This window comes from Bifidobacterium sp. FKU (assembly GCF_026016385.1).
GTDB classification, from domain to species: Bacteria; Actinomycetota; Actinomycetes; order Actinomycetales; family Bifidobacteriaceae; genus Bifidobacterium; species Bifidobacterium infantis.
On sequence record NZ_CP092888.1, the window covers coordinates 2537164 to 2594834 of the forward strand.

Here is a 57671-nt window from a genome sequence, read left to right on the forward strand (position 1 = left end):
ATGCGGTTTTCGGAGCCCGGCTATTCAGGCACCAACCCCTTGAAACGGAGATAGACCTCCCCGCGAAGCCAAATCAGCCCCTTGAAACGGAGATACCGCCTAGCAACACTTATAGGCTGACGACGACGCCCTCCCATGGTGCAAGCTCACGGCCGGCAAGAGCGGCCACAGCGTGCGGGGCATCATACGTGCTGATTACCACGTTCGACTCGGTGATTCCGGCGGCGGCCAGTTCGGCGGTTTCGCGCGGTAGATCAACGGTTCGGCCGGACATGTTGACCACGACCAGCAGCTTCTCATCGCCGAGGGTGCGGGTGAAGGCATACACATGCGCGTCATCCGCATCGAGCAGATGCCAGTCGCCGGCCGCCACGACAGGCATGTCGTGGCGCAGCGCGATGAGCCGCTTGTAGAAGGAGTACACCGAATCCGGATCATCGAATTCGCCGGCGGCGTTGATCTCGGCATGATTCGGATTCACGGAAATCCATGGCTCCTTAGCGGCATCCGGCGCAGTGAAACCGGCATAGACAGAGCCGTCCCATTGCATCGGGGTACGCGAATTATCACGACCGCGCGCGGCGATACCCGCCAACATCGATTCGGGCGACTGCACTTTGGCTTCCTCAACCCTTTGACGGTAAGCGTTCAGGGACTCGAGGTCACGGTACTGGTCTAGGCGCGTGAAGTGGGCGTCGGTCATGCCCAATTCTTCACCCTGATATATGTACGGGGTGCCGCGATGCATGTGCAGCATCAGGCCAAGTGCCTTGGCCGAACGCACACGAGATTCCTCCGAGGAGTCATCACCCCAACGAGAAACGACGCGAGGCTGGTCGTGGTTACCAGTAAACAGGCTTGCCCAGCCTGCATTCTTCACGGCCGCTTGATAACCGGCCATAATGCTCTTGAGCTTCGGCAGGTCAAGTGGCAGTGGCTTCCATTTGACGCCTTCGCAGTCAAAATCAACGTGCTCGAATAGGAAGAGCATGTCCAGCTCGCCGTTGGCGGGGTCGGTGATGTATTCGTTGCGCTGTGCGGTAACGCCGGGAGCCTCTCCCACGGTGAGGAAGCCCTCACGGCCTTCGAACACTTCACGGCGCATTTCGGCCAGGAATTCGTCTTGGCGAGGGCCGTCCGCGCAGAACGGATTCGGGTTGGAATAGCCTTCCTCACCCACGGGCAGATCGTCCAGCTCGGAACCGTACTCGCCGGGCAGCTTGCCAGACAGGTCCGTGCGCTTGGAAATCAGCGTAATCACATCCATGCGGAAGCCGTCAACGCCGCGGTCAAGCCACCAGTTCATCATGTCGTATACCGCGCGGCGCACAGCCGGATTTTCCCAGTTGAGGTCCGGCTGCTTCTTCGAGAACTGATGCAGGTAGTATTCGCCACGCTCAGGGCAATACTCCCATGCAGAACCGCCAAAGTAGGAGCCCCACTGGTTGGGCTCGGCACCGGGCTCGCCGGCAGTGGTGCCGGGACGGGCGGGACGCCACCAATACCAGTCGGCGTGCTCATCATCCTTGTTTTTGGACGCTTCAAACCAGGCGTGTTCATCGGAAGTGTGATTGACAACAAGATCCATCACGATCTTGAGCCCGCGCTTGTGGGCCTCGGCCAGCAGCTCATCCATGTCGTCGAGTGTGCCGAACAGAGGATCAATGTCCTGATAGTCGGAAATATCGTAGCCATTGTCGTCTTGCGGAGACTTGTATACCGGGGATAGCCACAGCACATCCACGCCGAGGTCGGCCAGATAGTCGAGCCGTGACGTAATGCCCTTGAGATCGCCGAGGCCGTCGCCGTTGGTGTCTTGGAAGGAACGCGGGTAAATCTGGTAAACGACCGCATTGGACCACCACGGATTTGGGGTGGCACCGTTGGTGCGGATGGAATCTGGAATTACTGTGCGTTGTGAAGTGGTCATCGTTGGCTCCTCCATTATTTATGGTCTACATTGCCTGTTGCTCATAGTCTAAAAAGCGCTGAATTACATTTCCATTGGGGAACTGCGTTGGTGTGCCGGAAACAAAAACTGCAAAGAGCCGGAAGGCACTGCTACGGCTCAATTCTCATAAGCTGCACATGCTATTTAGCAACATATGGGCCCTTTCGCTGTTTGTGGTGGGCGACTGTGCCGTGGGGTGATGTTGGTCGGGTAGGTTGGAGGCATGGATGCCTCTCACCTGTTCACCGCCGCGCTTCGGCTGCGGTCGCCTTGGAGGGTCGGGTCTGCGGACTTCCGTGACGCCGACGGCGACGGGCGGGAGCCGCACATCACGATCGGCTTCGAGCCCGGCAGAGGGTTCATGCTCCTGTTCGAGGCGTGGGTGTGGCTATATCGCCTGTGCTCGTGGATGATGCACTCGAGGCTCGAACCTATGAAGGGGCTCGCCCGCTTGTTCCGCCGCCACTTCGCCACCATAATCTACCTGACCTGCGGCAGCTCACATATTAACGGTTCTTCTGATTGCGACGCGCAAGAGCAACTTCGGGCGCGCTTGGATTGCCTGCTTGAACCCACTGGTGCGGGGATAGATGATTTAGTTGACACGCCTGCGGGAATCTGGTGGGGATTTCGCTGGCACACCGGATTTCAAGCAAACCCCGCCTCGGGAACCGCTCCGGACTTCGGCGTTGGCCCGGTTCGTATGTCAATCGATTGCCGTCTGAACCGGGACAGAATCCGCTGTCCCGGTTCGCGATTTTTGTCCTTTTTTACAAACAGGGACAAGCCAATCTCCGCAGTTCATATGCTCCGTAATACAAAATCGGCGGAATAGAGCCGATCCCGGAATCAACATGTTGTCCCGGTTTTCACATAAAACGATTGACATTCATACCGGGACAATGAAAATTGTCCCGGTTCGTGAAAATCGCCCGAAACCGCGAACCGGGACAGCGGATTCTGTCCCGGTTCGCGCGTCAAACGGTTGATATGTGGACCGGGACAAGCCAGCGGCACGGCGACACAGCAGATGCGCTCAATTGCACCGTAAGCCGTACGGTTTCGTCACTTTTTCATTCGCACAACGAGCAAAACCACATGACCTTTGTGCGCCACCGCCACATCAACCGACCGTCGCCTTTATTGTGGCGGTTTCCAGTATGGCAACAGGACAGAAAAGCCTCCTCCGGTGAGAGCCGGAGGAGGCTTGGGTGGAAGCGGACCTTTACTTCACAGAGTCCTGCAATTCAGGACTGGCCTACGGCCAGACCCAACATGACCTCGCGAGTACGCGACCTATCCGGCCGCCCGGGCCGGGAAACAGCCCACGGGGCTGTTTCCTTAATCGGCTCGTCTCGCTCGACGCGGTGAAGTAAAGCAGCGCCTGCGCTGTTTTACTTCACCGCTCCCCTCATCACACCACCGACGACCCACTTTTGGGCGAAGATGTAGACGATGAGGATCGGGGCCATGGCCATCAGGTAGCTGGAGAAGGCCATCGGGTAGTTGGTGGCGAACTGCGAGCTGAAGACGTACTGGGCGAGCGGGATGGTCTGGTTCGACTGGTCGGTCAGAATGATCAACGGCAGGAGGAAGTCGTTCCAGGCCCACAGCGCGGTCAGAATGGCGATGGTGGCGTTAATCGGGCTCATCAGCGGGAAGATGATGGTCCAGAAAATGCGCCACGTGGATGCGCCATCGATTCGGGCCGCCTCTTCCAGCGAAACCGGAATCGAACGGATGAAGCCAGTGGCGATGAACAGGTTCGTGCCCAGGCCGAGCACCGTGTACAGGATGATCAGGCCGACCTGGTTGTCCAGGTGCAGGGAGCCCATCTGCTTCGCAATCGGCAGCATGACGACCGGGAACGGCACGAACATGGCGGCGATGAAGAAGTAGTACAGGAAGCGGAAGAAGCGCTTATCCATGTTGCGGGCCACAGCGTAGGCCACGAAGGTGTTGGTCAGCAAGGTGAGCACCACGGCGGCCACCGTGATGATCGCGGAGTTGAGCGCGGCCTTCGGGTAGTTGACCTTGGCGGAGGCGTCGGCGAAGTTGTGCCACTGCCACGAGGTGGGCAGGGCGAAGGTGCCGGCTTCGGCCGGAGTCTTCAGCGCGGTGACGATGGTGAAGTAGAGCGGGATCAGAATGGTCAGGCTCAGCACGGCCACGGCGGCGGTCAGCCACCAGTTGATCTTGTGGTCCCTGCGGAACTTGGCGGGCTTGCCGGACTTGGACGGGGTAACTGTTGCAGTAGTCATTTCTTATCCTCCCCTAAATCAGATCTGTTCCTGGCTGCGGGAGATGCGCAGCTGTACGAAGGCGATGATCGCCAGCACGATGAAGAAGAGCACGGCGTTTGCGGTCTGGTAGGCGTACTCGCCACCGGTCAGGCCACCCTTCCAGATGAGGTAGGTGACGGTTTCGGTGGAGGAGTTCGGACCGCCCTCGGTCAAGGCGACGACCTGATCGAAGGTGCCGAGCGCGTTCTTCATGGACAGCACGAGGTTGATGGTGAAGAACGGTCCGATCAGCGGGAATGTGATCTTCCAGAACTTCTGCCAGGCGTTGACGCCGTCGATGGCGGCGGCCTCGTAGATTTCGTCGTCGATGGTCTGCAGGCCGGCGAGGTAGATGAGTACCGAGTAGGCGATGCCCTGCCAGACGGCGAGGAAGACGATTGGGATCCAGCTGAGTTGCTCATTGGTCAACAGCGAGGTGGACAGCCACTTGATGCCCAGCGCCTTGCCGAGCTCGGGCAGCGGGTTCATGAAGATGTACTTGAACACGTAGCCGATGACCAGCACGGAGAGGGTGTAGGGGATGAAGAAGACGGCTCGGAAGCCATTCTTGAAGGCGATCTTCGAGTTCAGCAGCACCGACAGGAACAGGGCGATCACATTAATCAGCACCGTGATGAGAATGGCGATGAGGAACGTGAACAGGTAGGCGTGGCCCACGCGGTTGTCTTGGAAGAGGGCGATGTAGTTCTTCAGGCCGATGAACTTGTAATCGCCGTAGCCCTGCGAGTTGGTGAAGGAATACTTTACGCCGTCAAGAAATGGCAGGTACAGGAAGAAGGCGAAAATGATAGCCGCCGGAACCACCATCCAGTAGTAGGCGGGGTCCACCTTGCGGGTGGAGAAGGCGGAGACCTTCTTCTTGGCCGGTTTCTTGGCAGCGGTCTTGGTTGCGGTTGCGTGTGACATGATGTTCTCCTCTCCTACCGATCACTCGAAGGTCCTGGCTTGGACCTTGTCCCATTCGGTCTGCATCTGGTTCAGAAAGCGGCCGGTGTTGCCGGAGGTCACCATGGTCTGCAGGTAGCCGCCGATATTGATGGACGAAGGAATGTAGTGATCGCAGAAGTCGGCCACTCGGTTTTCCTCGAAGAACGGGCGCACGGTTTCCAGCGCCTCATTGCCGAAGTGGGTGTCCTTGAGCGGGGTGATGGCGGACTGCGCATCGGCGTAGGCGTCGAGCTGATCCTTCTGCATGAGGAATTCGACGAGTTTCATCGATTCTTCGGGGTACTTGGTGTTTGCGCCGATGGTCAGCATCACATCGTCGCCTGCGGTGAGGATCTGTTCGCTGGCGTCATCGGTGGCCGGCATCTGGGCGAAACCAAGTTCAATGTCCGGGTTGATGAGCAGGATCTGTGGAATGGCGTAGGTACCGAGCGGAATGATTGCGGCCTTGCCTTGGGCGAAGTTCTGCGTGCCCTGCTGGTAGGTGACGCCAGTATCGGCAGTGGAGTAGGTGAAGAGTTCGGATTCCTTCTCGACTGCGGTTTTCCACAGTTCCTGGAATGTGGTCTTGCCTTGCTTGAGCTCGGTGTACTTCGACTCGGGAACCAGCGTACCGGTCAGCGAGGCGAGCGGGGCCTGGGTGGTCCAGGCGTCGGCCACTGTGCCCTGCAACGGATTGATGCCGGCGTCCTTGAAGGTGTTGAGCATGTCGGTGAACTCGGCCCACGTGGTCGGCGGGTTCTCCGGGTCGAGACCTACCTTGCGGAACAGCGCCTTGTTGTAGATGTAACCGGAGGCGTTGCCGGCAAAGGGCAGACCATACAGGCGCTTCTTGGAGGAATCGGTGGTCTGCACCAGGTTTTTGGCGATCTGCACCATGCCGGGGTTGAGGGTGTCCACGATGGGCTCGTCGGTGAAGTCGTAGAAAACACCGGATGCGGCGAAGTTGCCGAAGCTGATGTCGCCGTTGAAGGTGATTACGTCCGGCACGCGGTTCTTGACGAAGCGGGTGCGTAGATCGGTCTGGGCGTTGGCGGAGTTGTTGATGTTGACCTTGATGGTCGGGTTCTGCTTTTCGAAGTCGGCGACCATGGATTTGAACTGGTCTGCAGCCTCGGACTTGAACTGGAAGAAATCCAGCGTAACGGTACCTGCGGTGCTCGATCCGCAGCCTGCCAGGCCGAAGCCGACGGCGATAGCGCACACCACAGCAGCAGTGCGCACGGCCAGACGCTTCAGTCTAGGCGTTGAATGTGGGGAATCGGACAGCATATTGTTGACTCCTTTATCTCTTTCCTTCCGGCTTCAGCGCCGGCGGCTCTTCCACTTTCAAAAGTAACGATTGCGCCATTTCATTCCCAGCGCCAGCGAGCCCGCTTGCACAAGAAACAAAAAGCGCGGTATTTTGTGATTAACGCAATAAATAATGCAAAGGGGCTTAAGCATGTCTGACGCCAATGCGATTCCGCAATGGTTTTCCGGATCCGAGCATACGCATCGCGTGGCGGCAGCCATCGCCCAATATGGGCCGATTGCGCGCACCACATTGGCACAGATGCTGGGATTGAGCCAGGGTGCGCTCTCCCGCATTACCAGCGATTTGATTTATGCCGGAGTCATCGAAGAACTGCCGTCTGTGGCCGGAACTACAGGCAAGCTGCCTGAACGGTTTACTCCCAAGGAGAGCTCGGATCGTCGCGGCCGGCCGCAGACCGCATTGGTATTATGCTCGAACGCACGCACCTTCGTAGGCGTCAAAGTGCACGGCACATCCATTGTGTCGGCCGCCGTGAACGCGCATGGCGAGGTGGTTTCCGGCCGGCATGAGATACCAATTGGTGCTGATCAGTCGGCAGAATATGTGACATCGTCGATAGCCACGCTGGTTCGTGAATGCTCTGATGATGTCGCCGCCACCGGCCTGCCCGCTCCCACTGCCGTGGGCGTAGCGGTCGGAGGTCACGTGATCGATGATTCCATCGTCACGTTCGCCCCATTCCTGCACTGGGAGGGCACCACAGATTTAGGCGCAATGGTGTACGAGGCCACCGGATTGCCATGCGGCGTATTCAACGATATCGATTCGCTGCTGGTGGATGCCTCCTGGTTCGGGCCGGGAGTGGGCGTGGATACGTTCGCCGTAGTGACCATTGGCGTGGGCGTGGGCTATTCGCTGGCTGTGCATGGCGAACCGGTCAGTTACCCGGACAAGAGTTTTGGCCTAGTGGGGCATGTGCTCATCGACCCGGAGGGCCCGCGCTGCACCAGTGGGCATATCGGGTGTTCGCAATGCCTGACTGACGATTCGATTGCGGAACAGTATTCGGCGATCATCGGCCGCGCAGCGACCTTCGATGATTTTGCGCACGATGCCAGAGCCCATGTGCCGCAAGCCTCTCAGCTAGTGCACCGCACTTGCTTCCGATTGGGATCGCTGGTGGCCACCGTGGCGAACATCGCTATGCCGGGGCATGTAATGATCGCCGGCGAATCGGCATTTTTGGCCAAGCTCGGCACCGATTCGCTGCGCGACGGCATTCGTTTCTACCGTCACAGCCAGACCCAGCCGGTCAAGTTCACGATTATGGATCACGACTGGCAGCTCTGGGCCAAAGCCGCTGCCAGTCGCGTGATTGTGAAGCATATTGGGTAGGCCGTTCTTGGCTCCCCTCTCTGAGGGGAACCAAGAACGTTGCTTCGCCACAGTCACTCCGCCACGACCAGCAATTACGGACTTGCCTATCGGCAAGGCTCAATCCCACCTTCGCTCAGCTGTCGCTTCGCTCAGGCCGTGGCTACTGACAGCCTACTAGGCTGTCAGCTTAACGCCACAGCCTTGAGCAATACTGCCTGCTGAGGGTGGAGGGACGGGGGACGGATGCCGTAGCGCTGCAGGGCTTCGCCGGTCAGGACTACGCCTTCCTCGTTCCACCAGCCGAGAGTGCTCTGGCCGTTGGTCAGACCGGTCAAATCCAAGCTCGGGTCAAGCGGGCTGACACGGTAGGTGCGCTCGGGGTCAAGTCCGGGCAGATGCACGGGCGCGGCCGGATAGGTCTGGCTGGTGGTCAGCTGGGTGAAGCGGTAGATGGCGGCGTCGCGGTTCGGCATCACCATGCCATCCAAGCGCACGGCCGGATCGTTGGAGTCGGCGTGCACGCAGGTGTCGATGGCGAACCAGTCGCGGTGCTTCTTGAATTCGGCCACCCACACGGCCAGCTTGGCGAGCGCCTCGTCCGGCTCCTTCAACAGGTTCCATTCGATGCCCATGTGGCCGAAGAACGCCATGGCCATGCGCAGTTCCTGGCTGGTGGCGCGCTGGGTGGAGTGTGCGGGGCTGGCACCCACGTGCTCGCCCATCATCGCCGGTGGCACCAGCAGCGAGGTGTAGCGCTGGATGTCCGCGCGCTCGACCGGGTCCACGCAGTCGGAGACCCAGATACGATCGGCGTGCTCTAGGATGCCAAGATCCACGCGGCCGCCACCAGAGGAGCAGCTTTCGATCTCAAGGCCCGAATGTGCGGTCTTGAGGCCCTTGAAGATGTTGTAGATGGCAAGGGTCTGCGCGTGCACGGCCGGGCGGCCGGAGCGGCGGGAACCTGGCTCGGTGACGAGCTTGTTGTGGTCCCACTTGATGTAATCGATACCAAGCTCGCCGACAAGCTGGTCCATGCAGCCGTAGATGTAGTCGAACGCATCCGGATTGGTCAGATCGAGCACCTGCTGAGTGCGGCCCTGCAGCGGCAGTCGGCCAGCGGTGGGCGAGAGAATCCAATCGGGGTGGTTACGGGCCACATCGGAATCGGGGTTGACCATTTCCGGCTCGAACCACAAGCCGAATTCCATACCCTTGGCGTGCACGTAGTCGGCGAGCGCCTTCAGGGACTTCGGGCCATCGGGCCAGACGTCCTGCGCAATCTGCCAATCGCCGAGGCCGGAGGTGTCGTCGCGGCGGGAACCGAACCAACCGTCATCCACCACGAATCGTTCCACGCCGGAGTCGGCGGCCTTGTCGGCGAGCGCCTTCAGCGTATCGAAGTTGTGGTCGAAGTACACGGCTTCCCACGTGTTGAGGATCACCGGACGGCCGTGCGAGAACAGGCGCGGATGCAGGGAGCGCACGTAGGAGTGGAAGCGGGCGGCGATCTCATTGAGGCCATCGCCATAGGAGCCGAACAGCCACGGGGTGTCGTAGGAGTTCTGGCCTTCGCCGGGGCCGGCGAGCGTCACTTCGCCGCCGAACAGGAGTTCGCCGCCGCCGATTACGCCGGTCGTGTAGGGCAGACGTTCGGCGGACAGTACGGAGTTGCCGCTCCAGCCCACGTGCACCGAATAAGCGTCGCCATGCTCGAAGCCGAAACCGGGCACGCCGGCGGTCAGGAGCAGGGATGCGTCGAAGTCAGGGCGGCCAGCGAGCTGCGGCTTTTCGAAACGGCCGACGGTCAGCGGCTGGCGCTGCGGGCTGCGTTCACGTAGATGGTGACCGGTGGTGGTGAGGATTTCGCCGGCGGATTCGGGCAGCGGGAAGCCGAGCTCGATCTTGCCGATCTCGAGCGGGGCTCCGGCGTCTGCACCGAACAGGTTGGTTACGGTGGCCTTCTGACGGGCCAGGCCGCCGGGGAGCAGTTCGAGGTGCCATTCGACTTCCACGCCCTGCTCCTCATCGCGCGCGGTGACTATGACGCCGGGCACGCGGTCCGGGCCGGTGGCGTGGGCGTGGCCGGCCACATCGGTGTAGCTTTCGCCGGACACGGCATCGAGGGTGGCTTCCAGCACGCCGCCGGTCTCGATGTTGGTCACGGTGAACTTGGGGAAGAGCTCGATGCCTGCGCGGCGCAGCACCACACGTTGCTCGCCGATCCAGCTTTCGGCCTGGGTGGGCAGGATGGACGGCCAAGCGGTGTCGTCGAGCGCGCCGGACACGCGCTGCGGCTTGAGCGCATCGTACGCAGCGAGCAAGGTCTCAGGATTGCTCAGCGGACGACCCCAATGAATGATACGCGGCAGGTCATCGCCGGCAGCGACCAGACCGATTGCCACGTTGGCATCGGGCTCTGCAAGATAGATGGCGGTGAGCACGGTTCCGTCAGCGGCGGTACCGGTGAAGGTGGCGGTGTTCTGGGCCATAGTGTCTCCTTCGACGTATACGGAATGCATTGAACTACTGATTGTGATGGTAGAAGAAATGGAATATGTTGCCTTGGTGCCGCGTGTTGGATGGATGAAGTAAGTATTTGAGCGATTTACCGCCGATGAGCGAAGAACGCGCTGAGGAGAGCCTGGCAATCGGCTTCTGCCACACCGCCATGCACTTCAGGGGCGTGACCAATATGGGGATCGCGCGGGATATCCCAGATTGACCCGCAAGCGCCAAGCTTGGAGTCCCACGCGCCAAACACGATGGTGCCGATATGGGTTTGGATGCATGCGCCGGCGCACATCGGGCAAGGCTCAAGCGTAACAGCCAGTGTGCAATCGGAGAGATTCCAAGCGCCCAAGGCTTGGGCCGCCTGACGCATGGCGATGATTTCGGCATGTGCCAATGGATCGCCATCGGCCTCGCGTGTGTTGTATCCTCGCCCGATAATCTGGCCGTCGGCGTTCACCACCACTGCGCCAACCGGCACATCGCCGGCTGCCGCGGCCCTTTTGGCGAGCTCCAGAGCGCCGTGCATCATCTCGTCATATCCCATATGCCCCATATGAACGAGTGTATGCCTTTTTCTCATATCGTCTCATGATGTGCATAATCGGCCGCAATCTTAACGTTTTTCTTCATGGTTCCCATATACTTTTGGTGGAGAAGAGATACGAGAAGGCGGCAACATGGCGGTATTTGAGCTCATCCTATGCATCATTGCGGCGGTGGTGGTGAGCTCGTTTGCCAGTCGCTTCGTGCCCAAAGTCTCCACGCCGCTGGTCCAGATTGTGCTGGGCGTGCTGGTTACGTATCTGCCGTTTTTCCCGGATGCAAAGCTCGACCCGGAACTGTTCATGGTGCTGTTTATCGCGCCATTGCTGTATTTGGAAGCCCACGAAATCGATAAGTCGGCGTTGCTGAAAACGCTGGATCTGAGCCTATCGCTGGCTATCGGACTGGCTATCGTCACGATGGCGGCGGTCGGATTCACTTTGCATGCCGTCTGGCCGTCCATCACCTTAGCCTCAGCCTTAGCACTCGGCGCGGCACTCGGCCCGACCGATGCGGTGGCCGTCAGCTCCCTCGGTAAAGAAGCCTCGCTGACGCAGCGTCAGCGCAGCGTGCTGAAAGGCGAATCACTCTTCAATGACGCTTCCGGCATCGTCGGCTTCCAGTTCGCACTGGCCGCCGCCTTCACCGGAGAATTCGCCGTGGGGCAGGCCGCCGGCGAATTCGTGATCTCCTTCTTGGGCGGCACCTTATTTGGCCTGGTCATAGCGGCGGCGGCCAACTGGCTGTTCGAAACCGTGCGGTCCCTGGGCTGGGAGACCACCACCACACGCATTCTGATGGAGCTGTTCCTGCCCTTCCTGCTGTATCTGGGCGCGGAGGAATGTCACGTGTCCGGCATCCTGTCGGTGGTGGCCGCCGGCCTGTTCATCCGATTCGACCGTACCGGCGTGGGGCCGAATGTGGCACGGACGAATATCGTGTCCTCCTCGGTGTGGGGCGTACTGAGCTTCTCGCTCAACGGCGCGGTGTTCATTCTGCTGGGCATGCAGCTGCCGCGCGCCATGAGGGCCAGCTGGTCCGACCCGTATATCAGCAACCTGAAACTCATCGGCATCATCCTGCTGGTGACGCTTGTGGTGATCGCACTGCGGTTCTTCTGGATAGTGGCCATGCTGCGCGTGGCGCGCGACGTGCATACACGGCGACGGCGCAAGATGACCCCCGAACGTTGGCGGTCCGCGACGGTCATGACCTTCGGCGGACCCAAAGGCACCATCACCCTGTCGCTGATGTTCACCATCCCGTATTATCTCGCCGGGGGCGCGCCGTTCCCCATGCGCAACGAGTTGATCTTCATCGCATCGGGCGTCATCGTCGTGACGCTGATGCTGGCCAATTTCTTGCTGCCTTTGCTTGCACCGAACCACGGCAAGGACCCGGTCGCCGAGATGATTCCGGTGACCATCGATGTGTTACGCGCCACCGTGGAGGAACTGACCGGACGCATCACGCCAGAGAATCGCCGTGCGATTCTGATGGTAATCGACCAGTACACCAAACGCATCGGGCGATTGCAGCAGCGCATCGGCGATACCGATCCTCAGGGATTCGAGCAATTGCAGATCGAAGCGCTGCATTGGGAAAAGGAATTCGTGCGCGACCGGCTTGCCGACACCAAGGCGCATCCAGCGGCGGATACGGCCACGCAAGAGCTGAACGTCGAAGCCTGCGAGCGCATGCTTGACCAGATTATGAATACGCTGCGTCACACTTCCACTGATCCTACTTCGGGGCATGCGGTATCGCAGATTCGCGGTCGCTTACGCATGTTCCAGCGGCAGATGAGCAACTACGCCAAACGCACGGTGTCCAAGATTCGCCATACCACGCCATTGGTGAGCGAGGATCGGATTTTCGCGCGCACCCGCGAACTGCAGGTCGAGGCGATTCATCATGTTATCGGCCAGCTTATTGACGAGATGGGCCAGGATACGTACAACACCGAGCATTGTTCGGCGCTGTTGCTGGATTATCGTCGCGCGGCGGCTTCATTGCAGGCACGTCCGAATATGAGCGGCACTACGGAAACCATCACGCAGGTCGAGGACGTAAAGCGCGAGAGCTACGGCATCGAACTCGGTGTGATTCAGGACATGTACGAAGCCGGCGACATCAACCGAACCCAAGCCCGCTCCCTGAGGCGCAACATCTACGTTATGCAGGTCGATGCTGATTCCGGCATCTAGTTTCCTTGGCTCCCTTCTCTGAGGGGAGCCAAGTTGGGGATTGCTATTTCCGTGTGATTCTCTTCAGTATGTGCAGTAGTGCTTGCAGTGCTCACTTCGCCCATGGGAGAACAGTCTATGACCGAGTCAGCCACAAGCGCCCTCGATGTCCGATTGCTGCGACGGCCGCGCCAATTCCAGTGACGGCGGCTGACTACAGCACGCCAGAAGTAATGTCGTTGTCAAGTAGCCACTGGCGCAAATCGGCGAACTCCTCAAGACTCACATTGTGATCCAGACCGTGGTAGCTCTTGGTCTTCAGCCACGTATGCTCTTCCAGCCAAGCGGCGGTGGCGAACAGTTCGTATTTCGGGATTACGCCATCGTTCTTGCCGTACGTATAGAACACGGGGATATCGTAATCGGCCAGGCGAGAGTCGGCGGGGGCCGTGCCGGGCACCTGACCGGGTGTATTGAAGCCGGACAGGGAGACGACGGCCCGGTACCGCTCGGGATTGATACGCAACAAATGCACGGCGACCAGCCCACCTTGTGAAAACCCAAGCGGCACCACGTCACGGTCGGCGGGAATGTTGTCGGCCACCCATCGGTCGACTGCTGTGGCGGCGGCATACGCGTCGTAGTCACGATCATCGCCGATAGGCAGGGCATCGTGGAACCACGCGTAGTTGCCGGGGTCGGGACTGCCCTCACGGGCCGACGCGAGTGTCAGCGGCCCGCGCAATGCCACGAAATCGTTATATGGAGCGATGAGGCGCATGATGTCCGCCATGTCTTCTTCGCTGGATCCCCATCCATGCAGGCACAGGAACAGCGGATGCGTGGCATGCTGGTCGAAGCCGCCGCGCGAGGTGACGCTGTGTTCCACGGTGAGTGGCTCGCCAAAACGTCCGGGTACAGTGGTGGATTCGCGGCCGATCAGGGGCTGGCTGGCATTCGCTTCTTTGCTCATACCAATCCAATATAGAGGTCTTGCGCGCTGTACGAAAAACGATGGACCATGATTTCAATCACATTGGGTAATCCGCGCCGACTCGCCTTGGGACTTTCCAAGGGATACCGGCAATCTATCAGGCGTTACCGCTGTTTGCGGCTGCGGTGTCTGCGGCTGCGGTGATTGTCTCAAGTTCGCCGCCCCACTGCTGCTGCAGTGCGGTCATCTTGCTGGCCTCGCCGAACACCATCCAACGTTTGCCGCTCAGCAATCGCCAATCACCTTTCGTTTGCTCATTATCAGCGTATTGGCTCAGCAGTTCGGAAATCTTGCTTTCGATAGGTGCCCGGCTGATGGCTGCGGACGATTCCGATTCAAAGGACACGAAGGCCACTCTCGGATCAGTGCACATCTGTACGGTGGTGATGCCTGGCAAACCGCCCGTATCAAGCCCCTGCCATCCTTCTTTGCACGCGCCGGCAGCTTGTTCTATGCCTTGCTCCATCTGTGCGGTATCTTCGACGGGTGCCTTGTCGTTCGACTGCTGAATCAGTCCTTCCGGGAACAATACGCCCATGGCCACGCCGATAACCAAGCAAACTATGGCGCACACCAGTGCGATGATGCCGCCCGCACCCACTCCCCCGTGAGTGGCGTACCGAGGCATGGTAGCTCGCGCAGCGATGACCAGAATCAGGGTGATGCCGATAAGCACCGCCGCCGTCAACGCAATGTATCGTCCTGGCACTGCCGTCATAAAGGAAATGGCGTAAGGCGCGATTTCATGAACCGCCGAGGTGGCCGATATCACGACGGCTAGCAGTCCGCTGACAACGGCAAGTCTGCGGCACAACATCGACGTTGGGCTGCTGGCTTTTGTAGCGGCAAATCGCCGGCCGGCATTCCGCCTGGATGGGCGTCGATTCTGTGCACGACGTGAGCTGCGCGAATCGTCATACTGACCATCGCCGAAGAAATCGTAGTCCTCATCGTTGCGCGCCATCGGTGCCCCTTCCTGCCGATTACACAGCTAGTGTACCGCTATGGCTTGGGAATGGCGGTCATTCGGGGGAATGATTCAGGGCACAAAAAAGAACCCCGGCGGTTGCCCGCCGGGGAGAGAAAGGAGAGAGAAGAAGAAAGGGATTCAATTGTCGGGAACTGCTGCGGCTCCTGATCAGCTTTCCGCTGACATTTATTAGGTAACCACCCGTTTCTGTATCTAACTAGGGGTTTGTCTGGGAATAACCTGAGAGTTTTTACCCTTTTGGTTTTGACGCACAAAGTATGAGAGCGGGGGCGACATTTCCTTCTTCCCTCCACGTCATCCCATGACCATATAAAAAATGTACATACCATTTTTGCGGGTCGCAACCCTCAATAGCTGCTTGCAATGATGAGTACTGGATTATCCAACCGGGGCGCATAAAATGCGTTATTGCCGCAACCACCCGATACCAAAACGTTCCCCGGCACGCTCCCAGAATTTTGCGCCCAGCAAGGGAATGGCCATAACTCGGTTGAAGAAGTCAACCAGCGGACCCATGCAAAAAGCAGTAATCACCGTTCCGACTCCTACTATCGCGCCGCAAGAGAAACCAATGCCCACGCACAACAAATCAGTGCCGATACGACAAAAACGGAACGGCCATCCAAGCCGCTGATGCAGGCCGAGCGCACAAGCATCGTACGCGGATACTCCGAGATTACCTGTGTAGTACAACGCGGTGGCAAGGCACTGTAGGACAATGCCACTACCGATAAGAACAATACGAACCATCAGCCCCGGTTCTGGCAGACACCGATTCAACAAGAATATACAACCCTCAGTGACGAACCCGCTAAGAAAAATCGTAACAGGGGTGGCTAGACCGATATTCTGTCTAGCCACTAATGCTACGACTGCGATGATTCCCAGATTGATCAAGGTGTACATCATTCCATACCGAGCCCCGACTACCTTAGTAACACCCAGCACGAACGTGGTAAACGGATCAGTACCAAACGCTGATTTCGTGAACATCGCAATACTGGCCGCGGTCAGAAGCACACCCACACACGACATGACGAACCGACGAGGCAGACGCTGCTGTGGAGCAGGCATGTCACGTACTTGTGCCGAGGCTTTTTCACCCATATCTCATTCGTTCCCACAGTGCCGTGTCAGATACCTTGCCAAGCTGGCTTATGAGCGTACGCGTACCGATAGTAATCTTTGTGGCGCAGCCGGAATGCGGCGTCCTCGTCCACAATGATCGTCGCATGCGGATGCATTTGTAACGCTGACGCAGGACAGAACGCACTTACGCCTCCCTCCACTGTCTCTGCCACGGCCTCCGCTTTGCCCGCGCCGAATGCCAACAGCACCAAATGACGCGCACGCATAATCGTTCCGATTCCCTGCGTGATGCAGTGTGTCGGCACTTTGGTTACATCGTCGTCGAAGAATCGCGCATTATCTATACGCGTCTGTTCCGCTAAGGTTTTGATACGTGTGCCAGATGCCAGAGATGATCCTGGCTCGTTGAAGCCCACATGCCCATCCGCGCCAATCCCAAGAATCTGTATATCAACACCGCCTGCCGCCGCGATTGCACGGTCATATGCCACGCCCGCCGCCATACGCGTCCCGTCTGACAAAGGTGCACCTGCCAGAGTGTCACCCGGTACATGTACATTCTCTGAATTCAGCCCTAGAGGTTCAACCACCGTGCGTTGGATTACTGAGTGATAAGACTCTGGATGGGACAGGGGCAAACCTATATACTCATCCAACGCGAATCCGCGTACCTGAGATATGTCAATTGACTTTTCCACCACCAGATTCGCCAAATGGCGATATGCCACTAGCGGGCTTGACCCCGTTGCCAACCCCAGTACTGCGTCCAATTTCACGCTGACCAAATCGGCCACGCACTGTGCGTAAATTTCACCAGCCTCATCCTCATCACGAACAATGATTACTTCCATAACAACTCCTTTTTTCATTTCAAAATATTGGTTACCGATTCGCATCTCGGTAAGAAATCACCGCAGAAGCGATGGAGACAACGATCCCCCCTAGAAAGACCGTCAACGCTTAAAACGAAGCGTCACAATCTGATAAGGCCTAAGCTCTAGTTCGATGTCAGAAGCTGTGGCGTCGACGTTCACCAGTGCAGGACGGACAGCATCGCATTCCTCCTCCAGCAGACCGACCTCACGCACTTCGCTCCACTCGAAGTCCATGTGGAGTCGCGCCTTACTACGTCCTCCCAAGGATTCATACAGTCGAACGACAACATCTCCCGACTCGTCTTCGGCGAGTTTCACCGCTTCGACAATCACGCCACTACCATCCAAGCTAATCAATGGAAGCACTTCGTGATCTCCGCACACCGGCAGAGACGGAACGTTAAGCCTGTATCCCTGACGAATTGCCTCAGATATCGTGGAACCGACACTGAACGAAACGGTTAACACATGATCCCCAACATCTGTCTGCGGATCCGGGTAATGCGTAGAACGCAGCAACGAAACACGAATCTGGGTACCTATACCACCATCAGACAGACGAATCTGCCGAATATCATGCCCATAGCTGCCATCGTTGGCAACGGTGATGCCAAAGCCGAATTCGCCGACGTGGACCCAACGTTGGGCAGAAGTCTCGAACCGGGCCTCATCCCAAGTAGTGTTTTCTGTAATCGGCCGAGTTAGATGGCCATACTGAATTTCCGAATCGGCGGTGGACGAACGCACATTGGATGGGAAGGCAAGCTTGAGCAACCTGTTACTCTCTTTCCACTCGACGGCGGTACGCACGACCAATGAACTCACATCAGGATCAAGCCAAATACGTTGTGTATACGAAGAATTACCAATGATTCCTTTCACGATAAGGACATTGTCTTCCAAATCAATAGTCCTCACTACCGCAGGTGCAAGGGGACTTTCCAGATAGCTACGATCAATGTCCCACGCATCCCATTGAGCAGGAAAATCAACGAACAGCTGCAATACGTTTGCCGGCGAGGCTGGGTCAATCGATTCGCGCCCAGTGACATTGTCCACAGCGGATACAATCCGTCCACGATCATCCACCACATACCGAACACGCCCATTGGAAAACACGAACCCCTCATCAGTTTTTTCTGGCACTACTGATGCGCATGCTCCAGAAGCCTTGATGGACCCAGCAGGCACGCCAAGTTGTTCGAATGGACCGGCGTTGGCATAAAACTGATGGGTTCCCTCACCAACAAGGGAGCGAATAGCCTCATCAATGATTGTGCGAGTCTCCTCACTAATACGCTCATGCATCTGGGCAGACTGCTCATGTACCCAAGCGATTGAGGATCCCGGAAGCACATCATGGAACTGCAGAAGAAGCAGCTGTTGCCATAACTCTTCGATTTGCCGATACGGATACTCATACCGAGTACGGACAGAAGCAGTAGTGGCCCACATCTCAGCAGCGCGTAACAACGACTCGTTTCGCCGATTCCCCATTTTCATATGTTTTTGAGTCGTATATGTACCACGGTGCAGCTCTAGATACAGTTCCCCCTCCCATACCGGTGGTTCCTCGAGTTCTGACTCAGCTTGTTCGAAGAATTCGATCGGAGTCGACATCGTGATTTTCGGGCTACCTGCAAGATTGCTTTGCAAGCGAATGGCCTCCAGCATCTCACGAGTGGGCCCGCCTCCCCCATCACCCCAGCCGAACAGCATAAGACTGGAACGTCCCTTGCCTTTTTCGGAGTAATGTCTCTCCCCAATTGCGATTTCTTCCGGTGTCATTTCGGCGCTATATGTATCGGAAGGAGGGAAATGAGTGAATACTTCAGTACCGTCAATGCCTCTCCAAAGGAAAGTATTATGAGGGAACCTGTTGGTATCATTCCACGAGATCTTCTGGGTAAGGAAATACCGATTACCCGCGAGGCGCACAATCTGTGGCAACGTCGCTGAATATCCAAAACTGTCCGGCAACCAAGCAACTGGCTGTAACTCACCAAATTCATGGCGGAAGAACTTCGTTCCGTATAAGAACTGACGGGTCAGTGACTCGCCTGATGGAAGATTCGCATCACATTCGACCCACATTCCTCCGATTGGAATGAACGTTCCCTTTGCGATCATCTCCTTGACGCGGGCGAACAAATCGGGATACTTCTGTTTTAGCCACTGATACTGCTGCGCCGATGAAGCCGCAAATACAAACTTGTCTCCACGATGCTGCAGATCCACAACATTGCTGAATGTGCGCGCAACCTTGCGTTTCGTTTCACGGAACGGCCATAACCATGCCGTATCAATATGGGCCTGTCCCACGGCGTGCACAATGTGGGCGCGATCAGATGCAGGATCAGACAGCACAGGGGCTAAACATGCGCGCGCATCAACCGCGGTACCGGCTATGTTCGACGGATCCAATGTCTCCATCGACCGTTCAAGCGCCATCATGATATCCGCATGCCGGGTGCGGTCTCCGTCAAGCTCACGCGCCAGCCCGGAAAGAACTTTAAGCTCCTGGATGAGGTGCCAAACTTCAATATCTCGTAGTCGCAGCTCGAGTGTCGATAGCCTGTACAGTTCCGGCATATTCTTGGAATCTCGACTGCCCAGCGTAGTGGGCGCAAAGCTTCCGGCATCCTGATTGATATCGGGATTGGCTGCAGCTTCGATGTAGTAACGGAAACCATGTCCCGGCTTCGGCACTGGAACCCAGCTATTCATTGGTTCGACTGCTTTTACAATCCGCCCCTCGCTATCATAGACCAGTCCTTCAGCCTGAAAACCAATCGCAGTGGAACTGTTTTCAGTCAATCGAACCACTAACTCGGGCTCACATTGCTCAGCCTTGGACCATGTTTGGGGAACCTCTCCATCAACGCGCAACCACCATGTATCCCAAGGAGATCCCCATTGGTCACCTACATGGAATACTTGGTATTCCGCTTCCCGCGCCACACTGAATGGCACAGGCTCATCATGCACCGCCCACGCGGCAATCTCAACTGCTGCTGAATCACGGTACAGTGCCTTGGCTAATTGCTCGGAGAGTGCTCGTTCAACACGGTGGAACACTTTTTCATCATTGGATGCCATCGTCGTCTCCTCTGGCTCTTTAGCTCATCTCATTGATGATTACGCGGCAAATCATTTTTCACAGACGCTGTGCGGAACCACAGAATATGTCTAAAATCTCTGATTGTCCTCATCACCCCTTGGTGCCGCCTGCCATAGAATAAGTACCGCCAACGAAACGAGTAGATAGGGTGTACAGAACCACAGGAGGCAGAGAATACAAGACCGCGAATGCAGCTAGTTGGCCGTACTGAATGCTGCCATGCTGACCGAAGAAGTTGTAAATTGCAACGGAGGCCGGCAACTTTTCAGGATCCATAAGAAGAATGTACGGAGTGAAGAAATCTCCCCATGCTCCCATGAATACAAACACTGCAACGACCACCAAACCGGGACGCATCAATGGAACAACTATCTGCCAAATAGTACGCATCTTAGAAGCGCCATCGACCCATGCTGCCTCTTCCACATCAATCGGCACTCCGTCCATATAGCCTTTGACCAGCCATACCGCCATTGGCAGCGAAGTTGCCGACAAAAAGAGTATGACACCAATCGTCGAATCCAGCAGATTCAGTGACACGAATAGCGAATAAACCGGCACCATAATGGCGGTGATCGGCAAACATGTACCGAACAGAATGATATACATGAATGGACAGTTGAAACGTGATTCATACCGCGAGATCGGATATGCGACAAGCACGGCACAAACCAAAACGATGACCGTAACGGCGATAGAGATAATCAGACTATTCCCCAACGGCCGCAACGACATATCCGGAGTCAGCACCGCACGATAGTTTTCCAAGGAAAATATCTTAGGTATCCTTGTCGTGAATGTCGCCTGATCATCGAATGAGGCGAAGAACACCCATACCAGCGGCAGCAGGAACGCAGCAGCAACGATCGTCATGCCAATCCATGACATAGCCGCAGCTACACCAGTTCGCGGGGTACTTGGGATATTGAGACGACGACGTCCGAACGGATGTGAAGCGTTGGTCATCATTACTCCTTATTCGTCTTCAATGCACGGATATATACCACGCCGAAAATGGCCCCGACGAGCAACATGACCACGGAGATGGCAGTGCCATACCCGATGTCGCCGAAACGGAATGCGGTTTCGTAGGTATACAGCGCCAGCGTCATGCTTTTGTTACCTGGCCCACCGGCTGTCATCACATAAATCAATGTGAAGCAGGCAAGAGTCTGCAACGTTATAAGCATCAAGTTGGTGACAACCGTTTGCTTGATAATCGGTAGTTTTATTAAGAAGAAATCCTGAACCGCGTTAGCTCCGTCCAGTGCAGAAGCCTCGGAAAGTGACAAATCGACATCGCCTAGCGCCGCCTGATAGTTCATCATCGAGAACGCCGTGCCTCGCCACACATTGGCCAAAATAATAGCGAACATCGGGAAGTAATACAGCCAGTCAGTCACGCTGCCGCCGAACGCCTGAACGATCTGGTTAAGCGTGCCATCTTTGTTGAAAAACGCGTAACAAACAAAACTAGCAGCGGTTTCAGGAAGCATCCACGCAGCAATTACCGTGGTACTCACAAATGAACATGCAGCTTTGGGCATACGGGTCAGCAGCAAGGCGAGCGCAATTCCCAATGTGTTTTGCGCAACGATAGCGCTCATCAGCACGAATACAAATGTGAGCCAAAGCGATTTGGGAAATTCAGCATCAGTAAACAAATGGTTGTAATTGTCCAAACCCACGAATTGCGGATTGACGGCTGCCGCTCCCGTCAGAGAAGTGTTAGTGAGCGAACCATACAGGGACCAGAGGATAGGCCCCAACATGAACACGCAGAGCAGGATAATGCACGGCAGTGTTGTCCAATATTGTCTAGCAAATTTTTTCATCGTGCCGACCTTGTAAAAACCAATATGATATGGGTGCCGGTGACAGTCCTTATGGGAGGAACGCCACCGGCAGAACGGTGCGAGCCGAGAGATAATGTCATTCCTTGATGACGTTATCCTCGCCAACGATCTCGGCTACTGCCTGGTCATAGGTTTGCGCTGCCTGATCGGCGGAGGCTTTCCCAGTAATCACACTTTCCGTAGCCTTTTGCACTTCATTGGAGACCTTGGAGTACACGCTCAAGCCGGGACGATAATGCGTGTACTGCACAAGGTTAGTCGCATCTTTCACATAAGGATTCTCAGGCTGATTTTCAGGATCCGAAGTGACATCGGAACGCGGGTTTATGTCCAACGTGTAGTTGGTGTAGTACTCCATCGAGTTCTTAGCACTCGTAGCCTCTTGCACGAACTCGAACGCAAGTTTCGGGTTCTTGCTCTTGCTACCCACACCAATGGCCCATCCACCAGACATGGAAACGAATCCAGGATCTCCCCCGTTCTCGGTCGGGAACGCAGCCACCGCCATGGTCTTGTCGTACCCATCCCATTCGTAGGAGCCACCTTTTGCCCAGGAACTGGGATACCAGCTGCCTTCCACAGTAGCTGCCATCTTGCCGTTCGGGAACCAATCACTTTGCATTTTCTTGGAAAGGTTAGTATCAAGCGCGTCTGACACAGAAGGTGCATATCCCTTCTCATACAGCGTCTTAGTGAACTCCAACGAATCTTTGAACCCCTGGGAACCAATCACCCACTTCTTTTTAGCACTGTCATACAATGCGTTATCACCTAGCTTCGTGCCAAACAACAGCTGGTAGAAGCCCTGCATAACAGTTCCTTCCCCCTGGGTAGTGCCCGCATATATATTGAAAGGAGTGATGCTTGCATCGTATGCTTTGACCTTCACTGCCATGTCAAGAATATCGTCCCAGCTCTTGGGCTGCCAAGGCACTTCAACTCCAGCTTTCTGGAGGATGTCTTTGTTGTACCAAATGGCGCGGGTATCGGTAGATAGCGGGACTCCATAGATCTTGCCGTCATAGGTAACGGATTTTTTTGTCGAATCAATGAATTTGTCCCAATCATTCCATTGATCCACATAGCTTCCGATGTCCATCAGATATCCGGCCTCTACATCAGCGCCCATCTGAGACGTATCTTCATAAATCACATCGGGAGCAGTCGAAGCCGAGCGGAATGCTAACGCGACTTTAGTGTTATAGTCTTCCTCGCTACCAGCAACGACTTGCAGCTGAATATTCGCATCAGGATATTTTTTCTCCATGTCTTTTTTGACCTGCTTGAATAGGCGGTCCGAATCCGGAGCCGAGGATGTGCTCCAGTACATTACCTTGATGCTGTTATCGCTACTGGATGAACCGGCACCACAGCCACTGAAGACAAGTGAAGCAGCCGCCGTTGCGGCTAGTACCCCCATAAGCTTTCCATACGATTTCCTGGACATGTTGGCTCTCCTTCGATTAACGGGAATAGGTATAGCCGAATGAATCCAATAAGCAATCACCTCATTGCGACTTTCTCATTGGAATCAATCATAGTTTATCATATATTTCAATTATTTGTCATCTGAATAGATGTTCATTAATCAAGCTCAGTAAAAGTCGCTCATTATCAGGACCAAAACTACTCCTACGATGCAAGAAACCCAAATGTGTCCGTATTCTAATCACGAGAGATCAGGGAGAGTTGACAAAAGTCGGGCTCTCCCTGAACCAGAAAGGAGTTAAGACGCATCTTTGCTCGAGTTTGCGCGACTTTGTAAGCGCGATGCAGATTAAATTCCGAAACAGATTTTCATGTCTCAGAATATTATGACGTCATCGTCATCGAGAGAGCGCAGCGGCGACGCCCGGAATACGTGTCTTGTATCCCTCAAGCAGCTGGCGTGCAATCGGCACGGAACCCACCAATGGATGCTCTGCAAATGCCAGCAGCGCCTCTTTGTTCGATCCGGTCAAACCAGCGGCGATAGCATGACGCTCAACCGATTTGACACTCTGCATCAAACCAATCTGATGAAGATCCGGCTGCGCATATAGCGACAGCGGATGCATACCGTTAGCGTCGACCATGGTTGGCACCTCAACTACAGCGCCGTCGGGCAGATCGACAACAGTACCTCTATTGCGCACGTTGAGAATCATGATCTGGCGGTCATTGCGGCTGATGGCCATCATAACGCCGAGCGCGACGCCAGCATAGCCCAGCTGCGCGGGGTCAAGATCCAAATCTCGCTCAGTGGCAGGCGCCCCTTGAACTCCGCCAAGCGCTTCTGCCATGTAACTGGCATCACGCTCTTTCACTGTGCGCCACCACAGAGTGGCAACATCGTCGCCTTTCTGCGCGACATGTGCGGCATCATGGTAGAACTTGGTCTGCGTAGTCTTGAGAAAATCTCCACGAGTCTGCGGCGATTCCAAAATCCTGCGCACAGCATCTTTGTTGTCATAATAGTAATAAAGATACTCGTTCGGCAATGCGCCTAGTTCACGAATCCAGTCTTTGTCGAAGATGTGGGCCTCTTCCATCTTGTTAAGGCGTTCATCATCCGCGAGAAGATCAGGAAGCAAATCTTTCCCATCCACTACCACGCGGCGCATCCAGCCCAAGTGATTCAGGCCAACGTAATCCATCTGAGCGCGCCGATAATCAGCGCCCAAAACACCGGCCACACGACGACCAAGACCAGACGGCGTATCGCAGATACCGACCACACGATCACCGAGAACAGTCTGCATCGCTTCAGTGATAATACCAGCCGGATTGGTAAAGTTCACGAAGTAGGCGTCCGGTGCTAGTCTCTTCACCTTTTCGGCGATATGGACCATCACCGGAACCGTACGTATCGCGTAGGCAATCCCACCAGGTCCTGTAGTCTCTTGCCCAAGTACATTAAGATCAAGCGCAACATGTTCGTCGCAACAGCGGCCGTCCAACCCGCCCTCACGTATGGCGGCAAAAATGAAATCAGCGCCTTCGATGACGGGTTCCAATTTCGTAGAGACCGTGAGCTTGGGCACATCCTCAAATCCCTCGGCAAGCTCCCGGAGGATAGCTTCAATAACCAATAGACGAGATTGATCGATATCGTACAATGCGACCTCGGTAATCCTCGGCTCCCCATGGTCGCGAAGCAACGCCTCCCAGACGAATGGAGTACGGAATCCGCCTCCACCCAAAATAGCCAGTTTCATGCGATTATCACCTTTCTGCCGGCAAGCCGGCTCTTGTCAATCACATCCTCCGGAGCCCCGGATGTTGTGATCATTGTGTCGACCTGGTCTAGGCCACACAACTGCATGCCCCCTGTTCCGGGCATTTTCTTCTCGCTGGCGAGAAGAACAACTTTTCCCGATGCGACGATTAGCGCTCGCTTGATGGGCGTTTCGACTGCCATATCGTCTACCACTGAATTACGTCGCACGCCCGTACAGCTCAAGAACATGATGTCAGAACTGATCTGTTGTGCGGCCTGTTCAGTTAGAGGTCCGACCAATGACTGATTGTTACGTCGAAGTACGCCTCCAATGAGTACCACATCGATGGCCTCATCTTCACGCACCACATCCAGCACCGCGAGATTTGACGTAACGATTGTCAGAGGTCGTCCAAGCAATTCTCGCGCGATCAACGGCGTAGTCGAGCCTACGTCCAGAACGACGATGTCCCGGTCGTTGACCAATTTTGCCGCCTCTTTAGCCATACGCTTTCGAAGGCCGAAATCTGAGCGCTGGTCCGAATCAGACAAAGGATCCTCTACTATGCCAGAATCGGTCGTGTTCTCTCGGCTGCCTAAGGTGAGCATGGCACCACCATATTTGCGAGACAACAACCCTTCATTTTGCAGGATTGACAAATCCCTGCGAATAGTGGATTCGCTCACGCCCAGTTGCTCTGCAAGATCTGCGACTTTCCTGCCGCCGTCAGCAAGTGTGTTAAGAATCTGCTTGTGACGTTGCGCCATTAACAAAGTCATGTGTTCTCCATCGTTGTGGGAATAGTCTTTAAAGTCGAGCATATATTTTCATGCCGTTCATGCACAAGATTTGGTCCGGAGAGGTAGCAATATGCTCTTCTCATACAGTCATTCACGATTATGTGTAGACTGCCTTGTCGCCCAGTCCTTGAGAAACATCCACCGTCGGACGAATCGCTCGCCTTGCTCATATTCTAGTTGATCGATTAGTTCTGAAATCCTTTGTGAGCTCGGCGCACTTATAGCACCGCCAGGCTGCTGCACACAGCACGCTGCGACGGCCGTCGCCAAAAGCAAGCTCTGTTCCAGGGTCCACCCCCAAGCCATCCCGACCATAACCGCTGCGCTAAAGGTATCTCCAGCCCCAGTCGGGTCAACGGCTTGAACTGGAAGCGCAGGAACTTTAAGCCGGTTACCCCCCTCAGCAGCAGTAACGCCTTCACTGCCCAAAGTGACAATCGCCATGTGCGTGTATTGCATGAGTATGTCCAATGCTTTCTCGACAGATTGGCTACCGGTATAGGCGGTTGCTTCCATCTCATTCATCAGAACCACATCGACCTGGCGCAACCGCTCCAGTAAATGCTTGTCCCATTCCCCAGCGGAATCCCAACCCAGCCCGGCAAACAATATGGCGCCCTTTTCCCGGAGCTTTAAAGCCCAGTCAGGAATGGTACTGGCGGAGCCGAGATCAACAAATACCGTGCCTGCCGCTGTATCGTCGTCATGCCATTTAGCGTCAGGAAGAGCCTCTTGATAAGTCACAAATGCACGGTCCTCACCATCCGTAATTGATACAGTGATTGGATTACTCGCGCCGGCACAGAATACGCAATGAGACAAATCAAGATTGGGCTCTTTCTTAAGTTTTTCCACCGCAAGCATCCCAATTGGGTCATCCCCAAATGGCGCCAACAAACTTGTTCTTGCTCCCAATCGAGCTGCAGCAACGGCTCGGTTCGCAGCACCACCGGGAGAAATGATCAAATCCTTGGCAAACTCCTCTGTTCCAGGCGCCGGGATTCGGCATCCTGAAAATACAAGATCAGCGAATACATCGCCGGAAACCAGCACATCCACCTTGCCGCACATAACCCCTCCTTCATCGTCGTTGATTGCCGAATGAGCAACTGTGACTGAGTTTAACTGATTTTGCTCATTTGCGCAAATCGATAATTCAAAAATGCAAGCTAATTACATTGCAGAAAGGCAAGAACCACGAAAACTCATGCACGAATGAGTGTTTACGGCTATGACAGGCGCTGTATTCACATATGGGAGCCAAGCCTTCAGACCTGTTTCCGGTGCGAGCGCTAGACTTGGGGGCAGTATCCCGTTATGCCGCAAGGAGTGTATATGCTGCTGTCCGATCGCGATATTCTCGCCGCACAGTCCGCAGGTCATATCTCACTTGATCCGTGGACCCCCGAAATGGTGCAGCCCGCTTCCATCGACGTGCGATTGGATCGGTACTTCCGTTTGTTCAATAACCACGCCTACACATATGTCGATCCGGCGGAAAACCAAGGCGCACTTACCGAACAGTTCGAGGTGGCTCCCGACGAACCGTGGATTTTGCACCCCGGCGAGTTCGCACTGGGTTCCACGTGGGAATACGTCAAGTTGGACCCGTCCATTGCCGCCCGCTTGGAAGGCAAGAGCTCACTGGGTCGATTGGGTATTCTGACCCATTCGACTGCGGGCTTCATTGACCCCGGTTTCGAGGGGCATATTACGCTTGAGCTGTCTAATGTGTCGACGCTGCCGGTCAAACTATGGCCTGGCATGAAGATCGGCCAGATGTGCTTCTTCCAGCTGAGCTCGCCCGCTGAGCACCCTTATGGCTCCAAGGGCACCGGCTCGCATTATCAGGGCCAGCGGGGTCCGACGCCGAGCCGTTCCTACGAGAATTTCTACCGCGCGCACATCGACGACTGAGCGTTGCGACGTACCATTCGGCCGGCGATGCCGGCCATTTGCTTAATCCCAAGGAGATGTCATGACCAACAGCGATGGTGGGTTCCAGTTCGACTTCCAGCAGCACGAAAAGCCGGTCAGGCCAACGGTTCCTCCGATTCCCGGGCAAGAGACGGCAGCATATAGCACGGAACCCACGGCACAGGCCACACCGGCTCTGCAGTTCCCGCAGTCTGTGCAGTCTGTGCAGTCTGTGCAGCCGACGCAGTTTGCACAGCCCACACAGCCCGCACAGCCGACGCAGCCCATCGATCAGGCCATGACGCAACCGTTCTCGCCGCAATTCCCGGCTGCGGTTGCCGCACAAGCACCACAGCCGGCGGCAGCCACACAGCCAGCAGTATCCGAAACACCAATCGCCGCTGCGCCCGGCCAGCAGCAATACGTTTGGGATCAGGCGACGCAAAGCTTCCGCCCGGTGGAACCGACAGCGCCGGTGACACCAGCAGCACCAGCGGCACCGGCGACATCGCCTGTTTCGGCAGCTTCAAACGCCGCGACACAAGCGTTCCAGCCCAATCAGGCCGAGCAGCCTGCGGTAGATGCCGAGGCAACACAGGTGTTCCAACCTGATTCAGCTGCGGCCACACAGGCATATGGCGCATCATCCACCGTATCCGGTGAGACCGTTGCCATGCCTGCAACGCAAGTAGCGTCTGCCGATGATGCCGCAGCCACACAGGTGTTCCAACCGGCCGCCCTGGCCGCTTCGGCACAGGCTCAGCCTGCTGTGATGCCTCCCTCCATTCCGTTGGCTCAGGTCTCCGATGAGGACGATTCCGATGGCGCCGAGCCTCGTCACGGCGGTAGCGGCAAAAAGAACACCCTCAAAATCGTCGGCATTGCCGTAGCGGTAGTCGCCGTGATAGCGCTGGTTGTCGCCGGCCTGCTCTGGTGGCATTCCAACAGCAGTAAGGCGAGCCAAGCCGTGGCATTGGCCGAGTGCAAGGTAGCGGCCAAGCAGTACACGAATGCGCAGAAGAAGCTCACCACCGCCATATCCAATGGCCAAACCAGCGCGCAAACATCCACCAGCGATGTGGCCGATGCCAATACGCTCACCACGCTGAATCAGGCGTTGCAAGACGCCGGCAACCCGGCTGACACCGCCAAGTGCGATTCCAGCCTCAACGCCACTGAGTTGAAGTCTCACATTAAAGAGCTGCAGAATGATGCCAGCGACATGGCTGACAAGACGGATGCCATCAACAATGCGATCAAGGCCGTTAACACTTCAAAGGCGACGGCCGATACCGACACACTGAAATCGAACCTGAGCTCGGCTATTTCGCAGGCGCAAGGCACGCTAGATAATTCCGCGGGCAGTGTGGCCGATGAAAACACCCGCACCGCGCTGCAAAACACCATCACCGAGGCCAATACGGTGATGAACGGGACCAGTCCGTCCGAATCCGACGTCAACAATGCGATTTCTAAACTGCAGAAGGCCGAGTCCGACGTCACCGCCTCGATGCAGGCCAAGCAGCAGGCAGATGCCGCCAAGCAGGCCCAGGAGAAGGCCAAGCAGCAAGCCCGGCAGGAGGCGCAACAACAGGCCCAGAAGAAGCCCGGCGACAACGGGACCGACAACGACAACGGCAACGGGACCGACACCAACTCCCAACACACCGGCAACTAAAATCCACGCACGCCCCACATACGGCACCGCCCATGGAGGCGGAATGGCCCGAAGCGCCGCTCTGATAGGCGACTATAGGAAACGGCGATAACCACAGGGCGTTGCGTCAACGATGCGACGGATAGATTGATTCCAACATGAAACGGATCGTCCCGCACGGACACATCCTGATTTTCAGAGAAGGGAACATCATGTCCGACATCGCATACGACTGGCTCACTTTGGGTGCGGCCGCCGTCCTATTCGCCATCCTGTCATTCCTCAAACGCAAGAAGAACGCGGGATTCACCACACGGGTGCTGCTGGCAACGGCATTCGGCGTCGTTCTCGGCATCGCATGCAAAGGCCATACCGGGTACGTCGGCGCGGTGGGTTCCATCTGGTCCAGCGTGATCACCGCGCTGGTGGTGCCGCTGCTCGTGTTCAGCATCATCTCCAGCATCACCAACCTCGGAGAATCCATCCGATTGAAGAACATCGGCGTGAAGACCGTGTTCTTCCTGCTGCTCAACACCACCACCGCCTCACTGCTCACGCTGCTTCTGGCGCAAGCGTTCCAGTTGGGGCGCGGCTTCCACTACACCTTGTCCGGCGACTACACGCCACACGACGTTCCCGCGGTCCTCGACACCATCGTGAACCTGTTCCCGCGAAACCTCGCGGACAACTGGGTCAACAACCAGGTGGTGCCCATCGTGCTGTTCGCCATCCTGACCGCACTCGCCTACAACGCCGCCGCCTCCACGGACAAAGGCCGTTCCGCGGTCGCGCCGTTCAAGACCTTCATCGACGCGGGCAACGTGGTCTTCTCCAAAGCAACCCAAATCGTGGTCGGATACACCCCGTATGCGGTGCTCGCCCTCATCGCCGAAGCGGTGAGCGGCAGTGATGCGGCCACCCTGCTGCCGCTGGTGCTCGCCTTGGCCGTCGCCTACATCGCAATCGCCCTGCAGCTGTTCCTGGTGCAGCCGCTTGTGCTCGCGACCGTGACGAGACTGAACCCGATCCGATTCTTCAAGGCGTTCTTCCCCGCCGGAGTGGTCGCGTTCACGTCGGAGAGCAGCATCGGCACGATTCCCGTCACCGTTCGCCAGCTACGCAGCGCCGGCGTTCCGGGCGACATCGCCTCGTTCGTGGCCGGACTGGGCGCCAATCTCGGCATGCCCGGATGCGCCGGCGTGTGGCCGATGCTGCTGGCGGTGTTCGCCGTCCACGCTCAGGGACTGAACTACTCTCCCGCACAGTATCTGTTCCTCGTGGTGCTCACGCTCCTGGTCTCGATCGGAACCGTGGGCGTGCCCGGCACCGCCACCATCACCGCGACCTCGTTGTTCGCCGCCGCCGGCCTGCCGATTCCATTCATCGCCATCAGCCAGCCGATCAGCCAGATCGTGGATATGGGCCGCACCGCATTGAACGTCGCCGGCGCCGCCAACACCGCGGTGATCGTCGCGCAGACCGAACATCAACTGGATGCCGACCTGTATTACGGGCGTAAGGAGTATTCCGACGAACTCGACGTCGACGGGTCCGACGCCGGTCCGGCCCCCACGCCGACGACGGCACCGGCAGTGCCCCCGCGCCTGCCGAATGCGGTGCTTCTCGCCAGCGGAGGCGACGCCTGCTGCGGCATCAGACCCGGCAAGTGATTAGTATTCAAGATTTGTCGTGCCTCCTGTTCTGTGCCCTGCATGAACAGGCACAGAACAGGAGGCATGGTTTTTCATATTCACGGCATTGGCCGTACTTCCGTCCATTCGTGTACAAGATTTCGATGATGAACGACGATATGTCAACATCACAAGAACATCGCGGGGACGTCAGGATGAGCGAGACATCCCCGCGAAAATCAGGAGAGCTTACGTGATAGAGACAGAGCCACCCCTGCGATGGCAAGAGTCACGCCTACGGCAACGATAATATCCGTCGAGATGCCGGTCGCACTCAGTTGCTTCGGTTGGCCTTGCACTTTGTGATTGGTAACCTTGTCACGGTTGCCATTCTGATCGGTGGAATCTGGCGTCGGAACCGGCACGGTGGCATCAAGCGCCGCCTTCAATGCCTGCGACCACGCTGATACTTGGTCCGCTGTGTAGATCTTGCCGGTCAAACCATCGATGGCGGCATCACGTGCCATACGGAGTGCAGTTTTTGCATCCGATTCCGCCGTATCGGCACCAATGATCTCACTGGATTTATCAATCTGCTGTTGCAACACGGAGATGTCAATCCCTAATAATCCAGCTTCCAATGTCGGATCATATGTGTTGGAGAAACCTTCTCCGTAGTCACCACCAAGGACTGCTTTATTTGTCTCGTATAGGTTAGCGGCCTTCCCCACCATATCCCGCGCCTTATCCGCGGATGCGGCGTTGTCGTCAATCACCTGACGCAACGACATGCGATCAAGGTAATGGTTCGCTGCAGTCTTTGCCGTATCCAACGCCATGCCCTCGCTCTCCGCAATGGCGGTCTTGGTCCACAGCAAGTTGGACGGTACAATCCGACGCAGGTCTTCATCATAGTTGCGACCGTCTCGGTCGAGCGCGTAAACGAACATGCCGCCAAGATTATGCTCACGCACATATGACGCCACTTGATAGAAATGGCTTTCTTCATACGGCTCGGTGGCATCATACCAGCGATTGTTCATGTCCCCTTCTTCGGGGAACGTCAGGCCCGGCACAAACTCGTTGCCGATATAAGGCTGATAATCGGCGGCGGCCCTAGCGGTGCGATCGGAGGAAGAACCGTACTGCTGGTATGCCACGTAGTCAAAGCATTCCGCCACATTCTTGAACGGATTGAGATAAGATCCATTCGTGTCATAAAGGAACATCGTGGTATCCGGCTTGGCGGATTTGGGACCGATGTGTTTGGACAGTGCACGAATCACATTGTCGGAGATCTTCACATCGGCATCATTCGGGTGCGCCTCCATGTCGATATCCAGACCATCCAAGCCAACGGAGATCATGTATTTATCGATTACTTGCTTAGCATAGGCATCATAATCAGCTTCGGTCGCCTCGCTCTCGGTTTTGTTCTGCTCTTTCATGAAAGTACGAAAACCATTGACCGCCACGCCGGTGTAATCAATGCCCCGAACCAGCTTGATGCCACGCGAATGCAAGTACGGTGCATAATCAGATTTGAGCTTATCGTAGAACGGTTGCGCCTGTTCTTCCTGTCCCGATGGAACATAGCTGAATATATTGACCACGTCGACGCCGTACGGAATATCGTACATCGAAATCCAGTTATCGTCTGGAAGGTCGGTGTTGACACCCTTCATCGTGACATCACGCCACGCGCGGTAGTACACCATGAAATGGCGACCGGTCGATTGTATGGTTTCCTGTGTCGGAGAAACGGCGTCCGCATTCGCTACCGGTGCAAACGCGCATGTTGCGGCCATCGCTGCCGCTACGATGCCTGCGGTCATAGACGCCACATAACGCGGCATCATCTGTTTGATGAAAGTCATAGTTCCGCTTTCCTTACTGTTATGGTTTTAATCTTCCTCATCAATCGAGGAAAAGGCGACGCCCCGATGGCAGATCGGACCATCTTTGGCACCATTGCCGGTCGGAACTAAATCGCTTTAGTATAAGGATAGGCGCTGATCAAGACACTCTGAAACATCGGCATGTACATCTCCACGAATCCAAGCACAAGACCGCCAGAATACCCTACGAACGACCTCCCGAACAAGAACGGCATTGTCTATTTCAGTAAATCCAGCGAACCGCTACGCTATATTTAGCCAACCAAAACAACGGTGGGCCGGACTCACGCCCGACCCACCGTTGTTTGATTGCCCGACAATCAGGCCAATACGATGATCACCGCCTTGCCATCGCGCGCAACACAATCTTACGTAGCTCGGAGGCAATCAGCACGATTGCGGCCAGGCAGATGCACTCCACCCACGCCATCGGGCTCAGCGCCACGGTGCCGAACGGACCATTGAGGAACGGCACGTAAATCACCACGAGCTGCAGCGCCACGGACAAACCAATCGCACCCCATAGCCACTTGTTGGAGAACAGACCCACGAATGCGGACTGCAGATGTGAACGGGATGCCAGCGCGTTGAACAGCTGGGCGAACACCAGAATCGTGAAGCCCATCGTACGGGCCTCGGTCATCTGCGCCTCATGGCCGATGGCCTCCACCGAACGATCGGTGAACAATCCGCCGGACAGATGCATGTCCATACCAATCAGCGTAACCACCGCCATAATGATGCCGACGAAGATGATGTCGCCCCACATCGAAGCATCGATCACACGATCCGTCATCTTGCGGGGTTTGCGGCCCATCACATCATCGGTCTGAGGATCGACGCCCATGGCCAACGCCGGAGCGGCATCGGTCAGCAGGTTGATCCACAGCAGCTGAGTGGCAAGCAACGGCACCGTGACGCCCACGGTCTCCGGCTGGCGGATGCCGAGGAAGCCGGCAAACACCACGCCAAGAAACACGGTGAACACTTCGCCCACATTGGAGCTCAGCAGGTAGCGCAGGAACTTGCGGATGTTGTCGAAGATCACGCGGCCCTCACGCACGGCGGCCACGATGGTGGAGAAGTTATCATCCGCCAGAATCATCTTGGCGCTCTGCTTGGTCACCTCGGTGCCGGTGATGCCCATGGCCACGCCGATATCCGCGGACTTGACGGCCGGCGCGTCGTTCACGCCGTCACCGGTCATGGCCACGATATTGCCTTGGCGCTGCAAGGATTCGACGATCTTGAGCTTGTGCTCGGGGGCCACGCGCGCGTACACGGACACTTCGGACGTGGCCTTGTCGAGTGCGGCCTCATCGGGCAGCTGGTCGAGCTGGTCGCCGGTCAGGGCCTTGCCGTCCTTGGCGATGATGCCAAGGTCGGAGGCGATGCGGGCGGCGGTCAGCGGGTGGTCGCCGGTGATCATCACCGTGCGGATGCCGGCACGATGGGCCTCGGTCACGGAGTCGCGCACCTCAGTACGCGGCGGATCGATAATGCCGACCATGCCATTCCAGATGAGATCGGTTTCGATGGCTTCGGCCTGATCGGCGATGTCGGACACCTGGCCTGCAGCGTTGACGCTTACACCGGGCACATCAGCCAAAGAACTGGTTTCCAGCGGACGGCAGGCCTCGCCAAGCGTACGGTAGGCCTCGGAGGAGAGACGTTCGACGGTGGCGAGAATCGACTGGCGATCGCCTTCGGTGAGCTTACGGACCTGACCACCCACGCGGATGCGCGTGCAGTAGCTCAACAGCACGTCGGGCGCGCCCTTGGCGAACACGGTGAGCTTATCTGAATCGGTGCTGTCCTTGGCGATGATGGACATGCGCTTGCGTTCGGAGGTGAACGGAATCTCGCCAACGCGCATGTAGCGCTTGATCTTGCGATCGGCCTTGACCTTGCGGGCGGCCACGATAAGCGAGACTTCGGTGGGGTCGCCCACAATCTCCCAGTGGCCGTTCTCCTCACGCAGTTCACCGTCATTCGCAAGCGTGCCGGCCACAAGCGTGGCGACGACCTCATCGGCCATGATCCGGGCCTGCTCGGACTCGGGATCGACGCCGCCGGCCAGTACCATACGCCCTTCCGGCGCGTAACCGGTGCCGGTGATCTGCACTTCGCCGGACGGGGTGACCACACGTTCCACGGTCATCTCGTTGCGGGTCAGCGTGCCGGTCTTATCCGAGCAGATCACGGAAGCGGAGCCCAGGGTTTCCACCGAATGCAGCTTCTTGACGATCGCGTTGTGGGCCGCCATGCGCTGCACGCCAAGCGCCAGCACCACGGTCAGAATGGCGGCCAAACCTTCCGGCACGGCGGCCACGGCAAGCGAAACGGCCAGCAGCAAGGAATCAATCACGTCATGGACGTCGTTGAAGCCTTCCAGCACGGCGAGCGCCACCAGCACCACGACGGCGATGACGCACACCGCAATGCCGAGGATCTTGGAGACGTAATCCATCTCCTTCTGCAACGGGGTTTTCTCGTCCTCTGTGGCGGAGAGCATGTCGGCGATCTTGCCGACCTGCGTATTCATACCGGTGCCGGTCACGATTGCGCGGCCGGTGCCTTGCGTCACGGAAGTGCCGTTGAAGATCATGTTGGCGCGGTCGCCCAGCGCCTTGGCCTCGGTGAGTGTGTCCGGCTTCTTGCCAACCGGCACGGATTCGCCGGTCAGTGAAGCCTCGGCGATGCGCAGGCTGGCCGCGTTGACCAGTCGGCCATCAGCGGAGACCGAATCGCCTTCCGCAAGGACGATGATGTCGCCGGGAACCACGTCGGCGGTGTTGATGCGCATGACCTTGCCATCGCGCAGCACCGAGGTCTGCGGGGCCGTCATTTGTGCGAGCGCTTCGACGGCCGCCTCGGCCTTGGCTTCTTGCATGTAGCCGAGCACAGCATTGACAATCAGGATCAAGATGATCACGATGGCGTCGAACGGAAGCGCCTCGCCGCCTTCCGCGCCGGGCTGCGCATTGGCTTTTTCGATGAACCAAGCGATCACCGAGATAATAGTGGCCGCGATCAGCAGGTAGACCAGCGGATCTTGGAATTGGGCCAGGAATTTCTTCCATTTCGGTACGGGCGGGGCGCTGGCGAGCTCGTTCGGGCCGAATTTGGCCAGTCGACGCTTGGCTTCTTCCTCGCTCAGGCCCTGGGATGGGTCGACGTTCAGGGCTTTGGCCACGTCGTCGGCGCTGGTCAGACTTGGATCCGTATCCCCCAATAGCGCTTCCTGTGCGCGCACTTCTTCCGATTCCACGACCCCGTTCGTTGCGGTCGCGGACTTTGCGGATTGATCGTTACGATCATCCATGGTGTTCTCCTTGGTATCGCCGCGGAGTAGTCAGCCTCGCGCCGGCACCGGGTTGTCTCTCCCGGGCGGCGCAGGACTGCGCGGTTATGGGCATCGACGCAATTGCAGCCGATGCGTACGATGCCATTATTCCATAACCCGGCGGCACACTGGTCAAGCCATGACGGGCGAGCTGGGCGCGGACATCGTCGAGCGGTACAACGACTCGCCCATCGCTGCGGCCGCGCTGCCCGCCCTGACCTCGGTGCGTCCGCCGTACGCGCGTATCGTCACCGAGGTCTTGCGTCTCATCGAAATCGGGCCCGGGAATCCCACGCACATCTCGTTGCCACCGGAACTCGTCGTGCGCGCCTCGAGCTCGAATCGGCTTATCTGACGGCGAGGGTGCCCACTTGCGCGCCGACGGCCACCGTACCGGAACCGGTAAGATCCAAAGCGGCGATGGTGGCCGGGTTGGTGAACACCACGATGACGTCGGTGGCTTTGCCAGCGGCCTTGACCGCATCGAGATCGACCTTCTCGATGGGATCGCCGGCTGAGACCGTCTGCCCGGCACTCACCAGCATCGTGAAAGGCGCGCCCTTGAGTTGCACGGTATCGACGCCGATATGCACCAACACCTCGACACCGCCCGGAGTGGTGATGCCCACGGCGTGTTTGGCGTCGGCCACGGTGGTCACCGTTCCGGAAACAGGGGCGACGACCAGCCCGGAGGACGGCACCACGCCGAACCCATCGCCCAGAATCTTGGCGGCGAACGTGTCGTCGGGCACTTTCTCGATGGACTCCCAGACACCATCGCATGGGGCGAGAACCGACATCGCTGCGGGGGCGGGCGCCACCTCATCGCTGTTGTGGAACAAACCGGAGAACAATCCCATAATGACTCCTTGAAAACCAATGATGGACGATAACGGACGACTGCGTGACGCCGATCATGTCGACGTCACGCAGCCCAGTCATCATGCCATGCGCCAGACTGCCAAGCGCTAGGCTTTATGCAGCTCTTCCATGGCATCGGCCACAGCCTGCACCTGCGTGCCGACCACAACCTGGACATTCCTGTCGTCGATGACCTTCACGCCGGGCACCAGCTTGCGGATGGCGTCCACATCCACCTTGGCGGTGTCCTTGACGCCCAGACGCAGACGGGTCACGCAGTTCTCAATGTCGACGATATTGGCCTTGCCACCAAGCAGCGCGTAGAGCTTCGCGGCCAGCGCGGCGTACTTGTCGCGGGAGACCGCGGCGGCCGGGGCGGCGCCGGTGTCGAGAATGCCCGCCACGGCGGCGGCGCCCTCATCGTCAACGCCATCGCCACGGCCCGGGGTCTTGAGGTCGAACTTCTTGATCATGAACGTGAACACGAAGTAGTAGATGACCGCAAAGACCAGGCCCTGCACGATAAGCATCCACGGCATATGCGCCTGCGGCACACGCAGCGAGAGGAACCAATCGATGAAGCCGGCGGAGAAGTTGAAGCCGGCGATCCACTGGAAGGATGCGGCGATGAACACCGACAGGGCGGTGAGCAGCGCGTGCACCACGTACAGCGGGAAGGCGGCGAACATGAAGGAGAACTCCAGGGGCTCGGTCACACCGGTGAGGAAGGCGGCCAGACCACCGGCGAGCATCAGGGAGCCGACGGTACGACGGTTCTCCGGCTTGGCGCAGCGGTAGATGGCAAACGCGCCCGCAGGCAAGCCGAACATCATGATCGGGAAGAAGCCGGCCTGGTACATGCCGGTGACGTACTCGCCCCACGGCTGGAATCCGCCGGTGGCCAGCACGGCCTTGGTGGTGCCGTTGAGACCGCCCACACCGTTCCAGAACTTGGTGATGTCATCAATGCCGGCAAGGTTGAACCAGAACACGTTGTTGAGGGCGTGGTGCAGACCCGTGGGGATGAGCAGACGGTTGAAGAAGGCGTAGATGCCGGCGCCGACCGCGCCCATGCCCATCAGGGACTCGCCGAAGGCGACCAGACCGTTGTAGACCAGCGGCCACACGAACAGCAGCACCAGGGAAATGACCGACATCAGCGCGGCGGTCAGGATCGGCACGCAGCGACGGCCGGAGAAGAAGGCCAGGAAGTCGGGCAACTTGGTCTTGCTGAAACGGTTGTACAGCGCACCGGACACGCAGCCGACCATGATGCCGAAGAACACGTTCTTGTTGCCGATGGCGCCAGGAGCAAAGGCGGCCGGCGGGTTCTCGGCGTCGAAGCCCAGGAACATGGAGGCCGAGCCCATGATCGTGGTGATGGTCATGAAACCGACCAGACCGGACAGGGCCGAGGCGCCGTCCTTGTCACGGGCCATGCCGACGGCCACGCCAACGGCGAACAGCAAGCCCAGATTGTCGAGGATCGCCGAACCCGTCTTGCACAGATAGGCGGCGATGACGTTGCCGCCACCCCAACCGCTCGGATCGATCCAATAGCCGATGCCCAGGAAGAGCGCCGCGGCGGGCAGGCAGGCGACGGGCAGCATCAGCGCGCGGCCTAGTCGCTGAATATAGGCTTTCATTTCTTTCTCCCTTCATGCGGGTTTTCCAGCGGTGGAGTACTTCTCTGTGCCCTGCTCCGCCGTCACGCGCCGACCCTCCATTGGACCGGCCGATATCCGGCGGGGCGAGTACCGCTTTCAACGGATAATAGTACGCCACAGACGTCATGCGCCGCAACTCAGCACACTGAAATCAAGGCTCGGAGAACCGTGCGCGGATTTCGGAAACCTAATCGAACATGCAAAGCGTCTGAGCCGCGGAATGCCGCCATTTTCGGTCATGTTCGTTTGTGTGGAAACAGTTCGGATGGGTGCACGGTTCTTACTGAGAATCGTCCTCTGCACCCATCGCGGCGGCCATGGCGGCGTCTCGGGAACCCTTGGTGACCCGCAGGCCCACGGTGACGCCGACCAACACCACCGTGCAGGCGATCCACAGCATCCGCCCGTCGAAGCCGCCGATTACCCAGCCGCCGATCAGCGGTGCCAATGCGATCGACACCGACCACACCACGTTATAGACGCCCTGGTACGTGCCGCGGGCGGTGGCGGGCGCCATGGCGGCGACCGTGGTGGTGGCGATGGGGAACGTGCCCAGCTCGCCCAGCGTCCACAGCACTACGGCAAGCGCGAACCCGCCCCATGAATGGGCCACGGCCTGCACCGCATAGCCGATGGCGGTCACCGCAAGGCCCATCACGAGCACACGCGAATTGCCCATGCGCGCGAACAGTTTCATGGCGGGAATCTGCAGCAGACACAGCATGCCGCCGTTGATGGTCAACAGCACCGAATAGTCGCCCAACCCCAGACCAAGGTCCGTCATGGCAATGGGCAGGCCGGAGGTGCTTTGGAAGTACACCAGGAAGTAGCCGAACATCAGCAGGGAGAAGCCGAGGAACGGCATATCGGCAAGCACTCGACGCCAGTTGCGCGCCATGGAACCCTCGGGGCGGGCCGCCGGCGCCGAAGTCGTCAGATGCCTCACTTCGCGGAAGAACACGATCAGCAATATCGTGACGGCGATCATCACCGCCGCCTCGACGTAGAACATCAGCGAATAGGAGATCTTGATCAGCTGATTGGCCACAATCGGGCCGATCGCATACCCGAAATTGATGGCCCATGATTGCAGCACATAGGCGCGCTGTTGCCTCTTGGGAGGCACCACGTCGGCGATGTATGCGGCGATGGCCGGACTGGGCAGCGAGGCGAACGCACCGTATACGAACAGGGCCGCGCCCAACGCCACGGGATCGGCGAGGACGGAGACGACCAGAAGAGCGGCGGCCGCGCCGATTTCACCGATGATGATCATCGACTGGCGGCCGAACCGGTCGGACAGCGCGCCGCCGAACAGGCAGCCGATGATTGCGCCGAAACCGTACATGGCCACGACCGCGCCCACAACGCCTTCGTCGAGGTGCAGCGCGGAGACCAGGTAGATCGACAGGAACGACGTCACGAAGCGGCCCATCCACAGAATCAGAATCGCCAACCACAATCCCCAATACAGCGGGGATAGTCCGAATATCATGCGTTGCGTCTTCACTCCCAATACCTTACCGGCTTCCGATGGCGGAATGGCCGTGTCTTGGCGCGGGGTGCTGGGACAATGGCACCTATGGCTAACAAAAAAGGACCGACCAAGGGGTCGGGTGGCAAGCATCGCAACAAACTGAAGGGTTACGGCCCCACTCCGAAGGCCGAGGACCGCGTCTACCACAAGGCATACAAGGCCAAGAAGGCGGCGGAACGCCGGCAGATGGCCGACCCGCGTCTGGCGGCTCGCCGCCGAGTGGACAAGTTCGCTTCGGCGGACACCTCGGATCTGGTGTACGGCCGCAATTCCGTGCTGGAGGCACTGCGTGTGGGCGTGCCATCCTCCACGCTGTACATCATGTCGCGCATCGAGCATGACGACCGCACCCGCGAAATCGTGAAAATCGCTGGTATGAACGGCCTGCACATGCTGGAGGCCGACCGTCTGGAGATGGATCGTATCGCCCGCTCCGGCAACCATCAGGGCGTGATTCTGAAGGTCGATCCGTTCCAGTACTCCTCGTTGAACGAACTGGCCGATCGCGCGGAGAAGAAGGCCAAGGCTATGGAGGCCGCGAATTCGTCGGCCGCCCGCATCGCCGCCCGCCCGCTGTTTATTGCATTGGACGGCGTGACCGATCCGCAGAACCTGGGTGCCGTGATTCGTTCGGCGGCCGCGTTCGGTGCCAATGGTGTGATTCTGCCGGAACGCCGTTCCGCTTCGGTGAACGCCGCCGCCTGGAAGGTGTCTGCCGGTGCGGCCGCGCATATGCCGGTGGCGCGCGTGGTGAACCTGACTAAGGCACTTGAGGGCTTGAAGGAGCGTGGATACTACGTTGTCGGCCTTGACGGTGGCGGCGATAAGCTCGTCGGCGAGACCGGCTTTGAATCCGATCCGCTCGTTGTAGTGCTCGGTTCGGAAGGCAGCGGTTTGGGCCGACTGGTGCGCGAAACCTGCGACGCGATTGCCGGCATCCCGATCAGCTCGTCTGTTGAGTCGCTGAACGCTTCAGTAGCGGCGGGTATCAGCCTGTACGCGGTGTCCAACGCACGGCGCAAGGCTGCGGCGGAGTGATTGTCGCTTGAGGCCGTAATAGGTTGTACATACACGGAAGCCCCTCGATTTGAGGGGCTTCTTTGTGTGATGGGCTCACCGACAGACAGTCCATTGGATTGTCCGCTTAATGACTCCACACTGCCGCATCCGGATCGTCATCGGGGTTGTAGCCGTCGTCGTCCGGGTCACTGTAGGTGGATTCGTCGTCAATGACGCCGGAATCGGCCTCTTCATTAAGTTCGGCGAGTGCCTTGGAATCAAGGTTGTAGCTCGGCAGAACGTTTTCGATATAGCTGGTCACAGCCTCGCCCATCGGCACGTCGTGGCCGGCCTTCTCCGCCAAGAACCAGCGATGGTCGAGCACTTCGTGGAAGAACTGGGCGGGCTCGATCTGGGAACGATATTCACGCGGAATCATACGCACGGTCGGCTCGAACACCTCGCGCATCCAATCGGTGGCCACGATCTCCAGCTCCTCGCCCTCACGCCACGTGGAGGCACGGTAGGCATCAAGATCGTTGAGCAGACGACGGGCCTGGTTCTCCTGCACGTCAAGGCCGGTGAGACGCAGCAGTTTGCGGTTGGCGTATCCGGCGTCCACCACGCGCGGACGGACCAGCACACGCTTGCCGTCCTCGGCGGTCTTCATCTCCAACTCGTCCACATCAAAGCCCAGATCGTTGAGCTTGTTGACACGCTGCTCGATCTTCCACATTTCGTCCGGGTTGAACTTGTCGGTGTCGGTCAGGGCGCTCCACAACGAGTGGTAGCGTTCGACCAGCCGGTTGCCCACCTCGATCTCATCCACGTCGCCGGGCAGCAGCTTGCCGGACGCCAAATCCATAAGTTCGCCGATGATGTTGGTGCGGGCCAAGTCGATATCGTATTCGCGCTGGCCATCGGTGAGCTGGACTTGCAGGTCACCGGTTTCGGCGTCCACCAGGAAGGCGGAGAAAGCGTCGGCGTCGCGCAGGAACAGGACGTTCGACAGCGACACATCGCCCCAGTAGAAGCCGGCCAGGTGCAGGCGAACCAGCAGCACGGCGAGGGCGTCAATCAGTCGTTCGGCGGTGTCCGGACGCAGGTTGCGGGCGAACAACGCACGGTACGGCAGCGAGAACTTCAAGTGCCGGGTGACCAGAATCGCCTCCAGCGGCTCCCCTTCACGGGTGTGACGACCGGTGACCACGGCGATCGGGGTGACGGTGGGCAGTTCGAGCTTCTGCAGCCGGCGCAGAATCTCATACTCTCGTTCGGCCACCTGGCGCGTGATCTCCTTCATGGCATACACCTCGTCGCCCACGTGCACGAATCGCACGACGTGGCGGGAGATGCCTCGCGGCAGGTTGGCCAGCAAGTCCTCAGGCCAGGTGGCCAAGGGCTTGTGCCAGGGCAGCGTGAACATCTTCGGGTTCGAGCTGGCGGCGGTGATCTTCAATGCTTGCGGCTCAGCTGAACTGGCATGTTCGTCTTCGGCTTTGACAGACGTGGCCTTCAGCGCGCGCGGATCCATCTGGGGCAAATCGTTCAACTCCATGTGTTCGATTTTACGTGTCGTTCGCGATGTGTGCTCCTTGGCCACGACTTCGGCGCGTTATGTTTACGGGAAAACACTGTTTGGTCTCTCCCTCAGACCGTCTAGAAGGCAAAAGAAAAGCCCCGCAGCTATGCAGGGCTTTTCCAACGAGGCCATAAGAGAGGAAGAGAATAACCTCGTTTAATGGTTGACGAAGCGATTAGACCTCGCCAAGTATCTACTAGTTCAGACGCAGCTCAGTCGACGGAGCGAACAGGTGCATCTTGGCCGGGTCGATCTTGATCTTGACGGTCGCGCCAACCTTCGGCAGCGCACGCGGATTCACACGAATCGTGGTGAGCTTGTTCTGGTCGGACATGACCTGGGAAGCCTCAGCGGCGGATCCATCGGTGACGATGGTACCGTAGATGTAGCCATCGGAGCCCAGATCCTCGACGTTCACAACCTTCAGGGAGAAGGCGTTCGGGTCATCGACCGGGGCCAGACCAGCGTCCTCAGGACGGAAGCCGACCACGATCTGGCCGTTGTCTTCGGCGGTGAGCTTGTTGACGGCCTCGGCCGGCAGGTCGACGGTGTCCTCACCGATCTTCGCCTTGCCGTTGACCACCGGGTGAGTATTCAGGTTCATCGACGGGGAGCCGATGAAGCCGGCGACGAACACGTTGGCCGGACGATCGTACAGTTCGGTCGGGGCGCCGACCTGCTGCAGGATGCCGAGCTTGATGACGGCGATGCGATCGCCCATCGTCAGGGCCTCGGTCTGATCGTGGGTCACGTACAGGGTGGTGACACCCAGCTGGCGCTGCAGAGCAGCAATCTGGGTACGGGTCTGGACACGGAGCTTGGCGTCCAAGTTGGACAGCGGCTCATCCATGAGGAAGACCTTCGGCTCACGGACGATTGCACGACCCATGGCCACACGCTGACGCTGTCCACCGGACAGAGCCTTCGGCTTGCGGTCGAGGTACTCGGTCAGGTCGAGGATCTCAGCGGCCTTCTCGACGCGCTTGCGGATCTCGTCCTTCGGAGTGCCGGCGATCTTCAGGGCGAAGCCCATGTTGTCGGCAACGGTCATGTGCGGGTACAGAGCGTAGTTCTGGAACACCATTGCGATGTCGCGGTCCTTCGGCTGCATCGTGGTGACATCCTTGCCACCGATGAGGATGCGGCCCTTGTTGACCTCTTCCAGGCCGGCGAGCATACGAAGGGTCGTAGACTTACCACAGCCAGAAGGGCCGACGAGGACGAGGAACTCGCCATCCTTGATATCAAGATTCAGGTCATCCACGGAGGGCTTATCGTTGCCCGGGTAGATACGAGTGACGTGGTCGAAAACGACTTCTGCCATAGTTACTAATCCTTTCAGAGGCAGGTACGTGCCTCACGATCCGTTGTAAAGGGATTCGTTCTTTACTGTGCTTCCGCCCTCGTCACCGACGTACAACTTTGCTTTCGGAAACTGCAAGCTTCAGCGTTTACTTTTTTCCGGTTCAGTGAAGGTTCTCTTCGTTGAGCCGAGAACTACTATACACGGGCCGTGGGCCAAGGCAAGTGGCGTGTCTGAATGTAGGTAACATTATGGGCGTTTCTGGGGGTGTTGTGTGGTTCGGCCCATGACACGCCTGTTTCTCGAACGTGCGAACCGGTACACCCGACGTAGAGCAGGCCTGCTCTTCCCGGACTGATGGATTCCATCAGTCGCCGACTAATGCGACACAGACTCGAAGGTGACGCCGTTGCGGGCGGCTTTGCGCTCGGCCTTGCGCTCCTCGGCGTCTTCGATACGCTGTATGCGCAGCTGGCGCCAGTCCTCGCGCATGTCGCGGAAACGGTCGGCCAGCGTTACGTCATCGTTCTCGGCATCGTCATCAGTACTGCTGCCATCGGCCTTACCGAACGTGCCATCGGCCACCTTGGTGATGCCCAGCTTGAGCAGTCCGAGCAACTCACGCAACGTTTCCGGTACTGGCTCATCGCCCTCATCGGCGGACTTGGTCAGGCCCTCGATGCGGCGACGAAGCGCATCGGCGTCCTCGGGATCGATCTTGAGCCCGGCGATCAGCGACTGGCGCATGGTCTCGTAATCGAGGTTGGCAAAGAAATTCAGCTGTTGCAGCGTCATGAAGCCCTTGAGCTCGGGGAATCGGTGGACGATGTATTCCTCGCGGTCGTCGGCGGCGCGGGTCCAGTCGCGGGTGAGCTGCGGATCCCAGCTGGCGGTAATCGACCCCTCGCGCATGCGGTAGTGGTACAGCGCCTTGGGCAGACGGACCACGCGCGTGGCCTCGCCGATCACGTTGCAGATACGGGAGAGATCCTCGATTTTGCGACCCACCGGGAAGGAGAATCCGGTGCCCTGATAGGTGGAGGCGGGTGCCAGGAAGGCCCAGAAATAGCCGTCGATCTCAGCCTTGACTTGCTTTTTGATGGCCTCGACCGGGGTCAGAACCTGCACCTCGGTGAAGTCGTTGTGGCGATAGTTGGACAGCAGCGGCTTGTTGTTCTCGGAGATGGTGTCGAACTGGAACATCACCAGATCGGCATCGTATTCACGCATGGCATTCAGGCAGTCTTCCACCAGCGTGGGCGCCACAGTGTCATCCGAATCCGCAAAGTAGATGTATGAGCCGGTCGCCTGGGCGATGCCGGCGTTGCGTGCGTCGGACAGGCCGCCGTTGGGCTTGTGAATCACCCGCACGCGCGGGTCGCGGGTGGCCCAAGCGTCGCACATGGCCGGGCAGTCGTCAGGCGAGCCATCATCCACCAGCAGAATCTCGAGGTTGCGATAGGTCTGCGCAACCACAGACTTCACGCATTCATCAAGGAATTTCTCGACCTTATATACCGGGATGATGATGCTGACCAACGGCTCCTGTTCCATGCCTCCAGCGTAGCGCCGTCGTGCGAACGCGGCGGCGCTACGGGTTCGCGGACCGCGAAACCCTTAGAAGTCCCAGTCGTCGTCATCGGTTTCTTCGGCTTTGCCCATCACGTAGGAGGAGCCGGAACCGGAGAAGAAGTCATGGTTCTCGTCGGCATTCGGGCTCAGGGAGGCCAGAATCGCGGGGTTCACATCGCAAATCTCAGCCGGGAACAAAGCCGGGTAGCCGAGGTTCATCAGCGCCTTGTTACCGTTGTACCGCAGGAACTTCTCGACGTCATCGGTCAGGCCCACGCGGTCGTACAGCGACTGGGTGTACTCCACCTCGTTGTCGTACAGCTCGTTGAGCAGGTCGTACGTGTAGTCCTGCAGATCCAGACGCTCGGCATCGCTCAGCTGGGCGATGCCCTTCTGGTACTTGTAGCCGATGTAGTAGCCGTGCACGGCCTCATCGCGGATGATCAGGCGGATCACGTCGGCGGTGTTCGTCAGCTTGGCGTGCGCGGAGAAGTACATCGGCAGATAGAAGCCGGAGTAGAAGAGGAAGGATTCGAGCAGGGTGGAGGCCACCTTGCGCTTGTACGGGTTGTCGCCCTCGTAGTAGTCGAGCACGATTTCCGCCTTCTTCTGCAGGAACTCGTTGTTCTCGCTCCAGTCGAATGCGGCATCGATCTGTTCGGTGGAGCACAGGGTGGAGAAGATGGACGAGTAGCTTTTGGCGTGCACGGATTCCATGAAGGCGATGTTGGTGTACACGGCCTCCTCGTGCGGGGTGAGCGCGTCCGGAATCAGGGAGACGGCGCCGACCGTGCCCTGGATGGTGTCAAGCAGGGTCAGGCCGGTGAAGACGCGCATGGTGAGCGTGTGCTCGTCCTCGGTCATCTTCTGCCAGCTGGGGATGTCGTTGGAGACGGGAACTTTTTCGGGCAGCCAGAAGTTGCCGGTCAGGCGGTCCCAGACCTCAAGGTCTTTCTCATCTTCGAGGCGGTTCCAGTTGATTGCGGAGACGCGGTCGATGAGTTTCAGCGGTTTGCGCGGAATGGAAATCGGTGCCATGAGTGTTCCTTATTACTCGTTGTCGTTATCGTTATCGTCGTTGGACTTGTTTTCGAACTCCTCCGGCGCGGTCAGCCGGAGCAGTGCTCTATAGATGGTTCGTGACATTGTGGGTTCCTTAGAGTGGCCTCTGGTCGTTCGATGTGTGCGGAGACCGCCGTCTGAGGCCGAAGGCGTACGAAGGTACGTCGAGTGCCGAAGAAAGGCGGTATACGCTCCATCGAACGATCAGAGCATGCAGCTGACGCAGCCTTGGACTTCAGTGCCTTCCAGGGCTTGCTGGCGGATGCGGATGTAGTAGAGGGTCTTGATGCCCTTGCGCCAGGCGTAGATCTGAGCCTTGTTGAGGTCGCGGGTGGTGGCGGTGTCCGGGAAGAACAGCGTGAGCGACAATCCCTGATCAACATGCTGCGTGGCCTCGGCGTACGTGTCGACGATGGCCTTCCAGCCAATCTCGTAGGCGTCCTTGTAGTACTCGAGGTTGTCGTTGGTCATGTAGGCGGCCGGGTAGTACACGCGCCCGATCTTGCCTTCCTTACGAATCTCGATCTTGGAGGCAATCGGGTGAATCGAGCTCGTGGAATGGTTGATGTATGAGATCGAGCCTGTGGGCGGCACGGCCTGCAGGTTCTGGTTGTAGATGCCATCCTTCAGAATCGCGTCGCGCAGGGCCTCCCAATCGGCCGCAGTCGGAATCGCGATGCCGTACTTGGCGAACAGTTCGCGGATCTTGGCGGTGCGCGGTTCCAGCGAACGGCGGCCATCGGTGTACTTGTCGAAGTAGTTGCCCTGACCGGCCGGCTTGGCGTAATCGGATGTGGCGAAGCTCTTGAAGGCCTGCCCGTGTTCCACGGCGAGCGCGTGCGAGGCACGGTAGGCGTGGTAGGCCACGGTCATGAAGTACATGTCGGTGAAGTCGAGGCCCTCTTCAGAACCGTAGTGGATGCCTTCGCGGGCCAGGAAGCCATGCAGGTTCATCTGGCCGAGGCCGATGGCGTGGCCCTCCTCATTAGCGCGGCGAATCGAAGGCACCGCGTTGATGCTGGTGTGCTCGGCCACCGAGGTGAGTGCGCGGATCGCGGTCTCCACCGTGTGGGCCAAGCCACCATCCATCGCCTTGGCGATGTTGAGCGAACCCAGATTGCAGGAGATGTCGCGGCCGACATGCGCATACGTGAGGTCCTCGTTGTATGCGCTCGGCTCCTGAACCTGCAGGATTTCCGAGCACAGGTTGGACATGGTCACGCGGCCCTCAATCGGATTCGCGCGGTTGACCGTGTCCTCGAACACAATGTACGGGTAGCCGGATTCGAACTGCAGTTCGGCGATGGTGGTGAAGAACTTACGGGCGTCGATGTAGGTCTTCTTGATGCGATCGTCGGCCACCATCTCGTCATAATGCTCGGTAACGGAGATGTCGGCGAACGGCTTGCCGTACACGCGCTCCACGTCGTACGGGCTGAACAGCGCCATCTGGGCCTTCTGTTTGGCCAGTTCGAACGTGATGTCCGGAATCACTACGCCAAGAGCCAGCGACTTGATGCGGATCTTCTCGTCCGCGTTCTCTCGCTTGGTATCCAGGAAGCGCAGGATATCAGGGTGGTGGGCGTTGAGGTACACCGCGCCCGCGCCCTGACGTGCGCCGAGCTGGTTGGCATAGGAGAAGGAGTCCTCCAGCAGCTTCATGACCGGAATCACGCCGCTGGACTGGTTCTCGATGTGCTTGATCGGGGCGCCGAGCTCACGCAGGTTGCTCAGCAGCAGGGCCACGCCGCCGCCGCGCTTGGAGAGCTGGAGGGCCGCGTTGATGCCGCGCGAAATCGACTCCATGTTGTCTTCGATGCGCACCAGGAAGCAGCTGACCGGTTCGCCACGCTGGGCCTTGCCGAGGTTCAGGAAGGTCGGGGTGGCGGGCTGGAAGCGGCCGGCAAGCATTTCGTCGGCGTATTCGATGGCCTGCTGCTCATTGCCGGCGGCGAGTTCCAAGGCCACTGCCGCACAACGCTGCGGGAAGTCTTCAAGGTAGAGACGGCCGTCGAATGTTTTGAGGGCGTAGGACGTGTAGAACTTGAAAGCGCCGAGGAAAGTGCCGAACTCAAAGCCGGCGGATTCCACGTGCTCGTAGAAGCGATCGAGGAATTCAGCGGAGTACTGGGCGAAGACGTCGGGGTTGTAGTACTGGTTGCTGATGAGGTAGTCGAGGCGTTCGGCGGTGGAGGCGAACTGCTTGCTGTTGGTGGCCACGTGCCCTGTCACGTATTCGCGTTCGGCGGCCTTGTCTTTGTCGAACTGGATCTTGCCGTCGGCGTCATAGAGGTTGAGCATCGCGTTGAGCGCGTGGTAATCGTGCGCCGGGTCGTACTGTTCCGCTGCGGTGTCGGCAGTATTGTCGAGCGGCAGGCCGGTGGCGGTGAGGTCAGTCATTGGAAATCCTTGGAATATGGCAGAAGTGTGTTTACTCAGACAGTTGCCCCCCAGTCAACTTCGTTGACAGCTCCCCTCGGAGAGGGGAGCCAATGCCTCGAGGGGGTCAAGATTTACTGTTCGGTGAAGAAGCGGACGAGGCCGTTTCGCACGGCGGCAGTGTCTTCCGGGGTGCCCATGAGTTCATAGCGGTAAAGGTATGGAACGTGGCATTTGGCCGAGATGATATCTCCGGCGGCGCAGTACGCCTCGCCGAAATTGGTGTTGCCTGAGGCGATGACGCCGCGAATCCACTCGCGGTTGGCTGGATCGTTGAGGAAGCGTTTGACCTGAATCGGCACTGCTTTCTTGACCACGCCGCCGCCATAGGTGGGCACCATGATGACGTACGGTTCGCGGACGTTTAGCGCCGGGTCGGCGGCCCGCAACGGGATGCGGTAGACGTTGATGCCTTCGTCCTGCAAACGGCATCCGGCCACGAACCGTGCGGTGTTTTCGGAGGCCGACGAGAAGTAGACCAATGCGCCGATCGTCTTGCCTTCGGCCGCGAACTCGGCCTGGCTCACGCGGACACCGTGGCGGCGGCGCGGTTGTCGGCGGCCACCTGCTGGGCGACTTCGCGAATCAGGTCGGGGCGGTAGCCGGTCCAGGAGTTGTCCGGCGTGATGACCACCGGAGCCTGCTGGAAACCGGCGGCCTGCAGCTGCTCAAGGGTGGAGGGGTTCTGCGTCAGGTCCACGGTTTCAAACGGCACACCCAGCTTGGTGAGCTGGCGCTTGGTGGCATCGCACTGCGGGCAATGCGGCTTGGTGAACACGGTGACGGTCATGGCGACTCCCCTTAATGTGGTTCTGATGGACAGTGAAGCGAAGGCCATATTACAGCGATGTGATTTGAAATCAAGGCACTATATGTAGTGGCGTGTACCATGCAACAAACCTAGATATAGTGATTTCGTTGATATTCCGCCATTCCTAAGCAGCCCCGAAAATCGGCGTGCAGCGACCCGCCCAATCACATGTGGCATTGTTCACATTTGCGCTTCAACCGCCATACTCGCGTTTCGAGGGGCTGATTTGGCCTTTTCCGGAGATCTATCTCCGTTTCGAGGGGCTGGTACTCAAGTAAGCGCATCCCCAAAATGGCGGAATGACGGTGGGGCGAAGCCGTTTATACCCGTGTTCTAGCGGGCCACCAGCCCCTCGAAACGGGAGTAAACCTCTACGGAAGGCCAAATCAGCCCCTCGAAGCGGAGAACGGATACCTCGGCACCCCGTGTGGAGCCAGAAGGCCCGGCCGGATGTCCAAACGAGCATCCGGCCGGGCCTTAAAAGTAGTTGTTCAGTTATCAGAATCGATGCGGCGCGATACTACTCCGCGTCTTTACGGCTCCAACAGATCTTCGATGCGGCAGCCAAGCGTGCGGGCTAAAGCGAGCACGGTGGAGACGGCAGCTTTGCCGAGGTCTTTGCGGCGCTGCTCGTACATTTGGATGGAGCGTAGGGCAACGCCGGAGTGACGGGACAGTTCGGATTGGCTGAGTCCGGCGCGAACGCGGACTGTGTGCAGCCGGGAGTCGCCCTCGGTGCGATTATGGGCGGCCCGCTCGTCGTACACGTCGACGAATCGGCTTTCGTCGGCTTCGTGCAGAGTCGGGTACAGTCGCACGATATCGTCGAACGACAGCACATCGAGAATGTCCGAGAACCGCACTCCCCTGGCCCATTGGCAGTATGCGAGTACCCATCCGGCCCAGTATTCGGGTGTTGAGCCGGCGCGCAGTGCGGCTGACGGCATATCGAAAATGCGCGCCCAACCGGTTTGCCGCATGATTTCGGCCACCAGCTCCTCGCCGGACATGCCACACACGTATTTGGGCGTGCCTCGCCCGAAAAGCGCGGCCGCCTCGGAGGTGGCGAAGAAGTCCATGAATAGGCCGACCGGCAACCCGCAATCGTTCAGCGCATAATCGAAGGCGCCGGCCAAGTTGGCCATGGCGTCCGGCAAGTATGTCTCATCATAGGCGGGGATCATCGTTGGTCACTTTCTCGCGGATGATGTCGCGCATGAACAGGCCGTCGAGATCGGCTTCTGCACTTTTGCGGCGGTAGGCTTCGCGAGCTGTGCGGTCGCGCTCGTTACGCAATCCGTGGTAGGTCGAAGCGCGGGCGATTTCGCAGCCTTGGAACCGCAGTGCCGCGAATGCCTGAGGACTGGCGAGTACGATCTGCTTGCCGAGCTCACCCAACCGCATCGCCTCGGCGAGTTGGTCGAGAGAAATCGCGTTATTGACAAAAGCGCGGGCGAACGAAAAATACGAATCGTCGGCACGATATCCGACGATGACGTCAGCCTGACTGGCATCCGGCAGAAACACTTGTTTCAGATATTCGATGCCTTGCGCGGCGACGGCGGTGGTCGGCTGGAAACGACGGTTTTCGACCAGCATGGCCAGCCAGTTCAGGATGGTGTAGGGCGGCTGGGACAGGTCCAGGAAGAGGAGCCCGTCCGTGGTCAACGTGTACCGATTCGCGAAACCGTCATCCATTCCCGCGCACGCCCATTCCTTGGCCAGCTCGACGCTGCGCGTGCAATAGAATCCGCGGCCATAATCGTTGTTCGGCTTGACCAGCCCGTATTCAGGATGCTTGATGACATGCGAAGAGCCATGCCACAGTTCGATCGATGCGGTCTCCATTGGCCGGCTCCTTCTCTCTCCTTACATATTCTTGATTATATCACTGTGGTGATAGTCATAAGGGAAATACGAGATGAAAAATACCGTTGTATACGTTCGTACACAATGTGAAATGTATACGAACGTATACAACACTGATGTCCGGAGTCATGCTCCGCAGTGGCGCAGCGGACGCGCCACTACAATCGGAATATGGGACTGAAGACGTGGAAGAAGTGGACGGACTGGCCGCTGATGGTGCTGTCCGTGGTGTTTCTGGTGGTGTATTCGTGGGAAATTCTCTCCCGCACGCATATCGCGCTGTGTGAAACCGTCATCAACGTGATCTGGGTGGTGTTCGTCGTCGATTATGTGGTCTCGCTGTGGTTGGCCGACGATCGCTGGCGGTGGTTCAAGCACAACCTGTTCACGCTGCTGACCATCGCGCTGCCGATGCTCCGGCCCTTGCGACTGTTGCGTTTGCTGACCGTGCTGCACGTGCTGAACCGCACCTCCGGCATGGCGGTGCGCGGGCGCATCACCGTATACGCGGTCGGCGCGGTGGGAATGCTCATGTACGTGGGCGCGCTGGCCGTGTATTCCGTGGAGCGCGGGGCGTCCGGATCCACGATCACCGACTTCGGCACGGCGTTGTGGTGGGCGTTCGTGACCGTGACCACCGTGGGATATGGCGACTTCTCGCCGGTCACCTTCCAAGGCAAGATCATTGCGGTGGTGCTGATGTTCACCGGCATCGCGTTGATCGGTATTGTGACGGCCACGCTGGCTTCGTGGATCGTGGATCAGGTCAATCTGGAGACGGATCGGCGCGAGGACGCTCGGGAGAAGGAAGTGGCCAAGGAAGCCGCGCAAGAGGCTATTGCAACATCAGCCAATCCCGAAATCGACCTATTGCGCGAGGAAGTGCGTGAGCTGACCGCTACGGTAGCCGGTCTGCGCACCGAACTTGAGCGACGTTGATTGGCGAAGCGGGACAAACAACGATTCTGCCAAGAAGGTCCGCGTCAGTTGTTGTCACCGCGGATTGCGGCAGAATCATTGTCGCCACGGCTGTTTTCTTCAGTCGGCTCAACCCAACTTTTGATAATTTTTATTTTTTTGATATTTTTGATAATCTTTATTTTAGGTTGATTCAGCGAGGAGGCGGTCCACATGAAGGCAAAGGAAAACCCATTCAAGCCAACGGCAGGAGGGGAACCGCCCCACTCCATACCGATGTAGTTGAAGGCGCTCATCACGGCACCCGCGCCGCCCTGCTTGACGCTCATCTCGAAGGGCTTCAGGTAGATCTCGCGAATCGACTGCTCGTTGGCCCAGGTGGCGAGCTCGCTCAGTCGGTTGGTCTCCTGGTCGTTCAGCGCGAAGTGCTTCATGAAGGCGTACACGCCCTTGGCCTGAGCGCCAGACCTGCTGGGAGGCCATCACGCCGAACAGGTAGCCGTCTTCGGAGAAGTATTCGAAGGTACGACCGGCGAAGTCGCGGCATTCGAATCTGATATCGTTATCGATTCGATCAGCGGCTCACGATACTGCCCTTGCATCGCTGTGCCACTGTTGAATGTGCCCGGCTGGCTCACCTTTGGGTCACCGCCGACACATCCTTGATGCCGATGGTTATAGAGTCGCAAATTCACGACTGGCGCACCTGCCCACGCACCTATCCTGTCATTTCGAGCGCATAATTTGCTACCACATCCGGTCAGGGCAATCGACCTTAATGGCGTAAACGGCACTTCTCAATACGTAAACGGCACTTATTCTTGGCTCCCCTCTCAGAGAGGGGAGCCAAGAAATATCAAGCTCGGCCTCCCAGGAGAGAGCCAGAATAATGCACCAGCAAGGCATTAGGATGGAGGGCATGAGCGATTTGAACGCGTTGAATCTTGAGCCCGGCGAAGTGGTTGGTGGGTACACGCTGATCTCCCGGCTCGGCTCAGGAGCTATGGGGTCGGTGTGGCGTGTCCGCGACGGCGGTGGCACCACCTATGCGATGAAGATTCTGCGCGATTCGCTGGCCGACGAGTCGGTGGCAGGCTCCGGCTCTGCGTCCGCGGCCCTGCACGACCCCGACCTCAAGCCCGATGTCACGCCGCGCGAACGTCTGCGGCGCGAGGCCATGGCCTTGAAGAAGGTCAATCATCCAGGCGTATGCGGCATCGTGGATATGGAACTCGACGATACGTTGGCGTTCATCGTCACTGAACTCATCGAGGGCAAGAATCTTAAGGATGATGTGGCCGCCAATGGCCGGTATGTGGGCGACGATCTGGAACGCTTGGCCCGCAAGCTCATCGAAGCCACCAAAGCCGTACATGCGGCCGACATCGTCCATCGCGACATCAAACCCACCAATGTGATGGTCTCAGCAGCCGGCCCGGTGCTGGTCGACTTCGGTATCGCGATGGGCGAAGGAGAAAGCCATGTGACCCGTACCGGCCTAGTGATGGGCACTCCGGGATTCATAGCCCCCGAAATCATCGACGGCGCCGAGTCCGATGAGGCGACCGATTGGTGGTCAGTGGCTTCCGTACTTGCCTTCGCCGCAACCGGCGCACCGGTATTCGGCACCAAGCCGATGATGGCGGTACTTGAGCGCGAGGCCTCGGGCAACGCGAATCTTTCCGGATTGCCGGCCGGCACATTGGCTGCCTTCCGTTCTGCACTGGACCCGGATCGCAGGGATCGTTGCACGCCGGATCAATTGCTGAATGCCATCGCCTTGGATGCGTTGAATCCCAACGCTTGGCAGGGCGAGCAGGCGGGACCGTTCGCCGCGGGAGCCGTGGCTGGACAACCGGCTGCGATCGTTGCCGAAGCCGCGGAGGCGATGCCCCCTTTTGGCGCGGCCGGCGGCGTTGACCGCAATAATCCCCGAACCATCTGGCGCGCGGCCGAGGAAGCCGCTGAGGCTCCCACCATGGCCGTGTTCTCCGGCAATAAGGGCGATAACGGCGATGGCGAAACCGCCGTATTCTCGCCGGCTGGCGCCGCTACCGCCACGCTGCCCTTAGCCGATATGCCGCCACGTCCGCCGGCCGGTGCGGAGCAGGCCACGCAACTGTTGCCCGACGCTGCTGCCGATTTCACCGACGACGCCGGCACACAGGTACTCACCGGCGCGACCACACCGATGCCGGACCAAACCACACCAATGGCCGGCGCCACCACACCAATGACCAACACCGATTCGACTCCGGCCCCGACCACGCCGCTGGCCGAGCGCACCACCGTACTCCCCACGCCGCAGCCGTCATCATTCCCCCCGTCCGGCACCGCCCAGAGCAGCTGGGATCCCGCAAGCAACCAGCCCACAGCGGTGGACCCCGCCATTCGCCCGGCATTGCAGCGCATCATCGACCAAACCGCCCAAGCGGCCCCCACCGAAACCATGGTCCAAAATCCTCCCATGCCCAATCCGGTGGACGTGAAGCGAGGGGAATATCTGCAGCGCGGCACCCTGCCATTGATCCTGCTGGCGGCGCCGCTGGCGGCACTGGCGGCAAATGCTCCGCTCGTGGCCATCATCGCGGCCACTGCGTTGTTGTGGCTACTGCTCACCCTGGCCTATAACACCGAACCCCAGCTTGAGCGCGAGGGCAAACGCGGCGGCGAGCGCAAAAACTCCGATTCGTGGATTCGCGTGGCGACTTTTCCCTGGCATCTGGTCAAAGCCCTGCTGCTGGCCATTCCCCGCATACTGCTGCTAGTCATCATCTATATGGCGGGAACCGCCGTGGCCACCGCGGCTCTGGCACTGCCCGTTCACACCATCTCCTGGTATTTCACCGCGGATTGGGGTATTCCGGTGCCGTTGCTCAATGATGTGCCGTTCTCCGCTTCCGGGCTGGCGCTGGGCGGTTTCATGGCCATCGGCTGGCTGGTCACTGTGTTCGCCCCACAGTCGATGATGATTCGGCTGGGGGGCGGCGTACTGCGCGGGCTCAAACACAGTCGCCCGGCGGGCGCGCCATCCACCGAAGTGGGTGGGGCTCCACCTGCTCCAGTGGCGCCGGCGCCCAAGGGCGGCGGGCGCGGCACCGTGCTGTTCACCATATGGGCCATCATCACCGTGGCCTTGTGCGCGATGCCGATTCTGGGCATGCCGATCAACTGGATGCCGTTCGCCTAGAGCGGGGCGGAATCTCACACATCAGCCATCCGCACACATGGCCTTTGTGTATCCGATACGTTCGTTCCGTCACACTTTTACAGGGAATTCACCTCAGATCAGCTCTGGGCGCAGTCCTCCTCAGGCCCGGTCATTATGATGGGGCCCAAACATTGAAGCGATTGCAAGGGGATAGCTATGTCAGATCCGAAGCGTCAGGCCAAGCGTGCCACACGCGCTGAGCGCCGAGCGGCCGAGGAGGCCGCCCAGCAGGCACGGGCCGAGCAGGCGGCTAAGGAACGTAAGCAGCAGACCATCATCGGCTGCATTGTGGTGGCCATTATTGTGGTGCTGGTGGCCATCGCTGGATTCGCCGTATACAAGGCTATGCGGCCGTCCAACACCAGCAGCAGTAGCCAGCAAAGCAACATGACCGTGGACGAGGCCTATAGCAAGCTCAAGAAAGTCAGTACCCAGCCGGCCAACGCCGATGACAAGGCCGGCTTCGTGATCTCGAGCAAGGGGTACGGTCAGAAGGCCGAAGGGGCGCCCACCGTTTCCATCTACATGGAGCCGCTGTGCCCCGGCTGCGCCTCGGTGAACCGCCAGCTTGACCCGACGCTCGTCAAGCTGATGAACGCCGGCCAGCTCAACATCGATTTGCACTTCCTCAATTTCCAGGACAACAAGAGCTCCGACAACTACTCCAACCGCGCGTTCAACGGTGCCATCTACATTGCCGAGCATGATGACAATCCCGATCACCTCATGAGCTACCTCTCCAACATCTACGCTGAGGATTTCCAGCCGGGCGAATTGTCCAATTACGAGCCGGTAAGCAACGCCAAGCTGGAGAAGCAGGCCGTCAATGCCGGCGTGAGCGAGGATGTGGCCACCGCGGCATTCAGTGGTAAGAACGAATACGTCAAGTGGCTCACCGCCTCCAACAACTACACGATCCTACGCCCCGAACTGTTCAACAGCTCCGGCGCGTTCTCCTCCCCCACGCTCACCATCAATGGCGAATACTGGGATCTGAAGCAGCTCACGCTGGCGGACACCAGCATGGTGGACGGATTCCTCAAGTCCATCGGCTTGGACTCCGATCAGGTGGGCGTGGAAGGCCAGATGCCATCGATCGGCGCCAACAAGAAGCCGATTTCGCTGGCCGATTAATTACCGGCGCGGCTTGGCCCGAATTGACCACTCGGGAACTACCGGTATACTAGAGATTTGTTCAAAACGATTTACGCGTTAAGAACAATCGCCTCTTTAGCTCAGATGGCCAGAGCGGCCGCCTTGTAAGCGGCAGGTCGTCGGTTCGATCCCGACAAGAGGCTCGTCGCGCAGAAAAAATGGCGTATTATGTGATACGTAGGCTTTTCTACGCATATAATTCTTACCTTGGGTAAGTACTCCAGGAGCCTTCCCCC

The 57671-nt window shown here is 58.3% G+C and carries 41 protein-coding genes, 1 tRNA gene and 1 pseudogene; 11 read left to right on the forward strand and 32 right to left on the reverse strand.

Annotated elements, in window-relative coordinates; genetic code table 11:
* Positions 1 to 109 precede the first annotated feature (109 nt).
* The 4 genes from MMB48_RS11285 to MMB48_RS11300 all read right to left on the reverse strand — a co-directional run bounded on the left by MMB48_RS11285 (position 110) and on the right by MMB48_RS11300 (position 6471).
* Complete coding sequence (locus MMB48_RS11285; RefSeq protein WP_032743483.1) at positions 110 to 1930, reverse strand: glycoside hydrolase family 13 protein; 1821 nt, start codon at positions 1928 to 1930, stop codon at positions 110 to 112.
* Positions 1931 to 3345: 1415 nt separating this feature from the next.
* On the reverse strand, positions 3346 to 4212 hold the full coding sequence (locus tag MMB48_RS11290) for a carbohydrate ABC transporter permease (protein ID WP_007051830.1): 867 nt from the start codon (positions 4210 to 4212) through the stop codon (positions 3346 to 3348).
* Between the two features lie 18 nt (positions 4213 to 4230).
* A complete protein-coding gene (locus MMB48_RS11295; protein WP_007054614.1) occupies positions 4231 to 5160 on the reverse strand; it encodes a carbohydrate ABC transporter permease in 930 nt (309 codons plus the stop codon).
* A 21-nt stretch (positions 5161 to 5181) separates the two neighbouring features.
* Positions 5182 to 6471, reverse strand: coding sequence for an ABC transporter substrate-binding protein (locus MMB48_RS11300; protein ID WP_032743480.1), 1290 nt, complete (start codon positions 6469 to 6471; stop codon positions 5182 to 5184).
* Positions 6472 to 6643: 172 nt separating this feature from the next.
* Here MMB48_RS11300 and MMB48_RS11305 point away from each other — a divergent pair, with 172 nt between their 5' ends.
* The gene (locus MMB48_RS11305) at positions 6644 to 7852 is read left to right on the forward strand and encodes an ROK family transcriptional regulator (protein ID WP_032743479.1); all 1209 of its coding nucleotides are present in this window, start codon (positions 6644 to 6646) and stop codon (positions 7850 to 7852) included.
* Positions 7853 to 8016: 164 nt separating this feature from the next.
* On the opposite strand, the gene MMB48_RS11310 is transcribed toward MMB48_RS11305, so the two are convergent.
* Complete coding sequence (locus tag MMB48_RS11310) at positions 8017 to 10323, reverse strand: alpha-galactosidase (RefSeq protein ID WP_032743477.1); 2307 nt, start codon at positions 10321 to 10323, stop codon at positions 8017 to 8019.
* 116 nt (positions 10324 to 10439) lie between these two features.
* Positions 10440 to 10889, reverse strand: a complete 450-nt coding sequence (gene tadA / locus MMB48_RS11315) for a tRNA adenosine(34) deaminase TadA (protein WP_050496195.1) — start codon at positions 10887 to 10889, stop codon at positions 10440 to 10442.
* A 133-nt stretch (positions 10890 to 11022) separates the two neighbouring features.
* Here tadA and MMB48_RS11320 point away from each other — a divergent pair, with 133 nt between their 5' ends.
* On the forward strand, positions 11023 to 13095 hold the full coding sequence (locus MMB48_RS11320; protein WP_032743475.1) for a cation:proton antiporter: 2073 nt from the start codon (positions 11023 to 11025) through the stop codon (positions 13093 to 13095).
* A gap of 193 nt (positions 13096 to 13288) precedes the next feature.
* On the opposite strand, the gene MMB48_RS11325 is transcribed toward MMB48_RS11320, so the two are convergent.
* The 11 genes from MMB48_RS11325 to MMB48_RS11375 all read right to left on the reverse strand — a co-directional run bounded on the left by MMB48_RS11325 (position 13289) and on the right by MMB48_RS11375 (position 27071).
* Positions 13289 to 14047: an alpha/beta hydrolase gene (locus MMB48_RS11325; RefSeq protein ID WP_032743474.1), complete on the reverse strand. Its 759-nt coding sequence runs from the start codon at positions 14045 to 14047 to the stop codon at positions 13289 to 13291.
* Positions 14048 to 14165: 118 nt separating this feature from the next.
* A complete protein-coding gene (locus MMB48_RS11330) occupies positions 14166 to 15032 on the reverse strand; it encodes a hypothetical protein (RefSeq protein ID WP_032743473.1) in 867 nt (288 codons plus the stop codon).
* A gap of 432 nt (positions 15033 to 15464) precedes the next feature.
* Entirely contained in the window at positions 15465 to 16166 is a 702-nt protein-coding gene (locus MMB48_RS11335) for a YczE/YyaS/YitT family protein (protein ID WP_050496194.1), read from the reverse strand.
* Positions 16167 to 16192: 26 nt separating this feature from the next.
* Entirely contained in the window at positions 16193 to 16999 is an 807-nt protein-coding gene (gene nagB / locus MMB48_RS11340) for a glucosamine-6-phosphate deaminase (RefSeq protein WP_409337986.1), read from the reverse strand.
* 102 nt (positions 17000 to 17101) lie between these two features.
* Positions 17102 to 20122, reverse strand: a complete 3021-nt coding sequence (locus MMB48_RS11345; protein ID WP_032743471.1) for an alpha-mannosidase — start codon at positions 20120 to 20122, stop codon at positions 17102 to 17104.
* A 112-nt stretch (positions 20123 to 20234) separates the two neighbouring features.
* Positions 20235 to 21113, reverse strand: a complete 879-nt coding sequence (locus MMB48_RS11350) for a carbohydrate ABC transporter permease (RefSeq protein WP_208430663.1) — start codon at positions 21111 to 21113, stop codon at positions 20235 to 20237.
* Positions 21113 to 21979, reverse strand: coding sequence for a carbohydrate ABC transporter permease (locus MMB48_RS11355; RefSeq protein ID WP_032743470.1), 867 nt, complete (start codon positions 21977 to 21979; stop codon positions 21113 to 21115). Before MMB48_RS11355 ends, MMB48_RS11350 begins: the two co-directional genes overlap by 1 nt.
* 97 nt (positions 21980 to 22076) lie before the next feature.
* The gene (locus tag MMB48_RS11360; protein WP_032743469.1) at positions 22077 to 23447 is read right to left on the reverse strand and encodes an extracellular solute-binding protein; all 1371 of its coding nucleotides are present in this window, start codon (positions 23445 to 23447) and stop codon (positions 22077 to 22079) included.
* A 379-nt stretch (positions 23448 to 23826) separates the two neighbouring features.
* Complete coding sequence (locus tag MMB48_RS11365) at positions 23827 to 25197, reverse strand: 6-phospho-beta-glucosidase (protein ID WP_032743468.1); 1371 nt, start codon at positions 25195 to 25197, stop codon at positions 23827 to 23829.
* Positions 25194 to 25979 carry a DeoR/GlpR family DNA-binding transcription regulator gene (locus tag MMB48_RS11370; protein WP_230581155.1) on the reverse strand — a complete coding sequence of 262 codons (786 nt, stop codon included), beginning with the start codon at positions 25977 to 25979 and terminating at the stop codon, positions 25194 to 25196. The genes MMB48_RS11365 and MMB48_RS11370 overlap by 4 nt, the downstream gene beginning before the upstream one ends.
* A 108-nt stretch (positions 25980 to 26087) precedes the next feature.
* Entirely contained in the window at positions 26088 to 27071 is a 984-nt protein-coding gene (locus MMB48_RS11375) for a carbohydrate kinase family protein (protein ID WP_050496193.1), read from the reverse strand.
* A gap of 264 nt (positions 27072 to 27335) precedes the next feature.
* On the opposite strand from MMB48_RS11375, the gene dcd reads away from it, so the two are divergent.
* The 3 genes from dcd to MMB48_RS11390 all read left to right on the forward strand — a co-directional run bounded on the left by dcd (position 27336) and on the right by MMB48_RS11390 (position 31244).
* Positions 27336 to 27917: a dCTP deaminase gene (gene dcd / locus MMB48_RS11380; RefSeq protein ID WP_007051821.1), complete on the forward strand. Its 582-nt coding sequence runs from the start codon at positions 27336 to 27338 to the stop codon at positions 27915 to 27917.
* A 61-nt stretch (positions 27918 to 27978) separates the two neighbouring features.
* Positions 27979 to 29595: an FIVAR domain-containing protein gene (locus MMB48_RS11385; RefSeq protein WP_012578679.1), complete on the forward strand. Its 1617-nt coding sequence runs from the start codon at positions 27979 to 27981 to the stop codon at positions 29593 to 29595.
* Between the two features lie 191 nt (positions 29596 to 29786).
* Positions 29787 to 31244, forward strand: coding sequence for a dicarboxylate/amino acid:cation symporter (locus tag MMB48_RS11390; protein ID WP_012578680.1), 1458 nt, complete (start codon positions 29787 to 29789; stop codon positions 31242 to 31244).
* 200 nt (positions 31245 to 31444) lie between these two features.
* Here MMB48_RS11390 and MMB48_RS11395 read toward each other — a convergent pair whose 3' ends face one another.
* Positions 31445 to 33082, reverse strand: coding sequence for a glycosyl hydrolase (locus MMB48_RS11395; RefSeq protein ID WP_012578681.1), 1638 nt, complete (start codon positions 33080 to 33082; stop codon positions 31445 to 31447).
* A gap of 358 nt (positions 33083 to 33440) precedes the next feature.
* Positions 33441 to 36428, reverse strand: a complete 2988-nt coding sequence (locus MMB48_RS11400; RefSeq protein ID WP_032743466.1) for a cation-translocating P-type ATPase — start codon at positions 36426 to 36428, stop codon at positions 33441 to 33443.
* A gap of 160 nt (positions 36429 to 36588) precedes the next feature.
* Here MMB48_RS11400 and MMB48_RS11405 point away from each other — a divergent pair, with 160 nt between their 5' ends.
* The gene (locus MMB48_RS11405) at positions 36589 to 36804 is read left to right on the forward strand and encodes a substrate-binding domain-containing protein (protein ID WP_003827807.1); all 216 of its coding nucleotides are present in this window, start codon (positions 36589 to 36591) and stop codon (positions 36802 to 36804) included.
* Here the strand turns inward: MMB48_RS11405 and MMB48_RS11410 are convergent.
* From MMB48_RS11410 to MMB48_RS11420, 3 genes are all read right to left on the reverse strand, one after another.
* Positions 36797 to 37309, reverse strand: coding sequence for a PTS glucose transporter subunit IIA (locus MMB48_RS11410; protein WP_012578683.1), 513 nt, complete (start codon positions 37307 to 37309; stop codon positions 36797 to 36799). The genes MMB48_RS11405 and MMB48_RS11410 overlap by 8 nt on opposite strands.
* 108 nt (positions 37310 to 37417) lie before the next feature.
* Entirely contained in the window at positions 37418 to 38956 is a 1539-nt protein-coding gene (nagE, locus tag MMB48_RS11415) for an N-acetylglucosamine-specific PTS transporter subunit IIBC (RefSeq protein WP_003827809.1), read from the reverse strand.
* A gap of 301 nt (positions 38957 to 39257) precedes the next feature.
* Positions 39258 to 40472, reverse strand: a complete 1215-nt coding sequence (locus tag MMB48_RS11420) for an MDR family MFS transporter (RefSeq protein ID WP_032743488.1) — start codon at positions 40470 to 40472, stop codon at positions 39258 to 39260.
* Between the two features lie 87 nt (positions 40473 to 40559).
* Here MMB48_RS11420 and rlmB point away from each other — a divergent pair, with 87 nt between their 5' ends.
* Positions 40560 to 41552, forward strand: coding sequence for a 23S rRNA (guanosine(2251)-2'-O)-methyltransferase RlmB (rlmB, locus tag MMB48_RS11425; protein WP_032743465.1), 993 nt, complete (start codon positions 40560 to 40562; stop codon positions 41550 to 41552).
* Between the two features lie 106 nt (positions 41553 to 41658).
* On the opposite strand, the gene MMB48_RS11430 is transcribed toward rlmB, so the two are convergent.
* From MMB48_RS11430 to MMB48_RS11470, 9 genes are all read right to left on the reverse strand, one after another.
* Positions 41659 to 43071 (reverse strand): DUF4032 domain-containing protein, encoded by a 1413-nt coding sequence (locus MMB48_RS11430; RefSeq protein WP_032743464.1) that lies wholly within the window; start codon positions 43069 to 43071, stop codon positions 41659 to 41661.
* 220 nt (positions 43072 to 43291) lie between these two features.
* Entirely contained in the window at positions 43292 to 44419 is a 1128-nt protein-coding gene (locus MMB48_RS11435) for an ABC transporter ATP-binding protein (RefSeq protein WP_012578687.1), read from the reverse strand.
* A gap of 357 nt (positions 44420 to 44776) precedes the next feature.
* Positions 44777 to 45952 carry a glycosyltransferase family 2 protein gene (locus tag MMB48_RS11440; protein ID WP_032743462.1) on the reverse strand — a complete coding sequence of 392 codons (1176 nt, stop codon included), beginning with the start codon at positions 45950 to 45952 and terminating at the stop codon, positions 44777 to 44779.
* Positions 45953 to 46015: 63 nt separating this feature from the next.
* On the reverse strand, positions 46016 to 47008 hold the full coding sequence (gene nrdF, locus MMB48_RS11445; protein WP_013141506.1) for a class 1b ribonucleoside-diphosphate reductase subunit beta: 993 nt from the start codon (positions 47006 to 47008) through the stop codon (positions 46016 to 46018).
* Positions 47009 to 47236: 228 nt separating this feature from the next.
* Positions 47237 to 49432, reverse strand: coding sequence for a class 1b ribonucleoside-diphosphate reductase subunit alpha (nrdE, locus tag MMB48_RS11450; protein WP_032743460.1), 2196 nt, complete (start codon positions 49430 to 49432; stop codon positions 47237 to 47239).
* A 113-nt stretch (positions 49433 to 49545) separates the two neighbouring features.
* The gene (nrdI, locus tag MMB48_RS11455; protein ID WP_032743459.1) at positions 49546 to 49998 is read right to left on the reverse strand and encodes a class Ib ribonucleoside-diphosphate reductase assembly flavoprotein NrdI; all 453 of its coding nucleotides are present in this window, start codon (positions 49996 to 49998) and stop codon (positions 49546 to 49548) included.
* The gene (locus MMB48_RS11460; RefSeq protein WP_007051803.1) at positions 49995 to 50261 is read right to left on the reverse strand and encodes a glutaredoxin family protein; all 267 of its coding nucleotides are present in this window, start codon (positions 50259 to 50261) and stop codon (positions 49995 to 49997) included. Before MMB48_RS11460 ends, nrdI begins: the two co-directional genes overlap by 4 nt.
* 554 nt (positions 50262 to 50815) lie before the next feature.
* Positions 50816 to 51466 carry a helix-turn-helix transcriptional regulator gene (locus MMB48_RS11465; RefSeq protein ID WP_032743458.1) on the reverse strand — a complete coding sequence of 217 codons (651 nt, stop codon included), beginning with the start codon at positions 51464 to 51466 and terminating at the stop codon, positions 50816 to 50818.
* Complete coding sequence (locus MMB48_RS11470; RefSeq protein WP_032743457.1) at positions 51450 to 52130, reverse strand: DUF3990 domain-containing protein; 681 nt, start codon at positions 52128 to 52130, stop codon at positions 51450 to 51452. Before MMB48_RS11470 ends, MMB48_RS11465 begins: the two co-directional genes overlap by 17 nt.
* Before the next feature lie 192 nt (positions 52131 to 52322).
* On the opposite strand from MMB48_RS11470, the gene MMB48_RS11475 reads away from it, so the two are divergent.
* On the forward strand, positions 52323 to 53090 hold the full coding sequence (locus MMB48_RS11475) for a potassium channel family protein (RefSeq protein WP_007054642.1): 768 nt from the start codon (positions 52323 to 52325) through the stop codon (positions 53088 to 53090).
* A 221-nt stretch (positions 53091 to 53311) separates the two neighbouring features.
* On the opposite strand, the pseudogene MMB48_RS11480 reads toward MMB48_RS11475, so the two are convergent.
* Positions 53312 to 53606: pseudogene (locus tag MMB48_RS11480) on the reverse strand (glycoside hydrolase family 3 N-terminal domain-containing protein); the annotation flags it as partial.
* A gap of 373 nt (positions 53607 to 53979) precedes the next feature.
* On the opposite strand from MMB48_RS11480, the gene MMB48_RS11485 reads away from it, so the two are divergent.
* From MMB48_RS11485 to MMB48_RS11495, 3 genes are all read left to right on the forward strand, one after another.
* Positions 53980 to 56259 carry a serine/threonine-protein kinase gene (locus tag MMB48_RS11485; protein WP_032743456.1) on the forward strand — a complete coding sequence of 760 codons (2280 nt, stop codon included), beginning with the start codon at positions 53980 to 53982 and terminating at the stop codon, positions 56257 to 56259.
* Between the two features lie 177 nt (positions 56260 to 56436).
* On the forward strand, positions 56437 to 57414 hold the full coding sequence (locus tag MMB48_RS11490) for a DsbA family protein (RefSeq protein ID WP_029680047.1): 978 nt from the start codon (positions 56437 to 56439) through the stop codon (positions 57412 to 57414).
* 90 nt (positions 57415 to 57504) lie between these two features.
* Positions 57505 to 57578: transfer RNA gene (locus MMB48_RS11495), tRNA-Thr, on the forward strand.
* Positions 57579 to 57671: the final 93 nt, after the last annotated feature.

What these genes read in the sequence shown, in the direction of transcription:
- MMB48_RS11285 (WP_032743483.1), bottom strand. Translation starts at nt 1,930, where the DNA reads ATGACCACTTCACAACGCACAGTAATTCCAGATTCCATCCGCACCAAC.
- MMB48_RS11290 (WP_007051830.1), bottom strand. Translation starts at nt 4,212, where the DNA reads ATGACTACTGCAACAGTTACCCCGTCCAAGTCCGGCAAGCCCGCCAAG.
- MMB48_RS11295 (WP_007054614.1), bottom strand. Translation starts at nt 5,160, where the DNA reads ATGTCACACGCAACCGCAACCAAGACCGCTGCCAAGAAACCGGCCAAG.
- MMB48_RS11300 (WP_032743480.1), bottom strand. Translation starts at nt 6,471, where the DNA reads ATGCTGTCCGATTCCCCACATTCAACGCCTAGACTGAAGCGTCTGGCC.
- MMB48_RS11305 (WP_032743479.1), top strand. Translation starts at nt 6,644, where the DNA reads ATGTCTGACGCCAATGCGATTCCGCAATGGTTTTCCGGATCCGAGCAT.
- MMB48_RS11310 (WP_032743477.1), bottom strand. Translation starts at nt 10,323, where the DNA reads ATGGCCCAGAACACCGCCACCTTCACCGGTACCGCCGCTGACGGAACC.
- tadA (WP_050496195.1), bottom strand. Translation starts at nt 10,889, where the DNA reads ATGGGATATGACGAGATGATGCACGGCGCTCTGGAGCTCGCCAAAAGG.
- MMB48_RS11320 (WP_032743475.1), top strand. Translation starts at nt 11,023, where the DNA reads ATGGCGGTATTTGAGCTCATCCTATGCATCATTGCGGCGGTGGTGGTG.
- MMB48_RS11325 (WP_032743474.1), bottom strand. Translation starts at nt 14,047, where the DNA reads ATGAGCAAAGAAGCGAATGCCAGCCAGCCCCTGATCGGCCGCGAATCC.
- MMB48_RS11330 (WP_032743473.1), bottom strand. Translation starts at nt 15,032, where the DNA reads ATGGCGCGCAACGATGAGGACTACGATTTCTTCGGCGATGGTCAGTAT.
- MMB48_RS11335 (WP_050496194.1), bottom strand. Translation starts at nt 16,166, where the DNA reads ATGGGTGAAAAAGCCTCGGCACAAGTACGTGACATGCCTGCTCCACAG.
- nagB (WP_409337986.1), bottom strand. Translation starts at nt 16,999, where the DNA reads ATGGAAGTAATCATTGTTCGTGATGAGGATGAGGCTGGTGAAATTTAC.
- MMB48_RS11345 (WP_032743471.1), bottom strand. Translation starts at nt 20,122, where the DNA reads ATGGCATCCAATGATGAAAAAGTGTTCCACCGTGTTGAACGAGCACTC.
- MMB48_RS11350 (WP_208430663.1), bottom strand. Translation starts at nt 21,113, where the DNA reads ATGATGACCAACGCTTCACATCCGTTCGGACGTCGTCGTCTCAATATC.
- MMB48_RS11355 (WP_032743470.1), bottom strand. Translation starts at nt 21,979, where the DNA reads ATGAAAAAATTTGCTAGACAATATTGGACAACACTGCCGTGCATTATC.
- MMB48_RS11360 (WP_032743469.1), bottom strand. Translation starts at nt 23,447, where the DNA reads ATGTCCAGGAAATCGTATGGAAAGCTTATGGGGGTACTAGCCGCAACG.
- MMB48_RS11365 (WP_032743468.1), bottom strand. Translation starts at nt 25,197, where the DNA reads ATGAAACTGGCTATTTTGGGTGGAGGCGGATTCCGTACTCCATTCGTC.
- MMB48_RS11370 (WP_230581155.1), bottom strand. Translation starts at nt 25,979, where the DNA reads ATGACTTTGTTAATGGCGCAACGTCACAAGCAGATTCTTAACACACTT.
- MMB48_RS11375 (WP_050496193.1), bottom strand. Translation starts at nt 27,071, where the DNA reads ATGTGCGGCAAGGTGGATGTGCTGGTTTCCGGCGATGTATTCGCTGAT.
- dcd (WP_007051821.1), top strand. Translation starts at nt 27,336, where the DNA reads ATGCTGCTGTCCGATCGCGATATTCTCGCCGCACAGTCCGCAGGTCAT.
- MMB48_RS11385 (WP_012578679.1), top strand. Translation starts at nt 27,979, where the DNA reads ATGACCAACAGCGATGGTGGGTTCCAGTTCGACTTCCAGCAGCACGAA.
- MMB48_RS11390 (WP_012578680.1), top strand. Translation starts at nt 29,787, where the DNA reads ATGTCCGACATCGCATACGACTGGCTCACTTTGGGTGCGGCCGCCGTC.
- MMB48_RS11395 (WP_012578681.1), bottom strand. Translation starts at nt 33,082, where the DNA reads ATGACTTTCATCAAACAGATGATGCCGCGTTATGTGGCGTCTATGACC.
- MMB48_RS11400 (WP_032743466.1), bottom strand. Translation starts at nt 36,428, where the DNA reads ATGGATGATCGTAACGATCAATCCGCAAAGTCCGCGACCGCAACGAAC.
- MMB48_RS11405 (WP_003827807.1), top strand. Translation starts at nt 36,589, where the DNA reads ATGACGGGCGAGCTGGGCGCGGACATCGTCGAGCGGTACAACGACTCG.
- MMB48_RS11410 (WP_012578683.1), bottom strand. Translation starts at nt 37,309, where the DNA reads ATGGGATTGTTCTCCGGTTTGTTCCACAACAGCGATGAGGTGGCGCCC.
- nagE (WP_003827809.1), bottom strand. Translation starts at nt 38,956, where the DNA reads ATGAAAGCCTATATTCAGCGACTAGGCCGCGCGCTGATGCTGCCCGTC.
- MMB48_RS11420 (WP_032743488.1), bottom strand. Translation starts at nt 40,472, where the DNA reads ATGATATTCGGACTATCCCCGCTGTATTGGGGATTGTGGTTGGCGATT.
- rlmB (WP_032743465.1), top strand. Translation starts at nt 40,560, where the DNA reads ATGGCTAACAAAAAAGGACCGACCAAGGGGTCGGGTGGCAAGCATCGC.
- MMB48_RS11430 (WP_032743464.1), bottom strand. Translation starts at nt 43,071, where the DNA reads ATGGAGTTGAACGATTTGCCCCAGATGGATCCGCGCGCGCTGAAGGCC.
- MMB48_RS11435 (WP_012578687.1), bottom strand. Translation starts at nt 44,419, where the DNA reads ATGGCAGAAGTCGTTTTCGACCACGTCACTCGTATCTACCCGGGCAAC.
- MMB48_RS11440 (WP_032743462.1), bottom strand. Translation starts at nt 45,952, where the DNA reads ATGGAACAGGAGCCGTTGGTCAGCATCATCATCCCGGTATATAAGGTC.
- nrdF (WP_013141506.1), bottom strand. Translation starts at nt 47,008, where the DNA reads ATGGCACCGATTTCCATTCCGCGCAAACCGCTGAAACTCATCGACCGC.
- nrdE (WP_032743460.1), bottom strand. Translation starts at nt 49,432, where the DNA reads ATGACTGACCTCACCGCCACCGGCCTGCCGCTCGACAATACTGCCGAC.
- MMB48_RS11460 (WP_007051803.1), bottom strand. Translation starts at nt 50,261, where the DNA reads ATGACCGTCACCGTGTTCACCAAGCCGCATTGCCCGCAGTGCGATGCC.
- MMB48_RS11465 (WP_032743458.1), bottom strand. Translation starts at nt 51,466, where the DNA reads ATGATCCCCGCCTATGATGAGACATACTTGCCGGACGCCATGGCCAAC.
- MMB48_RS11470 (WP_032743457.1), bottom strand. Translation starts at nt 52,130, where the DNA reads ATGGAGACCGCATCGATCGAACTGTGGCATGGCTCTTCGCATGTCATC.
- MMB48_RS11475 (WP_007054642.1), top strand. Translation starts at nt 52,323, where the DNA reads ATGGGACTGAAGACGTGGAAGAAGTGGACGGACTGGCCGCTGATGGTG.
- MMB48_RS11485 (WP_032743456.1), top strand. Translation starts at nt 53,980, where the DNA reads ATGGAGGGCATGAGCGATTTGAACGCGTTGAATCTTGAGCCCGGCGAA.
- MMB48_RS11490 (WP_029680047.1), top strand. Translation starts at nt 56,437, where the DNA reads ATGTCAGATCCGAAGCGTCAGGCCAAGCGTGCCACACGCGCTGAGCGC.